At 61.0% G+C, this 57671-nt stretch carries 39 protein-coding genes (1 of these 39 running past the window's edge); 26 read left to right on the forward strand and 13 right to left on the reverse strand.

Going from position 1 to position 57671, the window contains the following annotated elements; genetic code table 11:
* Positions 1–234 precede the first annotated feature (234 nt).
* From Q0J85_RS00885 to Q0J85_RS00910, 6 genes are all read right to left on the reverse strand, one after another.
* A complete protein-coding gene (locus Q0J85_RS00885; RefSeq protein ID WP_294477376.1) occupies positions 235–504 on the reverse strand; it encodes a hypothetical protein in 270 nt (89 codons plus the stop codon).
* A 90-nt stretch (positions 505–594) separates the two neighbouring features.
* Positions 595–3849, reverse strand: a complete 3255-nt coding sequence (gene carB, locus Q0J85_RS00890; protein ID WP_294477378.1) for a carbamoyl-phosphate synthase large subunit — start codon at positions 3847–3849, stop codon at positions 595–597.
* 2 nt (positions 3850–3851) lie between these two features.
* Positions 3852–5462, reverse strand: a complete 1611-nt coding sequence (locus Q0J85_RS00895; protein WP_294477380.1) for a CTP synthase — start codon at positions 5460–5462, stop codon at positions 3852–3854.
* A 7-nt stretch (positions 5463–5469) separates the two neighbouring features.
* Entirely contained in the window at positions 5470–6570 is a 1101-nt protein-coding gene (gene carA, locus Q0J85_RS00900; RefSeq protein WP_294477382.1) for a glutamine-hydrolyzing carbamoyl-phosphate synthase small subunit, read from the reverse strand.
* Positions 6571–6613: 43 nt separating this feature from the next.
* Positions 6614–8380, reverse strand: a complete 1767-nt coding sequence (locus Q0J85_RS00905; protein WP_294477384.1) for a class II glutamine amidotransferase — start codon at positions 8378–8380, stop codon at positions 6614–6616.
* Between the two features lie 18 nt (positions 8381–8398).
* The gene (locus tag Q0J85_RS00910) at positions 8399–10531 is read right to left on the reverse strand and encodes a glutamine synthetase III (protein ID WP_294477387.1); all 2133 of its coding nucleotides are present in this window, start codon (positions 10529–10531) and stop codon (positions 8399–8401) included.
* A gap of 258 nt (positions 10532–10789) precedes the next feature.
* Here Q0J85_RS00910 and gltB point away from each other — a divergent pair, with 258 nt between their 5' ends.
* The 6 genes from gltB to Q0J85_RS00940 are packed head-to-tail and all read left to right on the forward strand — an operon-like array spanning position 10790 to position 20929.
* Entirely contained in the window at positions 10790–15280 is a 4491-nt protein-coding gene (gltB, locus tag Q0J85_RS00915; RefSeq protein WP_294477389.1) for a glutamate synthase large subunit, read from the forward strand.
* Between the two features lie 28 nt (positions 15281–15308).
* Positions 15309–16700, forward strand: a complete 1392-nt coding sequence (locus Q0J85_RS00920) for a glutamate synthase subunit beta (RefSeq protein ID WP_294477391.1) — start codon at positions 15309–15311, stop codon at positions 16698–16700.
* Positions 16697–17527 carry a diaminopimelate epimerase gene (gene dapF, locus Q0J85_RS00925; RefSeq protein ID WP_294477393.1) on the forward strand — a complete coding sequence of 277 codons (831 nt, stop codon included), beginning with the start codon at positions 16697–16699 and terminating at the stop codon, positions 17525–17527. Before Q0J85_RS00920 ends, dapF begins: the two co-directional genes overlap by 4 nt.
* 1 nt (position 17528) lies before the next feature.
* On the forward strand, positions 17529–18770 hold the full coding sequence (locus Q0J85_RS00930) for an LL-diaminopimelate aminotransferase (protein ID WP_294477394.1): 1242 nt from the start codon (positions 17529–17531) through the stop codon (positions 18768–18770).
* A gap of 34 nt (positions 18771–18804) precedes the next feature.
* Positions 18805–20340, forward strand: coding sequence for a sigma 54-interacting transcriptional regulator (locus tag Q0J85_RS00935; protein WP_294477396.1), 1536 nt, complete (start codon positions 18805–18807; stop codon positions 20338–20340).
* Positions 20341–20365: 25 nt separating this feature from the next.
* Positions 20366–20929 (forward strand): DJ-1/PfpI family protein, encoded by a 564-nt coding sequence (locus Q0J85_RS00940; RefSeq protein WP_294477398.1) that lies wholly within the window; start codon positions 20366–20368, stop codon positions 20927–20929.
* Here the strand turns inward: Q0J85_RS00940 and Q0J85_RS00945 are convergent.
* On the reverse strand, positions 20926–22038 hold the full coding sequence (locus tag Q0J85_RS00945; RefSeq protein WP_294477400.1) for a LacI family DNA-binding transcriptional regulator: 1113 nt from the start codon (positions 22036–22038) through the stop codon (positions 20926–20928). The two genes, Q0J85_RS00940 and Q0J85_RS00945, sit on opposite strands and share 4 nt — an antisense overlap.
* Before the next feature lie 184 nt (positions 22039–22222).
* Here Q0J85_RS00945 and Q0J85_RS00950 point away from each other — a divergent pair, with 184 nt between their 5' ends.
* The 3 genes from Q0J85_RS00950 to Q0J85_RS00960 all read left to right on the forward strand — a co-directional run bounded on the left by Q0J85_RS00950 (position 22223) and on the right by Q0J85_RS00960 (position 24753).
* Complete coding sequence (locus Q0J85_RS00950; protein WP_294477402.1) at positions 22223–22882, forward strand: hypothetical protein; 660 nt, start codon at positions 22223–22225, stop codon at positions 22880–22882.
* A 14-nt stretch (positions 22883–22896) separates the two neighbouring features.
* Positions 22897–23733, forward strand: a complete 837-nt coding sequence (locus tag Q0J85_RS00955) for a glycoside hydrolase family 16 protein (RefSeq protein ID WP_294477404.1) — start codon at positions 22897–22899, stop codon at positions 23731–23733.
* A 279-nt stretch (positions 23734–24012) separates the two neighbouring features.
* On the forward strand, positions 24013–24753 hold the full coding sequence (locus Q0J85_RS00960) for a prepilin-type N-terminal cleavage/methylation domain-containing protein (protein ID WP_294477406.1): 741 nt from the start codon (positions 24013–24015) through the stop codon (positions 24751–24753).
* 7 nt (positions 24754–24760) lie between these two features.
* On the opposite strand, the gene Q0J85_RS00965 is transcribed toward Q0J85_RS00960, so the two are convergent.
* Positions 24761–26251 carry a carboxypeptidase M32 gene (locus Q0J85_RS00965; RefSeq protein WP_294477407.1) on the reverse strand — a complete coding sequence of 497 codons (1491 nt, stop codon included), beginning with the start codon at positions 26249–26251 and terminating at the stop codon, positions 24761–24763.
* A gap of 190 nt (positions 26252–26441) precedes the next feature.
* Between Q0J85_RS00965 and rbr the strand changes: the two genes are divergently transcribed.
* On the forward strand, positions 26442–27017 hold the full coding sequence (gene rbr, locus Q0J85_RS00970) for a rubrerythrin (RefSeq protein WP_294477409.1): 576 nt from the start codon (positions 26442–26444) through the stop codon (positions 27015–27017).
* Positions 27018–27153: 136 nt separating this feature from the next.
* Complete coding sequence (locus tag Q0J85_RS00975) at positions 27154–28512, forward strand: MATE family efflux transporter (RefSeq protein ID WP_294477411.1); 1359 nt, start codon at positions 27154–27156, stop codon at positions 28510–28512.
* A gap of 22 nt (positions 28513–28534) precedes the next feature.
* Here Q0J85_RS00975 and Q0J85_RS00980 read toward each other — a convergent pair whose 3' ends face one another.
* Complete coding sequence (locus Q0J85_RS00980) at positions 28535–29401, reverse strand: AraC family transcriptional regulator (RefSeq protein ID WP_294477413.1); 867 nt, start codon at positions 29399–29401, stop codon at positions 28535–28537.
* A 79-nt stretch (positions 29402–29480) separates the two neighbouring features.
* On the opposite strand from Q0J85_RS00980, the gene Q0J85_RS00985 reads away from it, so the two are divergent.
* The 9 genes from Q0J85_RS00985 to Q0J85_RS01025 all read left to right on the forward strand — a co-directional run bounded on the left by Q0J85_RS00985 (position 29481) and on the right by Q0J85_RS01025 (position 46795).
* Positions 29481–32597 carry a LamG-like jellyroll fold domain-containing protein gene (locus tag Q0J85_RS00985; protein ID WP_294477416.1) on the forward strand — a complete coding sequence of 1039 codons (3117 nt, stop codon included), beginning with the start codon at positions 29481–29483 and terminating at the stop codon, positions 32595–32597.
* The gene (locus Q0J85_RS00990; RefSeq protein ID WP_294477418.1) at positions 32594–33547 is read left to right on the forward strand and encodes a hypothetical protein; all 954 of its coding nucleotides are present in this window, start codon (positions 32594–32596) and stop codon (positions 33545–33547) included. Before Q0J85_RS00985 ends, Q0J85_RS00990 begins: the two co-directional genes overlap by 4 nt.
* Positions 33540–34697: a Gfo/Idh/MocA family oxidoreductase gene (locus tag Q0J85_RS00995; RefSeq protein WP_294477420.1), complete on the forward strand. Its 1158-nt coding sequence runs from the start codon at positions 33540–33542 to the stop codon at positions 34695–34697. The genes Q0J85_RS00990 and Q0J85_RS00995 overlap by 8 nt, the downstream gene beginning before the upstream one ends.
* 19 nt (positions 34698–34716) lie before the next feature.
* The gene (locus tag Q0J85_RS01000) at positions 34717–35415 is read left to right on the forward strand and encodes a hypothetical protein (RefSeq protein WP_294477422.1); all 699 of its coding nucleotides are present in this window, start codon (positions 34717–34719) and stop codon (positions 35413–35415) included.
* 21 nt (positions 35416–35436) lie between these two features.
* On the forward strand, positions 35437–36621 hold the full coding sequence (locus Q0J85_RS01005; protein WP_294477423.1) for a type II secretion system protein: 1185 nt from the start codon (positions 35437–35439) through the stop codon (positions 36619–36621).
* Positions 36622–36753: 132 nt separating this feature from the next.
* Positions 36754–39840 carry a sugar-binding protein gene (locus tag Q0J85_RS01010; RefSeq protein WP_294477424.1) on the forward strand — a complete coding sequence of 1029 codons (3087 nt, stop codon included), beginning with the start codon at positions 36754–36756 and terminating at the stop codon, positions 39838–39840.
* Between the two features lie 197 nt (positions 39841–40037).
* Positions 40038–42992 carry a protein kinase gene (locus Q0J85_RS01015; protein ID WP_294477425.1) on the forward strand — a complete coding sequence of 985 codons (2955 nt, stop codon included), beginning with the start codon at positions 40038–40040 and terminating at the stop codon, positions 42990–42992.
* Positions 42993–43011: 19 nt separating this feature from the next.
* A complete protein-coding gene (locus Q0J85_RS01020; protein ID WP_294477426.1) occupies positions 43012–44307 on the forward strand; it encodes a hypothetical protein in 1296 nt (431 codons plus the stop codon).
* A gap of 7 nt (positions 44308–44314) precedes the next feature.
* Entirely contained in the window at positions 44315–46795 is a 2481-nt protein-coding gene (locus Q0J85_RS01025; protein WP_294477427.1) for an ATP-binding cassette domain-containing protein, read from the forward strand.
* 117 nt (positions 46796–46912) lie between these two features.
* On the opposite strand, the gene Q0J85_RS01030 is transcribed toward Q0J85_RS01025, so the two are convergent.
* Positions 46913–48400, reverse strand: coding sequence for a hypothetical protein (locus Q0J85_RS01030; RefSeq protein ID WP_294477428.1), 1488 nt, complete (start codon positions 48398–48400; stop codon positions 46913–46915).
* A 114-nt stretch (positions 48401–48514) separates the two neighbouring features.
* Between Q0J85_RS01030 and Q0J85_RS01035 the strand changes: the two genes are divergently transcribed.
* From Q0J85_RS01035 to Q0J85_RS01050, 4 genes are all read left to right on the forward strand, one after another.
* Positions 48515–50722 carry a ComEC/Rec2 family competence protein gene (locus tag Q0J85_RS01035; protein WP_294477429.1) on the forward strand — a complete coding sequence of 736 codons (2208 nt, stop codon included), beginning with the start codon at positions 48515–48517 and terminating at the stop codon, positions 50720–50722.
* Positions 50709–51893 (forward strand): glycosyltransferase family 4 protein, encoded by a 1185-nt coding sequence (locus Q0J85_RS01040; protein WP_294477430.1) that lies wholly within the window; start codon positions 50709–50711, stop codon positions 51891–51893. Before Q0J85_RS01035 ends, Q0J85_RS01040 begins: the two co-directional genes overlap by 14 nt.
* A complete protein-coding gene (gene larE / locus Q0J85_RS01045; RefSeq protein WP_294477431.1) occupies positions 51862–52659 on the forward strand; it encodes an ATP-dependent sacrificial sulfur transferase LarE in 798 nt (265 codons plus the stop codon). Before Q0J85_RS01040 ends, larE begins: the two co-directional genes overlap by 32 nt.
* A gap of 63 nt (positions 52660–52722) precedes the next feature.
* Positions 52723–53988 carry an FAD-dependent oxidoreductase gene (locus Q0J85_RS01050; RefSeq protein WP_294477432.1) on the forward strand — a complete coding sequence of 422 codons (1266 nt, stop codon included), beginning with the start codon at positions 52723–52725 and terminating at the stop codon, positions 53986–53988.
* 129 nt (positions 53989–54117) lie between these two features.
* Here the strand turns inward: Q0J85_RS01050 and hydG are convergent, their stop codons facing one another.
* The 3 genes from hydG to Q0J85_RS01065 all read right to left on the reverse strand — a co-directional run bounded on the left by hydG (position 54118) and on the right by Q0J85_RS01065 (position 56728).
* Entirely contained in the window at positions 54118–55536 is a 1419-nt protein-coding gene (gene hydG, locus Q0J85_RS01055) for a [FeFe] hydrogenase H-cluster radical SAM maturase HydG (protein WP_294477433.1), read from the reverse strand.
* A 16-nt stretch (positions 55537–55552) separates the two neighbouring features.
* A complete protein-coding gene (locus Q0J85_RS01060) occupies positions 55553–55798 on the reverse strand; it encodes a TM1266 family iron-only hydrogenase system putative regulator (protein WP_294477434.1) in 246 nt (81 codons plus the stop codon).
* Between the two features lie 225 nt (positions 55799–56023).
* Positions 56024–56728: a TIGR00730 family Rossman fold protein gene (locus Q0J85_RS01065; protein WP_294477435.1), complete on the reverse strand. Its 705-nt coding sequence runs from the start codon at positions 56726–56728 to the stop codon at positions 56024–56026.
* A 178-nt stretch (positions 56729–56906) separates the two neighbouring features.
* Here Q0J85_RS01065 and Q0J85_RS01070 point away from each other — a divergent pair, with 178 nt between their 5' ends.
* Positions 56907–57425: a hypothetical protein gene (locus Q0J85_RS01070; RefSeq protein ID WP_294477436.1), complete on the forward strand. Its 519-nt coding sequence runs from the start codon at positions 56907–56909 to the stop codon at positions 57423–57425.
* A gap of 62 nt (positions 57426–57487) precedes the next feature.
* On the forward strand, positions 57488–57671 hold the beginning of the coding sequence (locus Q0J85_RS01075; RefSeq protein ID WP_294477437.1) for an SGNH/GDSL hydrolase family protein. The gene runs 527 nt beyond the window's last position; the window shows 184 of its 711 coding nt (coding positions 1–184); the start codon lies at positions 57488–57490; its stop codon lies beyond the right edge, outside the window.

Here is a 57671-nt window from a genome sequence, read left to right on the forward strand (position 1 = left end):
AAGTGGTTAACAGCCACCTACTCTACCGCTGAGCTATGCCGGAGCGTATATGCTGAACTTTTCTGTCCCGCGTATTTTATAATATATACCCGTTTTTTGAGGTGTCAAGCCGATTTGCAAGAAAAAATTGATAACGTCCCTGTTTTTTTGCCGTTCAGCTGAAGCGCAGCGGACTCTGCCGCTCCCTCGATGACTTCAGGTCGCGCCGAAATGCACTTGCTCCACGCCGGAGGTTTATCGTGCCTTTCGTCGCGCGACAACTCGAGTCCGCAGCCGGTTTTCAGTCGAGATTCCCGGAAGAACCCCGCGCTTTTTCTCCGGACAAAGCAACTTCAACACCAGCGGCAGATCCGAGGTGATGCGACGGGATCCCCACTGCCCGGTCTGCGTATCGAATCCGCTCTCCGGAGCAAAACGAACGACACATGAGGTCTCCGGGTGTGCATCGTGGACAGCGCGATTGCGTTCCCGCCCCGCCTGAGAAGTTTCCAGCGCGGAAACCATGAGTTGAGCCGGAAAGCCGCAAGCCCGGGGAGCGCCCTCCGCCGGTTGGACCGGCGGACAGGCTGTTCTTTCCCCGCAGCAGGAGTGGGGTCAGCGGTGAATGTGCCGGTGATACTCCTGAAGACTGCACACCTCAAAGCGCCCGAAATCCGCCTTGTCCCGGAGACCCTCGATGGCGGCGGTCAGCCCCGCGATCGTCGTCGTGATCGGTATCCCCGAGACAACCGCCCCGGAACGCATGCGGATCTCATCGACCATCGCACCCGCTCCGGATTCCGTGGAGTTGATGATCCACTGAATCTCCTTTTCACGGATCAGATCGAGGATGTTCGGCCGTCCGCGCGAAATCCGGAAGATCGCCCGGGTCTTGATCCCCGCATTGTAGAGCAGCGTCGAGGTCCCGAGCGTCGCGTAGAGGTTGTAGCCGAGCTTCACAAGCTGTTCGGCAAGCTTGACCGCCCGCGGCTTGTCCTGGTCACGCAGCGAGATGAAGACATTGCCGGAGGCCGGCAGCTTGTTCCCCGCCGCAAGCTGGCTCTTCAGGTACGCAAGTCCGCGCTCCGCGTCGAGACTCATGACCTCACCCGTGGATTTCATCTCCGGAGAGAGCACAATGTCCACCCCCGGGAACTTCACGAACGGGAAGACCGCCTCTTTCACGGCGGTGTACGGAATGTGCACCTCCCGCGTGAACCCGAGCGACTCGAGCGTTTCCCCCGCCATGCAGCGCGCCGCGAGCGCCGCCAGCGGCACACCGGTCGCCTTGCTCACAAACGGCACCGTCCGCGAGGCGCGCGGATTGACTTCGATGATGTAGATCTCGCCTTCCTTGACCGCAAGCTGCATGTTCATGAGTCCGCAGACGTGCAGTTCGCGGGCGAACGCCCGGGCGTATTCACGCACGCGCTCCTGAATTTCAGCAGAGAGCGTCATCGGCGGAATCACGCTGGCCGAGTCGCCGGAGTGAATCCCCGCCGGTTCGACGTGTTCGAGAATCGCACCGATCACGGTGGTTTTCCCGTCCGAGATGCAGTCCACGTCGAGTTCGGTCGCGTCCTCGAGGAACCGGTCGATCAGGATCGGTTTGCCCTCCGCGACTGCGGCGGCCTCCTCGACGAATTTGCGCAGATACTTCTCCTTGTAGACGATAACCATGCCGCGTCCGCCGAGCACGAACGACGGACGCACCAGCAGCGGATATCCGATCTTTTCCGCAATCGCGACCGCTTCGTCGACGCTGTGCGCGATGCCGCTCTCCGGCTGGCGGATGCCGATCCGCCCGGCAAGCTGCTTGAAGAAGTCGCGGTCCTCGGCCGCGTCGATGTCATCCGGCGACGTGCCGATCACGTTCGCTCCCGCGGCGCGGAGCTGCTGCGCAAGATTCAGCGGCGTCTGACCGCCGAACTGCACGATCACACCTGAACACGACTCGCGCTCGTAGATGTGCATGACATCCTCGAGCGTGAGCGGCTCGAAATAGAGCTTGTCGCTCGTGTCGTAGTCGGTCGAGACGGTTTCGGGATTGCTGTTGACCATGACCACTTCGTACCCGGCCTTGTGCAGCGCAAAGGCGGCGTGGCAGCAGCAGTAGTCGAATTCGATCCCCTGGCCGATGCGGTTCGGCCCGCCGCCGAGCACCATGATCGTTTTGCGGCCGCCGTGATCGCGGACCGGTTCGCCCCCTTCGCCCCAGGCCGAGTAGTAGTAGGGCGTGATCGCCTCGAACTCCCCGGCGCAGGTGTCGACGGTTCCGTAGAACGGCTCGAGCCCGGTGCGGCGCCGCGCGGCGCGCACCTCGAGTTCCGTCGTGCCGAGCAGAAACGCGATCTGGCGGTCGCTGTAGCCGAGCTCCTTGGCCTGCAGGAAGAGCGGCCGGTCGGCTTCGAGTCCCGCGAGTGTTCCGGCCGAGCGGATCTCCTCCTCGAAAGCCGCAAGTTCCGCGAGATGACGCAGAAAATACGGGTCGATCCCGGTGAGTTCGTTGAGCACTTCGACGCTCCAGCCGCGCTTCAGGGCGGCACGGATGACGAAGATCCGCTCCGCGTTCGGGCGGATGAGTTCGGCTTTGAGCGTCTCGTCATCCATCGACTCGAATTTGCCGTCTTTGCCGTCGGCGCCGAATCCGGCCCGTCCGGTCTCGAGCGAACGCAGCGCTTTCTGCAGCGACTGCTTGAGGTTGCGCCCGATCGCCATGGCTTCCCCGACCGACTTCATCTGAGTGCCGAGCGTGGAGTCGGCCATCGGGAACTTCTCGAATGTGAAGCGCGGAACTTTCGTCACCACATAGTCGAGCGACGGCTCGAAACAGCTCGGAGTGCTGCCGGTGATGTCGTTGCGCAATTCATCGAGCGTGTACCCGACCGCGAGCAGTGCGGCGATCTTCGCGATCGGAAACCCGGTCGCCTTGGAGGCGAGGGCGCTCGACCGCGAAACACGCGGATTCATCTCGATGATGATCCGCCGCCCGTTTTCCGGATTCACGGCCCACTGCACGTTCGAGCCGCCGGTTTCGACGCCGATCGCCGCCATCACCGCGAGTGAGTCGTCGCGCATGGCCTGGTATTCGCGGTCGGTGAGGGTCTGGATCGGCGCGATCGTGATCGAGTCCCCCGTGTGGACGCCCATCGGATCGAGATTCTCGATCGAGCAGACGATGACCGCGTTGCCGGCCTTGTCGCGCATGACCTCCATCTCGAACTCCTTCCAGCCGAGCAGCGACTCCTCGATGAGCACTTCGGAGTTCATGCTCGCGTCGAGCCCGCGCCGGACGATCTCCTCGAACTCCTGCTGGTCGTGCGCGATGCCGCCGCCCGTGCCGCCGAGCGTGAATCCCGGCCGGATGATGAGCGGCCAGCTGCCGATCGTCGAGGCGACCGCCTGCGCTTCGGACATCGAGTGAGCCGATCCCGAGCGCGGCAGATCCAGGCCGATCCCGAGCATGCACTGTTTGAAGAGCTGGCGGTCCTCGGCGCGCTCGATCGCTTCGGCGGTCGCGCCGATGAGTTCGATCTGATAGCGTTCGAGAATGCCGCGTTTTTCGAGTTCCATCGCGAGGTTCAGCGCGGTCTGGCCGCCGAGGGTCGGCAGCAGTGCGTCGGGCCGTTCCCGCCGGATGATCTCGTGCAGAATGTCCGCCGTCAACGGTTCGATGTAGGTACGGTCGGCGAATTCCGGATCGGTCATGATCGTGGCCGGATTGCTGTTCACGAGCACGACCTCGAACCCCTCGCGCTTCAGCGCCTTGCACGCCTGCACGCCGGAGTAGTCGAATTCGCACCCCTGGCCGATGACGATCGGGCCGGAGCCGATCAGCATGATTTTTCTGATATCGTCGCGTTTCGGCATGATCAATTTCCTTTCCGCTGCTGCAACGCCGCCGCGATCAGCCCGTCGAAGAGCGGATGGGGCTGCCGGGGGCGGGATTTGAATTCAGGATGGAACTGGCAGCCGATGAAGAACGGATGTTCCGCGCCGAGTTCCACGATTTCGGCGAGCTGCCCGTCGGGACTCGCGCCCGCAACCTTGAGCCCGGCCGCCTCGAGTTCACGCTTGAACGCCGGATTGAACTCGTAACGGTGACGGTGGCGTTCGCTGATTTCGGAGGTGTTGTAGAGTTCCGCGCTGCGGCTGCCCGGGACGAGGACGCACGGATAGGCGCCGAGCCGCATCGTGCCGCCCTTGGCTGTGACGGAGCGCTGCTCCTCCATGAGGTCGATGACCGGGTGCGTCGTCGCACTGTCGAACTCCGTGCTGTTCGCATCTCCCCAGCCGACCACGTCGCGTGCGAATTCGATGACCGCGCACTGCATCCCGAGGCAGATGCCGAGGAACGGGATCTTGTGCGTTCTGGCGTATTCGACCGCCTTGATCTTGCCGGGGACGCCGCGTTCGCCGAAGCCGCCGGGAACGAGGATCGCGTCCGCTTTCCCGAGAATCTTCGCCGCGTCGCCCGTTTCGAGCTCCTCGGCTTCGACCGGCAGAAAGCGGACTTTCGCATGGTGGTGGATTCCGGCGTGGCTGAGCGCCTCATAAATGCTCTTGTAGGCGTCCTGATGGCGGATGTATTTTCCGACCACGGCGACGGTGCACTCCGTTTCCGGATGCAGCACGCCGTCGAGCCAGACGCGGTAGTCGTCCAGATCGAGTTCGCCCGGCTCAAGCCGCAGAAGTTCAAGCACTTTCAAGTCAAGCCCCTGCCGCGCAAGTTCGAGCGGAACTTCGTAGATCGAGTTTTTCACGTCGAGCTCCTCGATCACGCAGTCGCGCGGGACGTTGCAGAACATCGAGAGCTTCTTGAAATGCTCCTCCTCCATCGGGATCTCCGTGCGGCAGACGAGGATGTCCGGCGCGATGCCGATGCTCTGAAGCGTCGAGACCGAGTGCTGCGACGGCTTGGTCTTGAGCTCTTTCGCCGCGCGGATGTAGGGCACGAGCGTGAGATGCACAAAGATCACCTCGTCGCGCCGCGCCGCAAGTTTGAACTGCCGCGCGGCCTCGAGGAACGGGAGACTCTCGATGTCTCCGGCGGTTCCGCCGATTTCGGTGATCGCGATATCGACCTGCGGCCGGTGCAGCGACTGCATCGCGCGCTTGATCTCGTCGGTGATGTGAGGAACAACCTGCACGGTGCCACCGAGGTAGCCGCCGGAACGTTCGCGGTTGATGACATTGCTGTAGATTTTCCCGCTCGTATAGTTGCTCGCTTTCGTGCAGACGACTCCGGCGATGCGTTCGTAGTGGCCGAGGTCGAGGTCGGTCTCGGCGCCGTCGTCGGTCACGAACACTTCGCCGTGCTGGTAAGGACTCATGGTGCCGGGGTCGACGTTCAGATAGGGATCGAGCTTCTGCATGGCGACGCGATAACCCCGTTTCGCGAGCAGCATCGCGAGCGCCGCGCCCGTGATGCCTTTCCCGAGGCTGGAAACGACCCCGCCGGTGATGAAGATGTGTCTGGTCATGATGAATTCAGCGCTCCATGAGTTTCCGGAATTCCTGGAAAAGCGAAAACGAATCGTGCGGCCCCGGTGCGGCTTCCGGATGGAACTGCACCGACGCGGCGGGTTCCGTGCGATGGCGGACTCCCTCGATCGTATTGTCGTTCAAGTTGATATGCGTGACTTCGAGCGTCGCGGGCAGCGCCCCGGCTTTCAGCGCGAAGTTGTGATTCTGTGAAGTGATCTCGACTTTGTTCGTCAGCAGATTCCGGACCGGGTGGTTGCAGCCGTGATGGCCGAACTTCAATCTTCCGCACTCCGCTCCGGAGGCGAGCCCGAAAAGCTGATGTCCGAGGCAGATCCCGAAGAGCGGCACCTTGCCGATGAGCTCCCGGATCGTCCGGATCGCGTAACCGACGGCGGCCGGGTCGGCCGGGCCGTTCGAGAGGAACACGCCGTCGGGATTCTGCGCCAGCGCGTCTTCCGCCGTCGCGGCGGCGGGCAGGACGGTCACGCGCATGTTGTTCGCGGCAAGTCCGCGCAGGATGTTGTATTTGATCCCGAAGTCGAACGCGACGACGTGGAACTCTCCCTCGGAATTCCATTCGTAAGGCTTTCCGGTCGTGACCCGGGCGGCATAGTCCTGACCGTCGAGTCCCTCCCAGGCGCGGGCACGTTCGACCGCCTCGGCTTCCGTGAGCGGTTCGGTACTCGTGTGCAGATACGCTTTCTGACTGCCTTCGTCGCGCAGCATGAGCGTGAGACGGCGCGTATCGACCCCGGCGATGCCGGGTTTGCCGTTCCGCTTGAGGTAGTCCGCAAGCGACTCCTCGGAGCGGAAGTTCGAGGGCTCATTGAGTTCGTGGATCACGAGCCCGTTCAGAAACAATCCGCGGGACTCCTCGTCCTGCGGATTGCAGCCGTAATTTCCAATTTCGGGGGCGGTCAACGTGACGAACTGCCCTGCGTAGGAGGGATCCGTCACAATCTCCTGATACCCGCTCATGCCGGTGTTGAACACCGCTTCCCCGACCGTGTCGACAGGGGCGCCGAAGCTCCAGCCCCGGAATATCGCCCCGTTCGCGAGCGCGAGGAATGCGGCCCGTTCACGCCGCTCTTTCCAATGTAACATATCTGTGCTCCTTATCAGTATGTTTGATGTTCCATGTTTCGTGTCAATAAGCTCTTGCGTCGATGTGTTCGATGTAGTTCACGAGGGCGCGGTTCACGACGCGGAACCCGCCCGGAGTCGGATAGTCTCCGGTGAAATACCAGTTGCCGGTGTGTTCCGGACAGCACTCGGCGAGATCTTCGCAGGTCTGGAAGACCACTGCGAAGTCCGCGCGCATTCCCTCGGGCTTCAGCCGGGCGGCGATTGCGCGACTGAGATCCGCGTCGGAGATCGCCTCGTAGACCGGGCGCACGCAGTTGGTCATCTCTTTCGCTGGACCGGTGAGCTGTCGTTTCGCATTTTCGTAGCACTGCTCGAGCAGCGCGAGGTTGCCGCGTTCGCGCAACAGGTCGACGGCCGCTTCGAATGCGACGAGCTCTTTCAAACTGGCCATGTCGATGCCGTAACAGTCGGGATATTTGATCGGCGGCGCGGCCGAGGCGATGACGATCTTCTTCGGAGAGAGCCGGTCGAAGATCGGCAGAATCGCGTTTCTGAGCGTGTTGCCGCGTACGATCGAGTCGTCGAGCGCCACGAGCGTGTCCGAACCGGGCCGGACCAGCCCGTAGGTCACGTCGTAAATGTGCATGTAGAACTCCTTCCGGCTCGCGGCGTCGGCGATGAACGTGCGGAATTTCGCGTCCTTGATCGCGATCTGGCCGAACCGGACGGTGTGACCCTCCTCGCAGGCGATGCGGTTCAACGTATCGAGCAGTCCGTGAAAACTCGCCTGCGCGGTGTTCGGGATGTAGGAGAAAAGCGTGTTTTCAAAATCTTTCCCGGTTTCGCGCAGCACGGCGGGCACGAGTTTGCGCCCGAGCGCGCGCCGCTCACGATGAATGTCGGCATCGTTCGGGCGCGAGAAGTAGATGCGTTCAAAGACGCACCGCCGCAGCGGTTTCGGGTCGAGGCAGGGACGGAATTCGACGTTGCCGTCTCGACTGATGATAAGCGCTTCTCCCGGAGGAAGTTCCGAGACTTCCGCAGTCGTGCAGTCGAACGCTGCCTGGATCGCGGGACGCTCGGAACTCACAACCGCGACTTCATCGTCGAAATAGAAGTAACCGGGTCGGATTCCCGCCGCGTCGCGGATCGCGAATCCGGTGCCGTCCCCGAGCATGCCGCAGAGCGTGAACGCGCCGTCGAAATCGCCGCACGCTTCGCGCAGCACTGCGGCGAGGTCGACATGGTGCGGATTCCGGTCGAGCGCCTTTTCCAGGCAGTGCCCGATCATCTGCAGAATCAGATACCCGTCCGCGCGGCTCGCCGGGTGGTGGCCGGTCGCGATGAGCTTGGCAAACAGCTCCCGCGTATCGGTCAGATTGAAGTTCCCCGCGAGCAGCAGCGTGCGGTTCAAGCAGGAGTTCGGGCGGACGAACGGATGACACGCTTCCAGTCCGCCCCGCCCGAACGTGCCGTATCGCAGATGGCCGAGGTAGAGTTCGCCGCAGAACGGGTGATTCCGCCGCTCCGAGGCGGAGAGGGGATCCTCGCCCTGCGGGATCGTCTTTCCGATCCGCTCAAGCAGATCGGCCAGCGGCATGTTCCGGTTCGATTTTTCGAGCGAGAAACACGGTTCGCCGGGAACGGGGTCGAGCCGGATGCAGCCGATTCCGGCGCCATCCTGCCCGCGGTTGTGCTGCTTTTCGAGCAGTAACGCGAGATGTTCGTACCCGTAGAACGGTGTTCCGTACTTGCGGACATAGTGAGCGATGCTGCGGCGGAGCCGCAGCATGCTGACCGCACACTCGTGTTTAATCGAATCAGACATGCTGCAACTTCCTCATGTTCAGTAGACGAAGAGCATTTCGCGATACTTCGGCAACGGCCAGCACTCATCGGCGACGAGTCGTTCGAGCGAATCGACCGTTCCGCGCAGATCGGCCATCGCCGCGAGGATCTCCTCGTGGAGTCCGCCCAGCGCGGTCTTGAGTGCGGCGCACTTCTGCGTGAGATCGTCGAGACCGGCTCCGAGCGCGGTTGCGGAATTTTCGAGCGCGGCGAGTCCGACCGTGAGACCGGCCTCTTTCGCCGCGGCGAGGGATTTCGCGACTTTGCCGTATTCGGCGGTGACGACCGGCGTGATCATGCTGGTCGCGATTTCGAGCGCAATCTCGCCCTCGATGCGGATCCGGCGATGGTACTCCTCGAGGAAGACCTCAAACCGGGATTCGAGTTCGCGCCGGTTGTAGACGCCGTACTTCTCGAGCATCGCAACGTTCGCCGGAGCGGTCAGGCAGCGCAGCGCTTCCATCGTGGTCCGGGCGTTCGGCAGACCGCGTCTTTCGGCCTCCTTGAGCCACTCTTCGGTGTAGCCGTCGCCGTTGAAGATGATCCGCTTGTGCGATTTGATGACCTGCTGCAGATGCTTCTGAAGTCCGGCGTGGAACTCCTCCGGGCTGAGTTTCTCGAGCACGTCGCTCATGCGGTCAAACGCTTCGGCGACAATCGTGTTGAGGATCGTATTCGGACCCGAGCACGACTGGCTCGAACCCGGCGCCCGGAACTCGAACTTGTTGCCGGTGAACGCGAAGGGACTCGTCCGGTTGCGGTCGGTCGCATCGCGCGGCAGCGGCGGGAGCGTGTCAGCGCCGATCCGCATCGCACCGGGGTGGCGGCTCGACGTGGGCGTTCCCTTTTCGAGCTGTTCGATCACGTCCGCGAGCTGGTCGCCGAGATACATCGAGATGATCGCCGGAGGCGCCTCATTCGCCCCGAGCCGGTGATCGTTGCCCGCTCCGGTGACGGAGGCCCGCAGCAGATCTCCGTGCATGTCGACCGCTTCGATGATCGCCGTAAGCACGGTCAGGAAGATCGCGTTCTGATGCGGATCCGTGCCCGGATTGAGCAGATTGCGCTTGCCGTAGGCGACCGACCAGTTGTTGTGCTTGCCGGAGCCGTTGATTCCCGCGAACGGCTTTTCATGCAGCAGGCAGACCAGACCATTGCGGTCGGCAACCTGGCGCAGCACTTCCATGACGAGCATGTTGTGGTCGCAGGCGAGATTCAGTTCCTCGAACATCGGAGCGAGCTCGAACTGGGCGGGCGCAACCTCGTTGTGACGGGTCTTGGCCGGAATTCCGAGTTTCCAGAGCTCCTGTTCGACCTCGGTCATGAACGAGAGAATACGGTTCTTGATTGAGCCGAAGTAGTGGTCTTCAAGCTGCTGGTGCTTCGGCGGCGGCGCGCCGAAAACGGTTCTGCCGGTCTGGACGAGGTCGGGACGCTGCAAATAGAAGTGCTTGTCCACGAGGAAATATTCCTGTTCGGGTCCGAGCGTGATCGTGACCCGCTCCTCCGGCAGACCGAAACATTTCATCAGCCGCTTGGTCGAGACCGAGAGAGCCTGCATCGAGCGAAGCAGCGGGGTTTTCTTGTCGAGAGCCTCGCCGGTGTAGCTGCAGAACGCGGTCGGAATGCAGAGCGTAGCGCCGTTCGCGTGACGCTTGATGAACGCCGGACTGGTCGGATCCCACGCCGTATAGCCGCGCGCCTCGAAAGTCGACCGCAGTCCGCCTGACGGGAAGCTCGATGCGTCGGGCTCGCCGACGATGAGGTTTTTCCCGGAGAAGCTCATGATCGCTTTCGCCCCGTCCGGTTCGAGGAATGCGTCGTGCTTTTCGGCGGTGGAGCCGGTCAGCGGCTGGAACCAGTGCGTATAGTGGGTCGCTCCGCGTTCGAGTGCCCAGTGCTTCATCGCATGGGCGACGTCGCCGGCGATGTCGGGATCGAGCGGTTCGCCCTTTGTGATCGTCGCGAGCAGCTTCTCGCAGACGGGTTTCGAGAGATATTCGCGCATGCAGTCGGTGTCGAACACATCCTCGGCGTAGCAGTCGAGGTTGACCGGCGCTGCCGGCATCGGTTCGCCTCCACGGAGTTCCGCCACAGCGTCGACGGCTTTCATTCGGTTCAGATTGCTCATGATGCTTCCTCCTGTAGTTCGGTTGGGATGTTGCTGCGTTTGGTTAAGCAGATCGCGTGCCAACTTCGTTTTGAGCGGGAAAGCGATTCTTTTATCTGAATATACATTACAAAAATGTAAAATGCAATGCTTTGTTTTACAATTTTGTCGCAAGATTGTGATTGCTGTGGTCGCTGCTCCGCTCAAATGGGACTGGCACGATTTTTGCTTTATATTCCTTAAAAAAATAAAAACATTCAGAAAGGAGCACTGGATCATATGGAACAGCAACGACAGGAACAGCGGTTTGACCGCCCGCCGGTGGAGGAGAACGGCCTCTACCGCTTCGGTAATGAGCACGACGCATGCGGCGTCGGCATGGTTGCCGACCTCAATAATGTGCCGTCTCACAAAATTGTAATGATGGGTCTGACTGTGCTGAAGCGGCTCATGCATCGCGGCGCTTCGGGCGGTGATCCGAATACCGGCGACGGCGCAGGGCTGCTGCTGTCGATTCCGGACGAATTTTTCCGCAAAAACGTCTCCGGGCTCCCCGACGCCGGCACCTACGGCGTGGCGATGATCTTCGGTGGAACCGGACACGAACAGGAGATCGAAGCGATCGTGAAAGCCGAGGGCGGTGAGATCCTCTGCTGGCGCGAGGTTCCGACCATACCGGATCGGATCGGGCGCGCAGCGCGCGAGAGCTGCCCGGCGATCCGCCAGCTCTTCATCGGCGGAGCGAACTACCCCGACCGTGCGGCGTTCGAGCGCCAGCTCTTCGTCATGCGTCGACTCATTGAAAAATCGATCCCCGAGGCGTATATCTGCAGCATGTCCAGCCGCAGCATCGTCTACAAGGGGCTGCTGCTCGCGACGCAGCTCGAGGAGTTTTACCCCGATCTCGGCGACCCGGATTTCAAGTCGCCGCTCGCGCTCGTCCACCAGCGTTACAGCACGAACACATTTCCGACCTGGAACCTCGCGCATCCGTTCCGCTACCTTGCGCACAACGGAGAGATCAACACGCTGCGCGGAAATCTGAACAGTCTGCGCGCCCGCGAACCGTTCCTCGCCTCGGAGCTCTTCGGGGATGACATGGCCAAACTTCTGCCGCTCGTGGCGCCGGGTCAGAGTGATTCGGCCTCGCTCGACAACATGTTCGAGCTGCTCGTTGCGGCGGGACGCGATCTTGCGCACGCGCTTCTGATGCTCATGCCGCAGGCGTGGGGCAAAAATTACCATCTCGGACGCGACGTTCGCGGATTCTTCGAGTACCATTCCGCGCTTATGGAGCCGTGGGACGGCCCGGCGGCGGTCGCCGCGAGCGACGGCGTGAACGCCTGCGCCATTCTCGACCGCAACGGGTTGCGTCCTGCGCGCTACACGCTCTGCCGCGACGGGCTCTTCGTGCTCGCCTCCGAGACCGGCGTGCTCGATCTCGATCCGGCCGAAGTCGTTCGCAAGGGGCGGCTGCGTCCGGGTGAGATGATCTACCTCGACCTTGAACATCACCGGCTGCTCTCCGACCGCGAGATCAAGAACCGCGTCGCACGGCAGAAACCTTACCGTCGCTGGGTCGAAGAGAACAAGATCCCCGTTCACGGGCTCTTTTCGGAGATCACGCCCTCGGAGGTTCCCGGCAATCTGCTTTACATGCAGAAGCTCTTCGGCTACACCCGTGAGGACGTCGAGATGCTGATCGGCCCGATGGCGGCGACCGGTCACGAGCCGGTCGGTTCGATGGGCAACGACGCGGCGCTCGCGGTGCTCTCGACGAAACCGCAGCTGCTTTTCAACTACTTCAAGCAGCTCTTTGCGCAGGTGACGAACCCGCCGATCGACCCGATCCGCGAGGAGCTGGTCATGAGTCTGCTCACCTACATCGGCAACAAGGGGAACATCCTTGCGGAGACCCCGCTGCACGCGCGGCTGGTCAAACTCCAGCGTCCGGTGCTGACCGATGACGAACTTTCCCGGCTGCGCCACATCGGAGCGAACGATTTCCGGGCGAAAGTCCTGCCGATGGAGTTTCCCGCCGGCGGCGACGGGCGGCAGCTCGACAAGGCGCTGAAGCGCCTCGCGACCGACGCGATTGCGGCCGTGCGCGAGAACTGCCGGATCCTGATTCTCTCGGACCGGAATCCGTCGCCCGGCACCACGCCGATCCCGTCGCTGCTCGCAACGGCGACCGTGAACCGCGCGCTTTCGGCGGCGGGGCTGCGTCCCGAAACCGGCATCGTGGTCGAGTCCGGCGAAGTGCGTGAGATCATGCACTATGCGCTGCTGATCGGTTATGGCGCGACCGCGGTGAATCCGTATCTCGCGCTCGAGACCGTGACCGGACTCGCCCGTTCCGGCGCCATTTCCGTCGACCCGGTGACCGCGGCGACCAACTACATCAATGCGGTCGACAAGGGACTCCTGAAAGTCATGTCCAAGATGGGTATTTCGACGCTGCGCAGCTACCGTTCCGGCCAGGTGTTCGAGGCGGTGGGGCTCTCGCGCGAACTCATCGATGAATATCTGCCCGGGACCGCCAGCCGCATCGGCGGCATCGGGCTGGCCGAAATCGCCGCCGAGGCGAATACCCGCCGCGCCGAGGCGCAGGGCGAGAGCCCGCTTCTGCCGGACGGCGGCTCCTACCGGTTCCGGAAAGACGGCGAACAGCATCTCTGGACGCCCGCCTCGCTCGCGGCTTTCCGCCAGGCGGTGCAGACCGGCGACTACGCGAAGTTCAAGGAGTATTCCAAACTCATCGATGACCAGGCCGGACACCTCTGCACGCTGCGCGGACTCTTTGAATTCGTCGAGACCCGGAGCATTCCGATCGAGGAGGTCGAAAGCGTCGACTCGATCGTGAAACGGTTCGTCTCCGGCGCGATGTCGCTCGGTTCGCTGAGCCCCGAAGCGCATGAGACCATCGCGATCGCGATGAACCGCCTCGGCGGCATGAGCAACTGCGGCGAGGGCGGCGAAGACTCCTCCCGGTACGTGCCGACTCCCGAGGGCTACAGCCGCACGAGTGCGATCAAGCAGATCGCATCGGGCCGTTTCGGCGTGACCATCGACTATCTGCGTCACGCGAAAGATCTCCAGATCAAGATGGCACAGGGCGCGAAACCGGGCGAGGGAGGACAGCTCCCCGGTCACAAGGTCGACCGCTTCATCGCGAAGCTGCGTCACTCGATGCCGAACGTGACGCTGATCTCGCCGCCGCCGCACCATGACATCTATTCGATCGAGGATCTCGCGCAGCTCATCTACGATCTGCGGAACGCGAATCCGAAAGCGCGCGTTTCGGTCAAGCTCGTTTCGGAAGTCGGCGTCGGGACCATCGCCGCGGGCGTCGCGAAAGCGCACGCCGACGTGGTGCTCGTCGCGGGTCACGACGGCGGCACCGGGGCCTCGCCCCTGACCAGCATCAAGCACGCGGGACTGCCGTGGGAACTTGGATTGGCCGAGACCCAGCAGACACTTGTGCTGAACAATCTGCGCGGCCGCGTGAAAGTGCAGGTCGACGGTCAGCTCAAGACCGGGCGCGACGTCGTGATCGGCGCGCTGCTCGGCGCCGAGGAGTTCGGATTCGCCACGACCGTTCTGGTCTGCCTCGGCTGCGTGATGATGCGCAAGTGCCACGAAAACTCCTGCCCTGTCGGCGTCGCGACGCAGGATCCGGAACTGCGCAAGCGCTTCGCCGGCAAGCCGGAGTATGTCATGAACTTCCTGCGTTTCATCGCCGAGGAGGTGCGCGAACACCTTGCGCGCCTCGGACTGCACAGCCTCGACGAGGCATGCGGCCGCAGCGATCTGCTTGAGATGAACCGCGCGATCGACTTCTACAAGGCGCGCAATCTCGACTTCTCGAATCTGCTGCGTCCGGCGGCGGGCGGGACGATCCGGTTTGATGCGTCCGCCCCGAAGGAGCCGCTTGCAAACTTCGACCGGCGCGAACTCCTGCCGAAGCTCGGTGCAACTCTCAAGAGCGGCAAGCCCGCCGAACTTGAGTGCGTGATCCGCAACGTCGACCGCACAGTCGGAACCGAACTCTCGGGAGAGGTGACGGAGCGTTTCGGCGAACAGGGACTGCCGGAAGGTACGATCCGCGTCTTCTTTGCGGGGTGCGCGGGGCAGAGTTTCGGCGCATTCCTCGCGCCGGGCATCACGTTCGAGCTCGCGGGTGAAGCGAACGACTTCGTCGGCAAGGGGTTGTCGGGCGGCTGCATCGTGATCCGTCCCGCTCCGGAGGCGCGGTTCTGCGCGGCTGACAACGTCATCGCGGGCAATGTGATCGGTTACGGCGCCACCTCGGGAAAGATCTTCCTCGCAGGGCAGGCGGGAGAACGGTTTGCGATCCGCAACTCCGGAGCGACACTCGTCACGGAGGGGGTCGGAGACCACGGTTGCGAATACATGACCGGCGGGCGCGTGGTCGTGCTCGGTTCGACCGGCGTGAACTTCGCTGCGGGCATGACCGGCGGTATCGCATATGTCTATGATGAGTCGGGCGACTTCGATTTGCGCTGCAACGTCGGGAGCGTCGACCTCGAGACGGTCGAGCCCGGCAGCGAGGACGAGGCGGAGCTGCTCGGACTCCTGCGCGAACACGCCGCCGCGACCGGCAGTGAAAAGGCCGCCGCCATTCTCGCGGACTGGGTCAACACCCGTCCGATGTTCGTGAAGGTGTTCCCGGTTGAATTTCGCCAGGCGCTCGGACGCATGGCACGCGAGGACGCCGAGGCGGTCGACCGCCGCAAGGAAGATAATTGAAGTGCGGAAGCTGTAAGGAGATACGACAATGAATCAGAGAATTCAGGAGATATACCGCCCGGTCGAACTGCGCCGCCGGGATTTTGATGAGGTCGAACGTACTCTTTCGTTCGACGAACTCAAGGGGCAGGCGGAACGCTGCATGAACTGCGGCATCCCGTTCTGCCACGGAACCGGCTGCCCGCTCGGCAATGTGATCCCCGAGATCAACGCGGCCGCCGGGGCCGGAAACTGGGAGAAAGCGTGGAACATTCTCGCCTCGACGAGTTCGTTCCCGGAGTTCACCAGCCGGATCTGCCCCGCGCTGTGCGAGGGATCCTGCACGGACGGCATCAACAGCGAACCGGTCATGATCCGGCAGCTCGAGAAAGCCGTGACTGAAACCGCATTCCGCAACGGCTATGTGAAGCCGCTCATCCCGAAGTCGCGCACGGGCCGCCGTGTGGCCGTGATCGGCGCGGGTCCCGCCGGACTCGCCGCCGCCGCCGCGCTGAATTACGCGGGACACGAAGTGACCGTCTACGAGAAGAACGCGACTCCGGGCGGACTCCTGCGCTACGGGATTCCGGATTTCAAACTTGCGAAGAAGATCATCGACCGCCGCATCAAGCTCATGCTGGAGGCCGGAATCGGCTTTGAACTCAACACCGAAGTCGGGCGCGACGTCTCCGGTGACTATCTGGCGCGCCGCCATGACGCGGTCGTTCTGGCGATCGGCACGCCGATGGCGCGCGACTTGAAAATCCCGGGCCGCGAGGCGGAGGGAATTCATTTTGCGCTCGAATTTCTGCAGGGACAGAACCGCGTGATCGGCCGCGAATGCGCCGCTCTTCCGGTCTGTGCGACGGGGAAGCGCGTCGTCGTGATCGGCGGCGGCGATACCGGCAGCGACTGCGTCGGCACCTCGGTCCGGCAGGGCGCGGAGTCGATTCTCCAGATCGAGATCATGCCGAAGCCGCCCGTCGACCGCTCGCCCTCGACGCCGTGGCCCGAGTGGCCCTACATGCTCCGGACGAGTTCGAGCCACAAGGAGGGCGGAGAGCGGCGGTGGAATCTCGCCTCGAAACGTTTCCTCGTCGAAGAGGGGCGCGTCACCGGGATCGAAGCCGTGACGGTCGAATGGGAGCTCTCTCCGCTCGGCAAGCCGCTGCGTTTCCGGGAGGTGGCCGGATCGGAGGAGATCATTCCCGCCGACCTCGTGCTGCTCGCTATGGGATTTACGGGCGTTCCGGCCGACGGCGTCGCAGCGGAACTCGGACTTAAAGTCGATGAACGCGGCCGCGTGCAGCCCGCTCCGGAACGCGGCATCTTCTGCGCGGGGGACTGTGCCTCCGGAGCGTCGCTCGTGGTGCGGGCGATCGCGGCGGGCCGGCGGGTCGCCGCCGAGGCGGACCGTTATCTTGCGGGAGGTGAATTATGAAGATTTCCAAGTGGCACGGGCTCGGCAACGATTTCATCCTGACCGAGCTGCCGAAGAGTTCAACGTTCGATGTTCGCGGGATTGCCGCGCGGCTCTGCGACCGACATTTCGGCGTCGGTGCCGACGGCGTCGTGACGATCCGCCACCTCTCCGGCAATGCGTTTGAGATGCGCATTTACAACGCCGACGGCTCTGAACCGGAGATGTGCGGCAATGCGACCCGCTGCGTCGGGCTCTACATCAAGCGGCGGATGCTCGCGCACGGCAACGACTTTGAGCTCCACACGAAAGGCGGCATCGTCCGCCCGAAAGTGCTCGAGAACGGCACCGTCCGGGTCGATATGGGCGAACCCCGGCTGCGGCGCGGAGAAATCCCCGTGACCGGAGATCCGGATTCGGAGGCGCGCGAAGTGAAACTGCACGTCGGCGGCCGCGAATTCACCGCGTTCTGCGTCTCGATGGGCAATCCGCACGCGGTCATTTTCGTGCCCGACATCCGGACGGTCGAACTTGAGACGTGGGGTCCGCAGCTCGAATGCGATCCGCAGTTTCCCCAGCGGATCAACGTCGAATTCGCGGAAGTGCGCGGACCGCAGATGGTGCGCATGCGCGTCTGGGAGCGCGGCTGCGGCGTCACGCTCGCCTGCGGAACCGGCAGTTGCGCAACCGCGGTCGCGGGGCGGCTCTCAGGCCGCACGGATTCGCGCGTGACCGTACTGCTCGACGGCGGCGAGCTCCAGGTGGAGTATTCCGAAGTGGACAATCACGTGTATATGACCGGTCCGGCCGTAGAGGTGTTCCGGGGCGAACTTGTGGAGAAGATCTGAAATGGCGCAAATCAACTCGAATTACCTGAAACTCCCCGGCAGCTATCTCTTTGCGGCGATGGCGAAGAAAGTCGCCGCCTACAAATCCGCCCACCCGGAAGCGGACATCATCCGGCTCGGAATCGGCGACGTGACCCGGCCGCTCGTCCCGGCCGTCATCGAAGCGATGCACCGGGCGGTCGACGAGATGGCTTCGGCGGAGACGTTCCGTGGTTACGGCCCCGAGCAGGGGTACGACTTCCTGATCGATGCGATCATTCGCGGCGAATATGCGCCGCGCGGAGTCGAACTCGAACGGGACGAAGTGTTTGTGAGCGACGGTTCAAAATGCGACGTCGGAAACATCCAGGAGATTTTCGATACGGACTGCCGTGTCGCGATCGGCGACCCGGTCTACCCGGTTTATCTCGATACGAACGTCATGGCCGGCCGCACCGGTGCGCGCGATGCGGCGACGGGTCGTTTTGCGGGAATCACCTATCTCGCCGCGACGGCGGAGAACGGTTTCCGTCCGGCGCTGCCGGAAGAACCGGTTGACCTCATCTATCTCTGCAGCCCGAACAACCCGACCGGGACGGTCCTCCCGCGCGAGGAACTCGCGAAGTGGGTGATCTATGCGCAGGAGCATGGGAGCGTGATTCTCTTTGACAGCGCCTACAGCTCCTACATCCGTGATCCGGAGCTGCCGCACAGCATCTATGAAATTCCCGGTGCGAAAGAGGTCGCGATCGAATTCAAATCGTTCTCCAAGACGGCGGGATTCACGGGGGTGCGCTGCGCATTCACGGTCGTGCCGAAAGCGCTCACCGGACGTGCCTCCGACGGTTCGATGCAGAGTTTGAACGCACTCTGGAACCGGCGGCAGTGCACGAAGTTCAACGGCGTGAATTATATTGTGCAGCGGGCGGCCGAGGCGGTCTATTCCGAGTCCGGTTTCCCGCAGATTTGCGGGCAGATCGACTACTACATGGAGAACGCGCGGATCATCCGGGCGGGACTCTCCGGGGCGGGGTACACCGTGTTCGGCGGAGAAAATGCGCCTTATATCTGGTGGAAACTCCCCGGCGGGCTTGACTCCATGCGTTTTGCTGATACATTATTGGAACGGTGTGGCGTAGTCGGGACTCCCGGCGTCGGGTTCGGTCCGGGCGGGGAGGGATATTTCCGGCTGACCGCTTTCGGGGATCGTGAACGCACTGCCGAGGCGGTCGAGCGAATCCGGTCTGCCGCACTTTTCGACTGATGTGACCGGCCGAACCGGTGGGAGATGATGCGATATGATGGACGAACGATTGAAATCCGAGATCACGGTTCTGCAGGAAATCAGTTCGGCGATTGTGCACGAGCGCAACGTCGACGCCGTTCTCAACAAGGTGTTGGACGTATTGAATCGCCGCATGGGCATGCTGCGCGGGACATTCACGCTGCGTCACGGCGACACGCTCGTCATTGAGGCGTCGCAGGGGCTCGACGAAGCCGAAAAACAGCTCGGACGCTACCGGATCGGGGAGGGAATCACCGGACATGTGGCCGAGACCGGCCGTCCGCACCTGATTCCGGATATCCGCAGTGACCACCGGTTTTTGAACCGGACGAAGTCGCGCGATTACAAGGATCCGGTCGCTTTCATCTGCGTGCCGATCATCCACCTTGAACAGGTGATCGGCACATTGAGCATCGACCGGCTCATCACGCCGGACACCGATCTGGAGAACGACATGGCGCTGCTCGAGATCATCGGCAACATCGCCGCCGAGGCGGTTGCCGCCGTCATGAAGGAACATGAGGAGCGCGAGAGTCTGCTCGAGGAAAACCGCAAACTCCGCGAGATGCTCTCGGAAAATCCGGGAGAAATGGTCGGCAACTGCCGGGCGATGCAGCAGGTTTACGCGCTGATCCGGCAGGTTGCCCCCTCGGATGCGACCGTACTGATTCGCGGCAGTTCCGGGACCGGCAAGGAGCTGGTTGCCCGCGCGATTGTGAACCTGTCCAACCGCAAGGATAAACCTTTCGTCTGCCTGAACTGCGCGGCGCTGCCGGAGAATCTGGTTGAGAGCGAACTCTTCGGCCACGAGAAAGGGGCGTTCACGGGCGCGGTCGGCCGCCGCATCGGGCGTGCCGAGGCCGCTGACGGCGGGACGCTCTTTCTCGATGAGATCGGCGACCTCTCGCTGCAGACGCAGGTGAAGCTGCTGCGGTTCATTCAGGAGCGGACCTTTTCGCGGGTGGGCAGCAATGTGGAGTTGCGGTCGAACGTCCGGTTTCTCGCCGCGACGAGCCGGAATCTCGAGGATCTCATGAGTCGCAAGCTCTTCCGGGAGGACCTCTACTACCGGCTGAACATCTTTCCGATCGTGATGCCGGATCTGTCGAAGCGGAAGAGCGATATTATTCTTCTGGCGGAGCATTTCATCGAGAAGATGAATCTCAAGTACGGGAAAAAGGTGTCGCGTCTCTCGACGCCCGCGATCAACATGCTCATGGCCTACCACTGGCCGGGCAACGTCCGCGAACTGGAGAACTGCATCGAGCGGGCGGTGCTGACGGCGCAGGACGACTGCATTCACGGCTACAACCTGCCGCCCTCGCTGCAGACCGGCAAGGAGTCGGGTTCTCAGCTGCTGCCGGACGGCAAGGCGTCGTTCAATGTGCTTGTGGACTCCTACGAGCGTGAGCTTATCGTCGAGGCGCTGAAGCGGAATTCCGGGAATATGTCCGCGGCCGCGCGCAGTCTCGGGCTTTCGCCGCGCGTGATCCACTACAAGATCGGCCGACTCGGCATCACCCCGGAGTGGTATGTCGACGGAGAATAAAACGGATTGATCCAGAGGAGGTTGCATGATGAAAAAAATTCTGATGATCGCCGGGGATTACGTTGAAGATTACGAGATGATGGTGCCGTTTCAGGCGCTTCAGATGGCGGGATTCGAGGTTGTTGCGGTTGCCCCCGGCAAGAAGTCCGGGGAGGTGATCCGGACCGCGATTCACGACTTCGAGGGGGATATGACCTACTCGGAGAAGCGGGGGCACAATTTTGCATTGAACGGGGACTTCAACCTTGTGGAGGAGAAAGAGTTCGATGCTCTCGTCCTGCCCGGCGGCCGTTCGCCTGAGTATCTGCGTCTCGACGTTCGCGTGATCGAGCTGATTCGCGCGTTCAACCGGCATGGGAAACCGATCGCCGCCGTCTGTCACGGTCCGCAGCTGCTCGCCGCCGCCGGAGTCATTGCGGGGAAGCGGATCAACGCCTATCCGGCCGTGCGTCCGGAGATCGAGCTGGCCGGAGCCGAATTCGTGGATCTGCCGATGACCGGCGCCGTGACCGACGGCAATTTCGTGACCGCTCCGGCGTGGCCCGCGCACCCCGAGTGGCTCAGGCAGCTGCTCGCGCTGCTGCGCTAGAGCGGATCAGATCGCTCCGACGCAGCTGAATGTTGCAGGGATGAATTTCCCGCATCCTGCATGGAAAAGCTCCTCAGCACTCCGGTGTTTCTATTTTCTGAACAGGTAGTGGCGTCATACAACTCTCCCGGCGTCAAGAGAGGGGTGACGATTGTTGTGATTTTATCTCTGAGGGTATTCCCATCATTGATGATATCGAGCAATTCGTTCAAAGCTAATCTGGCAAGCTGACGCGGGCCGAGATCAACTGTCGCCGGCCGTGGGTAGTATCCGCAAAGATAGCGCGGAGTGTGGTTGCAGGAGACGACCGGGTGGCGAACAGGAACACCCCGTTTCATTTGTTGGCGGTAATAAAGGGTGGTCAGTCGTTCTTCCGGGAAAAAAAATCCGTCCGCATTCTCCAGCTCTTTCGACTCCAGGAGTTGCTCGAGAATGCTCTCCTCCGCGGTTTCCAGAAGATCCGAGGCGCTCGGAAATTTCAGTTCAATGCAGAGACACTCCTGCTTCATGGAGAAATATTCGAAAAGAAACCCGTCGCACTGGGCCGCATAACCCGGATTGAGCGATGCAAGCCGCAGCACCGCGGGCATCCGGCAGCCGCATTTCTTCAGATAGCGTGCCGCAAGCCTTCCGGCGAATTCATTTCCCATCAAAATGTTTTTTTCCGATTCTTCGAGCCAATGGGAGTTCAACCAGACGTGCGGAATACGTTCCACGACGCGGCGCAGATCCTCCGATTCGATCCGATGTCCTCCGATCAGCATTCCGGAGAGTTCCCCGCGCCGGAAACTGCCCTCGAGTGCCTGCGGCAGAATGTTCGGCGACAACAGCGTGAGAATGGATTTCCTGGGAAGGGTATCCGTCAGTTCGCAAAGTTTGTCCAGCATGGAAAACGAGTCGAAATGGGCCTCCGGCAACAGCAGCACCCCGATGTTGATGCCCCGTGACGTTCTCTCCCGCCTGCGAATCGGTTCCCGCCGTTCTCCCATGACGGCCAGAACTTTTGCCCGTTTTTCCGGCGCAACCCTTGCCGTTCCGTTGATGATTCGGGAAACGGTTGCTGCAGAAACACCGGAAGCCTCCGCTATTGCTTTTATTGTCATCGACATAGCAGCATCTCCTCTGATTGGTGACGAGGATAATATATGAATGTTTCTGAAATTTTCAAGCTGTAATTTCAAAGATTATGAAAATAACGCTTGTCGATACACGCGTTTTCCGTCATAATATTTAACGTCCGGATCATAACTGTGGTTGCTGCAGACCGTGAACAATAATCGGGATGGAAAGATCATGAAACGAATATTTCCTTTTTTCACAATCATCGCGCTCATTTTGCCCGCAGTGGCAGTTGAACTGCCTTCCTCCTTGAAAACGGCGTCGGACGGTTCGATGCGGATCGGAGATGTTGCGGTGTATGTCATTCACATCGGCGAAAAGTGGGCCGGCAGCATGCAGCGCTCGCTGAATCCGGATGAAAGGTCGATGATCGGCCCGGAGCGGGTTTGGGTAAGCGGCACGTTTCCCGCCGCCGATTCCAGCGAGAATTTTACGCTTGCCGAGGAACTGCTTCCCGCCGGAGAGGGGGTGGTGAATTGTTCCTGGAGCATTACCGCGCCGCAGGAGGTGGTCTGCCGGGCTCTTTCCGTCAGTTTCGACATCCCGGCGGGGCGTGCGGAGAGCACGATTTCCATTGACAACGTCCCGGTTTCTCTTCCCGGACAGGTGCGCGGCATCGGTTTGTACCGGAAGAACCGGGCTGCGGAGGTTGTCATCGCCCCGGCGGGCGGGAGGGCGATCAGAGTGACGGGGAGATTCGATGTGAGTGTACAGGATAATCGAAAATTTGCTCAAAACAGCTTTTCCGTGCGGATCAGTCCGGTCGGAATGACCGGAAAGTTGCGCGAATGGTCGCTCAACTGCCGGCTGGAAGTTTTACCGCAGGAAAAATGATAAGGAGACCATGTATGATTGGGAAACAAATCGCCGTCCTGGTGGCTGCCGCGGGAATCTGTCTTTGGGGAGTCGCGGAGGAAAAAACGAAATCGGACAGCTGGCGTCTCGTCTGGGCCGATGAATTCGACAGTCCCGGCCGGCCCGATCCGGTGGAATGGGGATACGAAACCGGATTGCGGCGGAACCAGGAGTCGCAGTTTTATACCGACCGGATGGAAAATTGCCGGATCGAAAACGGAATGCTGATTTTGGAGGCCCGCCGGGAAAAGATGAAAAATCCCGGTTTCGTACCCGGCAGCACCAATTGGAAAGAGGTGGAATTCGCCGAATACACATCCGCCAGTATTTTTGCGAAACGCGATTTCCTTTACGGGCGAATTGAAATCCGGGCGAAGATTCCTGCCGGAAAGGGTACTTGGCCGGCTTTCTGGCTGCTTGGAAAAAGCGGATATTCCGGCAAATGGTGGCCCGAGTGCGGCGAAATCGACATTCTGGAGTATCTCGGAAAAGATCCCTCGAATCTCATCAATGATGTCCATTACAAAGGGAGCGATGGAAAGCATCATCATGCCGCCAGACGCATCGCCGCCGGAAAACCATACGAGGATTTTCATATCTACGCCCTGGAATGGGATGAGAGCGAGCTTCGCTTCTACTATGATGACCGCATGACTTCAAAATTCTCGATCGACCAGGCTGGAGAGGGGAAGGACAACCCGTTCCGGAATCCGTTTGAACTCAAGCTCAATTTTGCCCTGGGGGGATGGGGCGGGCCCGTCGATCCGGAGATCTTTCCTCTGCGGTATGAAATCGATTATGTCCGCTACTATCAAAGAGAGATCCGGTAATGGCCGGACAGAGGCACGTCGTTGCGAAAATTCGGCCTTTCGATCGTACCGCTGATCCCCGCTGCATTGGTATACCGAGACGCATAATATCAATTATATGATGCAGAAAAATATGATAACTTGCTGATAGATAATAATGTCAAAAAAACAATGGAGAACAGGAAAATGATGAACACACCAGAAAAACATTACATAATTGATATTATACGACATAATTTTTTCTCTGGCGTAACATCTTGTCATTACAGCTCTTTCCCCTCGCGCCGGCCGACCGCAGCCATGCGGGGAACGGCGGACACGCCCCCTGTCTCCCATGGCCGGGCAGTGTCCAAAGCGGCATTTACGCTTATAGAGCTCCTCGTCGTGATTGCGATCATCGCGATTCTGGCGTCGATGCTGTTGCCGGCGCTGAACCAGGCGCGGATGCGGGCAAGAGCATCCCGCTGTATCGGCAATCTGAAGCAGCTTGGTACGGCGGTTCAACTTTATGCCGACGGAAATAATGGACTGGCTCCGCAAAGCAGCGATTCTAAAAAATACTGGGGGCAGATTCTGGTCGATGCCGGCTACCTGCCCATTCCGACCCGGGGAGGGCAATCGGTGTTGTCATGCCCGGCGATCATGAATTCCGGGGCAACGGAGAGCCAGTACGGCGCATTTTACAGTTACATTTCCACCTACGGCATGAGCAGCGGCATGATGAACAACGGCACGAAGGAAGTGATGGAGGGGTGGCGAATCGCGCCGTGGAATCCATGGAGTTCCATCGAGGGATACTGGAATCTGAAGCGGATACGATCCGCCTCGGCGCTCCCGATACTGTTGGATTCGGTGAACGGTTCCGGAAACAGCCAGTATTATATCGTGAAAATCTATGAGAAACTCAGCGGGGGCGCCTGCGTCTATCTCGTCCACAATCGTCTCGGTAACACGCTTTTTGCCGACGGGCACGTCGCCGGAATCAATCGCTCGGAATTCGAATCGAAATACAGCGCTCTGCCGGCGACGCTGACCGAATGACCTGCTGTCAGCTGCAATATTTTTCCCGCAGATACGCGAGGAACGGGGCGGGATCGATCTTCTCCGCCCCGGTCAATTTCCGCAGCAGCTCTTTCGGCGGCAGCGAGGCTCCGTAGCGGTGGATCTTTTTCCGCAGGAACGCGCGGAATGTGGAGAACCGTCCGGACGCGATCTCTTCATCGAGATCGGGGATCTCCTTGTGCGCGAGACTCCACACCTGCGCGGCGATGAGATTCCCCAGCGCGTAAGTCGGGAAATATCCGAAACTTCCGCCCGCCCAGTGAACGTCCTGAAGCACGCCGGTCAGGTCGTTCGGCGGGACGATGCCGAGATATTCGCGCATCTTTTCGTTCCACGCCTCCGGGAGTTCCGCGACGGAGAGGCGGTTTTCAAACAGCGCTTTTTCCAGATCGTACCGCAGCAGAATGTGCAGATTATAGGTCGCTTCGTCCGCCTCGATGCGCACGAGGGAGCGTTCGACCCGGTTGATCGCGCCGTAGAAACGTTCGAGCGGAACGGCGTCAAGCCTGCCCGGGAATTTGCGCTGCATGTACGGGTAGAACCAGCGCCAGAACGGAAGCCCGCGGCCGACCTGATTCTCCCAGAGCCGCGATTGCGACTCGTGAAATGCGAGCGACGCCCCGTCCGCCAGCGGCGTGCGGTCGAACTTCCGGTCGATTCCCTGTTCGTAGATCGCATGTCCCGCCTCATGGATCGTGCTGAAGAGACACGAAAGCGGCAGATGCGGAAACGCCTTGGTCGTGATCCGCACGTCCGTGAGCCCGAAACTCGTCGTAAACGGGTGTTCCGTGAGGTCGATGCGTCCGCGCCGGAAGTCGTAGCCGATCCGTTTCGCCGCGAATCGGGCCAGTTCGAGCTGCTTCTCCGGCGAAAACGGATCGCTGCGGATAAACGAATCGTCCGGCTGTTCCCGGTCGGCGGCCGCACGGACCAGCGCGGTCTGCTCCCGGCGCAGTACCGCAAAAACCGGATCGATCTCCGCGACGGTGAGACCCTCCTCGTAATCGTCGAGCAGCGGATCGAGCGGATGGCCGGAGGGGGTGAAGAGCGCAGCCTGCTCTTTCCGCAGTTCCAGGAGTTTCGCCAGATGCGGCGCGAACGGCGCGAACTCCTGCGCTTCCCGCGCGCACATCCACGCACCGTAGGCGGCGGAACCGGCCGCTCCGATCTCCCGCACGAGCCGTGCGGGCATTTTCCGCACTTTCTCGAAATCATGCCGCAGTTTGCGCAGCAGCGACGCTTCAAACGAACCGGATTCATATTCATCCGCTTCGGCGGCTTCCAGCGCGCGGGCGAACGCCCGGGAGGTGAGTTTTTCGTGAATAACCCCCGAGACGGTCTCCATCTGGGCGCCGCGCCCCTCCACCGCGCCGGACGGCAGATAGGTCTGCATATCCCACTCCAGAAGCGCGAGCGTCGCGGCGAGATCTCGGATTTCGTGAATCTGTTCCAGCAGTGCCCTGAATTTCTTTGTCATGGGATTCTTCCTCCGATCATCAACGTTTTTTTCTATAATATAGAGGCGCTGCGGCGGAATGCAAGGGAAGTGGAAATCCGGACCTTCTCCCGGCTTGACTTTTCCGGGAATTCTGCTACTGTAAGGCGGTGTCGGAGCGTCGCGCCCGCGCGACGGACGAATTGCAGGTCAAACATTGGAGGAAAGCAAGATGAAATCCATCCGGGGAACAGAAACCGAAAAGAACCTCATGAAATCCTTCGCCGGGGAGTCCCAGGCGCGCAACCGTTACACCTACTTTGCCGGCGTCGCCCGCAAGGAGGGGTATGTCCAGATCGCGAACATCTTCGAGGAGACCGCGAATCAGGAGAAAGAACACGCGAAACGCTTCTTCAAATTCCTCGAGGGCGGCGATCTTGAGATCACCGCGAGCTTTCCGGCCGGAGTCATCTCCGACACGATCGCGAACCTGACCGCCGCCGCGGGCGGCGAGCACGAGGAGTGGAGCGAACTTTATCCGTCGTTTGCGGAAGTCGCCCGCAAGGAGGGATTTCCGGAGATCGCGGAGGTGTGGGAGCGCGTCTGCGTCGCCGAGAAACAGCATGAGCGCCGCTATCGCGGGCTGCTTGAGAATTTGAAGAACGCCACCGTCTTCAAGAAACCGAAAGAGGTCGTCTGGCGCTGCTTGAACTGCGGCTACCTGCACGTCGGCTTCGAGGCTCCGGCGGTCTGCCCGGCCTGCGCGCATCCGCAGGCCTACTTCGAGGTGCTGGCTGAAAACTGGTAATCGCTGTCCGGCTTGAAAACGGGGGAGGGGAGACGGTTTCGTTTCCCCCCTCTTTTTTTCACGGCGGCCCGCGCGGGCGGTTTTCCGTCCGTCGTGGGGTATGTCTGCCGGGGAAACGCCGGGTTCCGGAGGGAAAATGAACATCAGAGAGTTATTCAGCGACCGGGTTTTCAATCGGAAACTGCTCGGCCTGGCCTTTCCGATCACGCTGCAGAATCTCATGCTCGCGCTGGTCGCCGCGGCCGACGCGGTCATGCTCGGGCAGGTCAGCCAGAATGCGATGGCGGCCGTTTCGCTCGCGACGCAGATCCAGTTTGTGCAGAACATGCTGCTTGGTGCGATCGTCAGCGGAGTCGGCATCCTCGGAGCGCAATACTGGGGGAAGCGGGACTTCCGGAAAATGGGCGAAATCTTCAGCCTGAGCATCCACGAGGCGCTGCCGGTGTCGGCGATATTCTTTCTCGGCTGCTGTTTTTTCCCGGAGAAGCTCATGCTGCTTTTCGCGCACGATCCGGAACTTGTGGAGATCGGCGCGGAGTATCTGCGGGTGGCGGGGTGGTCGTATCTGCTGACCGGCGTGTCGCAGTGTTATCTGGCGATCATGCGCGTGAGCGAACACGCCTCCCGGTCGGCGTGGATCAGTTCCGGCGCGGTGATTTTGAACATTGTCCTGAATGCGATTCTGATCTTCGGCTGGTTCGGGCTGCCGGCGATGGGGGTGCGAGGGGCGGCGCTGGCGACGGTGATCGCCCGGGTCATCGAATTGGTGTGGTGTATTGCCTCGAGTTATGAAAGAGGATTTATTGCCTTGAAATTCAAGGCGTTCATCCATTTTGACGTGATGTTGTTCCGGGATTTCTGGCATTATACGCTGCCGGTGCTCGGCAGTTTTCTGCTCTGGGGAATCGGGTTCACTTCGTACACGGCGATCATGGGGCATCTCGGGCCGGATGCGGCGGCGGCCAATGCGATTGCCGCCGTGGTGCGCGACCTCATGTGCTGTCTCTGCAACGGCATCGCCGCGGGCGCGGGAATCCTGATCGGGAACGAGCTTGGAGCGGGGAATCTCCGGGCGGGGAAGATCTGCGGTCAGAAAGCGATGATTCTCTCATTTCTCATCGGCGGAGTTTCGAGCGTGGTGATTCTCGGCTCGATTCCGCTGATTTCCGGATCTCTCGTGCTCTCGGAACAGGCGCATCATTACATGGTCGGGATGTTCATGATTCTGGCCGTCTACATGATCGGCCGCTGCGTCTGCACGGTGGTGATCAACGGGATCTTTTCCGCGGGCGGGGATACATTGTTCGACGTTTACAGTCTGGCGGTCTGCATGTGGGGGATCGCCTTGCCCTGCGCGTTTCTGGGGGCGTTCGTTTTCGGGCTGCCGGTGCTGCTGGTCTATGCCTGCACCTGCCTCGACGAAGTCGGCAAGATTCCGTGGGTCATGCTCCATTACCGCAAGTACAAGTGGGTGAGAAACATCACCCGGAACTGACCCCGTCTGCGCAACGGAGTATTCAGCGCATGCGGTAGTGTCGCCGATAGGCGTCCGGGGAGAGCCCGTTCAGAGCCTTGAATCTCCGGCTGAAATGGAACGGATCCATGTAGCCGAAGCGCGCCGCAACCTGCGCGAGGGTCAGACTGGTCGAAACGAGCATCTCGGCGGCGAGCTGAAGTTTCATCCGGTCGAGATAGAGTTTCGGCGACATGCCGGTGTAAGCGTGGAACGCCCGGCGGAAGTGGGATTCCGAGAGTCCGCACTCTCTGGCCATTTCTCCGACGGTCCACCACCGTTCCGGCGTCCGCCGGATCTCCACGAGCAGTGCGGAGAAAGCCGACGAGTTGCCGACGGAGAGCTCCAGATTCTCCGCGTGCAGCTCGAGGAGGAGCTGCTGAAGCATTGTGGCGGCCTTGATCTGAGCGAAAAGAGTCGGTTCGAGCGCGACTTCGATGATTCGCGCGATTCGGCGGACCGGGCCGCAGCTGAAAACGCCGTCAGCGAGAATCCCCTGGGTGCGCAGCGAGTCCGCGATCCGTCCGCAAAAACAGATCGAATCCTCCAGATAGAACGATTTGTCCCCTCCGTAAATGTGCCGGGTCCCCGGCATGACCATGACAAGGTCTCCTGCACTGATTTCGCTGCAGTGGCCGGTTTCAAAATTCCGGTAGATGCCTCTCCCCTCAAGCAGGTGGGAGAGACAGTAGAAGTCGAAACTCCTTCTGAATTCAGCGGGCTGATCAAGTTCACCGCCCCGCTGCCGCCGCGAAGTGTGAATGATTCCGAGTCCGAACGCTTCCAGTTCGGACGGAATCTTCCCCGTGACCCGATGCACCTGGCGGAGGCCGCCGTCGAAACTGTCATAGCTGATGATCGGTTTGTCCATGTGCGTTGCCTCTTTTTTCCGGTATAATATATGATAAAAAGTTCCGGAAAACAAATCAAAAGAACAGGAAATCCATGAAATGAATCGAATCCGTGCAAACGTCAATGTGCCGCTGCCGCTGCTGCTGTTGCTGCTGCTTGCGTTTTTCATCCGGCTTCCGGTCCGGGGGGCGCTCGTTTTCGACTTCCGCGTCACTGACCGTCCGCTCGCGACAGGAGCGGACGGCAGGGAGATCACCCCGCTCTCAGCGGAAAACCTGAAACTGATTCCGGAGGGAGGAATCGACGGCGGCGCGCTGCAGTGCGATCAGGGGATGCTGGTCTACCCGGGTGCGGTCGTTCCCGCGGACCGAGGCACGGTCGAGGCGTGGGTTACTCCGCTGGAGTCGGGCATGGGAAATGGATTTTACTTTTTCGTCGGCGATCCGGACGAGTGGGGACCCGAGGGAATGCCGCGGCTCTGGTTCTGGGAGAGCCGCCCTCGGTTCGATGTCGATCCCGGTCCGCGTCTGATCGCGGAACGGCTTCCGGCTGACAGCGTATGGCGGCCCGGAGTCTGGATGCACCTGGCCGCCACCTACGACCGCTCCGGCATGGTGGAACTCTATGTGAACGGCCGGCTTCTGACCCGCAAAAGCGTGACACCATGGACGCCGGTCCCGCGCCGAGGCGTATCGATCGGCGTGAGCCGCAACCTCGGCGGCAACGGTTACGACCACGGCAATGCGCTCATCAGTTCCGTGCGGATTCATGACGAAGTTCTCTCCGCCGACACGATCCGGCGCTCGTTTGAAGCGGTCAAGATGGCGCAGCTGGCGGTTTCCGCGGCGGAACACACGGTTCTGCTCTCGCCGGATGAGCCGGTCAAACTGTTGTTTTCCAATCGCGGGAGCGCCATCGCGGACACGGTTGTGAGCTGGAAATATCCGGTCTCAGGCCGCACCGGAACGCTTCCGCTGAAACTCGCTCCCGGGGAATCCCGTCCGGTCACGCTGCCCGGGGTCGGCGGCGCGGATGCCGCTGGCAACGCCCGGCTCGAACTCGCGTGGAAAGAGGGGATCGGCGGCGGGACGCAGCGGAACGAGCAGGTCCCGTTCTTTCTGCCGCCCGCACTTCCTGAACCGGTCCGCGAGGAGCCGGTGTGGCGTCTCGTGCGTGAGATCGACTGCTACGCCGAAGCCCCCGCCGCGGAAGTCGGGGAGGGGAGGACGATCCGCAGCGGCGGACTTGCCTATCGCGAAACCGGCATGAAATCACACGATCGTTTTGCCTATACCGTGAAGCTCTCCGGAAAACGACGACTTGTGCGGGTGACCGCGACTTTTCCCGACGACTGCAAGCGGGAGATCATGCTCTCCTATACCGTTCCGGAGTGGCACCCGATCCGGATGTACGGCCCGGAGCAGCAGGTGCTCGGCTCGGGGATTCTGACCGGCGGCGAGTATCCGGTCACTGGTCGTGCGGTGAGCTGCGAATACCGCTTTTTCGTGCCGGACGAAAATCTCGGGCTGATCGTCGAATCCTATGCCGCGGATCAGCCAGCTGCGGTCTGTTCGCTGAAGATTGAAGAGGCTCCGGCCGGTTCCCGGCTCGGGCCGGCTCTGCTGCAGGAAGCCGTCGCCGGGGCGAAACTCCACCGGGAAACCGGTCTTTACTGGGAAGATCCGGTCATCACGCAGTGTTTCGATTATGCGGGAGTGGATTATGCCGGGTTCGACGACGCCTTTACCCATGCGCTCGATTACTTTGCCATGACCGGCCAGACGATGCTGGTGTTTCCCGCGGTCTGGTACAACGGTCCGCTGTACGACAGCAGAACCGAGCTCGGCTGCTGGCCGAACGGCATGCGCTTTCTGCCGCCGGAGTATCCGCGGCTGATGGCGAAACGGTGTTCCGAGCGCGGGATTGGATTTCTGCCGACATTCAACATGTGGAAACTCCCGTCGCTCGCGCCGCTGATCGGCTCCCCGGACGAGGTGATCGCCGGTCAGCCGAAGCTCAATACCGTCACCCGGGGCGGCAAGGTGCTGATCTCGACCAACTGGCAGAATCCGCCGCACTTGAATGCGCTCCGCCCCGAAGTGCAACAGGCTGTGCTCGGACTGGTTGATGAGATGAATGCGATGTGCGCGGATCAGCCCGCGTATCGCGGCATAGGGTTTGCACTCTGGCGCGGTGTTCCGATGCAGCTCGGTCTGGATCTGACCGTGAGTTACGACGACTGGACGATGCAGGAGTTTGCGAAGTTTCTCGGGGAAGAACTCCCCGGCAAACCGGGCGACCGGACCCGCTTCCGTGAACGGTCGCGCTGGATTCTGCGCGACCCGGCCCGGAAAACGGCTTTTCTGCGGTGGCGAAGCGACAGAATCTGCTCGTTTTACGAAGCCGTCGCCGACCGGATTCAGGCGGCGAAACCGGACGCGGAACTCCGGCTGATGATCCTCTATCCGGTTCCGAGCCGGGAGGGGGGAGACACTGCCGCGAAAGTGCTCGAACAGGGGTTGATCCTCGATCGACTGGAAAAACACCCTGCGATCCGCCTGGACCGCATGGTTAATCAGACCGATGCCCGCCAGCAGGAGAAATATCCGCAGAATGGCGAAGTCGTGCACCATCTGCTCGAACCTTCGCCGGAGTTCCAGCGGCCGTTCCTGAACAGGAAGATCTCTGCGACGATCCATCAGCAGTATTTTGAATCTCACGGAGTGCTGACCCGTCCGCGCGACCCGAAGCTGAAGATGCCCGCTCCGTGGACTCGGGAAGCGCTCGGGCGCTGTACGCAGCCGGTTCCATACGGGGAATATTTCAACGACTATTTCGCGATGTGTCTCGCACTTTTCGATGCGCAGGAGCTGAATATCGGCGGTTTCACGCTCGGGCTGCACGGGCAGGAGCGTCCCGCTGCGGAGTGGACCCGCCGCTATCGGACACTGCCGCGCGTCCGCTTTTCGGAAGTCACGCGGCAGGACGGGGTGATTCTTCGTCGGGCGGAGGCAGAGGGGAGCGACTGGTATTATCTGGTGAACGCTTCGCCGCGTCCCGTGACGCTGCGTCTCCGTTCCGGCGGAGCCGAGCTGCGTTCTCCGGTGGACAATGCGCCGTTTGTCGCGGGAGAGCGCACGATTTCCCCCTGCGGCCTCGAGGTGTGGCGGACCGCTCCCGGAAAAAGCGGTTCGGTGCTGGAGGTCGTACGATGAAACAACTTTTCTCTGCCGTTTTTCTGATTACGGCAACTGTTGTGACGGTCGCAGCCGAAACGTTGCGTTTCCCCGACACGGTCACTCTCGATAACGGCCTGATCCGGGTGGGAATATCGGCTGCGGCGGGGCGGATCGTCGACTTCGGCGTGTCGGGCGGCGGCCCGAATCTTCTGTGGCTCAATACGGTCTCCGAAGTGCGCGAACTGCGCGAAACCAATCGCTGGGTCAATCTCGGCGGCGACCGGGTGTGGCCGGAACTCTACAACTACTGGCGCAGCATCCGGCGCACGAACATCCCCGATCCCCGGATCGACGGCGGGGAGTGGATTCCCGGGGAACAGACGAAACTCGCCATGACCATCCGGAGCAGAGTTTCCGAGTCGCTCGGCTGCCGCCTTGAGCGCCGCATTGAACTCTCGCCGGACCGCCCGTGTCTGACCGTGACGAACCGGATTGTGCAGATTGAGCCGACGCCGTTTCCGCTGCAGCTGTGGCCGATCACGCAGATTCAGCCGGCGGACTGCTATTTTTTTGCGATCGCGCCGGGGGAGCCGCCGTACCGGATCAGTTCCGACGAAGCCGGGGAGATCACGCTGCAGCCGGGCCGGCTCATCTATCTGGCGCCGCGCGACACGACGACCAAACTGACCGGGAACGGGGAGTGGCTGGCCGCCCGTTTCGGAGAGCTGCTGTTCGTGCAGGCCTCGCATCACACGCCCGGCGCCTGCTATCCGGAGGGTGGCTCCCAGATGCTGTTTACCGGTCCCCGCTATGCGGAACTCGAATTCAGCGGCGGACTCCGCCATCTCAAGCCCGGAGAAATTTTTGAAAACAGCGTTCAATGGGAGCTCGTCCGGCTGCCCCGGAACACGGGGAATGGCGACGCCGCCCGGACCGCGCAGAATACCGCAACCAAACTTTTGCAAGGAAACAGAGATCATGAGTGAGTCCCGAATCAGAATCGCCCTGCTCGCCGCCGGCGGGCGCAGCACCATCAGCCGCCATCTTTTTGCGAAGAGCGACCGGATTGAACTGGCCGCGCTTTACGATCCAGACCGCGCGGTGGCGGAAGAACGGCGCGCGCAGCTCGGGTTTCCCGACGCCCGGATCTGCGGAAGCTGTGAGGAGGCGCTCGCGGTTCCGGGGGTCGACTGGGCGATGGTGTTCTCCCCGAACTGTTTCCATGCCGAGCAGATCATCGCTTCGTTCCGGGCGGGCAAACATGTGTTCACGGAAAAGCCGCTCGCAATCTCGATCAAGGAGTGTGTGGAGATTTTCGAGGCGCACCGTCGAAGCGGCCGCCTGTTTGCGACCGGGTTTGTGCTGCGCTTTTCGCCGATTTACCGGAGAGTCAAGACGCTGCTCGACGCCGGAACCATCGGCCGGATTCTCTGCATCGACGCCAATGAGAATATCAAGGCCGAGCACGGTGCGTATATCATGAGGAACTGGCGGAGAAAGTGCGAACTCTCCGGTCCGCATATTCTCGAGAAATGCTGTCACGATCTCGATCTTCTGAATTGGTTCACCGGTTCGCTTCCGAGCCGGGTCGCCTCTTTTGCGGGGCTGGACTTCTTCACGCCGGAACATGAGTATTTCAACGAAAAATTCCGGGGGTGGGGCCCGGAAAAGTGTTCGCCATTCAATTCGCCGTGGGGCGGGGATCCGCATGCCCTGCCGTCGCCGTTCACGAGCGACAAGGACATCATCGACAATCAGGTGACGATTCTGCAGTACCGGAACGGAATGCGCGCGACGTTCCAGACGACGCTTTCAAACGCGATTCCGGAGCGGCGGATATTCTTTTCCGGGACCGAGGGGACTCTGATCGTCGAGTTGTATGGCGGTACGGTTACCTGGAAACGGCTCGATGAGGATTCGATTCACACCTATCACCCCGCCGGCTGCGACGGTCACGGCGGCGGAGATCCCGAGATCATGGCGGAACTGTGCAACACCATGCTTTACGGAACTCCTCCGATCTGCAGCGGCAACGAGGGTCTCGACAGTGCCGTGACGGCGCTCGCGATCGACACCGCCGCCAGGGAGGAGCGTATCTTCAACCTGGAGCCGGTCTGGAAACAGTTAAACCGTTGATGTGAAAGGAGTCATTCTGATGAAAAAACGTAATTTCACCCTTGCTGAACTGATTCTGGTCGCTGTGCTGCTGGTGACGGGCGTGGTTTTCCTCGTGCCTGCGGCGGCGGAGAATGCCCGGCAGAGTTTCGACGTCGCCTGCCAGGCGAACCTGAAAGCGATGGGCGACGCCGCGTTCGGTTTCGCCGAGGATCATGACGACAAGCTCCCGACCGGGAAATTCGAGCCGAATCAACGCTGGTTCGCCGATCCGGGATTGCGTGCCAACCCGAATAATTTCCTCTCGCGTCTTCTGGACTATACCACTGGCGACCGCTTTGTCTGCCCGGCCGCACCCGAGAACACCGAAGAGATTTACCGGCCGAAAGTTGCGGAAGAACGGTGCAGCTTCGAGACGAACGGCGTACTCGTCAATCACCTCGGTATGGGAGGCATTCCGACCACGCAGATCAGAAATCCGGCTGAAACGCTTTTCCTGTTTGACCGCGGATTCACCCAGGTCGGGCTCTCGATTACGGCGAAAAGCCTCGACGGCAAGCGGCACGGCTTCGGCCGCACGCACTGGAAGCCGGAAGAGATCGTTCACGGTTACCGGCACAATGCTGTTTTTGCGGACGGGCATGCCGGAGAAATGCGTCCCTGCTACGGCGGGGTGACAGGAACTGTTACCCGCGACCGCAGTTACGGTCTGCTGCCCGATGGAACCCCGATGTTTTAACCATTAGGAAAGGAGTGATTTATGAAGAAACTTTTCTTTGCGATATTCTCCAGCCGCCGCTCCGCCGGACCGGAATTCACAGCACAGAGCCGGATTGGATTCACGTTTATGGCCCCTCTCCCGGCCAGCCGGCAAATCACCAATGAGCCAATCATCGCCCCGCACCCCATTTCTGCGCCCGGCAGAACAAGAGAGGGGTTCGGGGGAGAGAAAGCGGCAGGGAAAGCCGCGTCTCTCCCCGTACCGACCACCCATCGAACTCCTCATCGGCCAAGCATCGCCGTGCAACAGAGTCTCCGCTCGGCAAGCGGCGAAGTGGAGCAAAAACGCGAATGGGTCTTTCCGCAGAAAAGCGGGAAGAGCCGTTCGCGTTTTTGCGGCTCTTTCTCCCCGTGCCGGCCGACCGCAGCCGAGTCCGACTCCGACCCGTACGCGGCACCGGCACCTTGCCGGACGCAGGGGGTGCGGGGGGCGGCGGACACGCCCCCTGCCGCCCACGACCTGGTAACGAAAAAAGCGGCATTTACGCTGATAGAGCTCCTCGTGGTGATTGCGATCATCGCGATTCTGGCGGGAATGCTGCTCCCGGCGCTGAACCAGGCGCGTTCGCGGGCACACGATGCGAACTGCCGCAGTAATCTCCGACAGACAGGGCAGGCGGTTCTACTGTATTCGGGAAACTTCGATGATTATCTTCCGTCGGGGAATCTTGAGCCGAACCAGCGCTGGCGTTTCGGGGGCGGAATGCTGACGAACCCGAACAATATGCTGGCGCGGCTGATCGAATATGTGCCGGTCGACTGTTTTGTCTGCCCCGGTGTTCAGGATGACGACGAGGCGGTGTATACGCCGATCGACCGCGATGAGCAGTGCAGTTACGAGGCGAACGCCGTATTGTGTTTCAACCGGAAAAAGGGCGGAGCGAAGTTGAGCCGTGTTCGCAATGCCTCCTCGATCTTCTATATTTACGACCGCGGCATGACCCGGATCGGTCTTTCGATCACGGCGAAGTCCAATGACGGCGTCACGCATTCCGGCGGCCGCAACTGGATTGCTCTCGAGGAGATCGCACACAAGTTCAACATCAACGTTCTGTATGCCGACGGGCACGTCAATTCGCGGAGTCCCTCGTGCGAGAGCCGTACCGGCAACATCGACGGCAAGGCCGATTTTGGTATCAATCCCGATGGAACGCCGATATTCTGATGCGGAAGCGACCGATTATGTCCGGAAAATTGCGCATATTTTGAGAGATGGCACTTGAAAAAGGTCCTGTTTTCTGATTGATTATAGTGACCAAACTGTGAGACCAGTGGAAAAATAAGGAAGAGCGCTGTTATGAAGTGGCTGCAGTCCGTCTGTCTGGCCGGAATGATTCTGGCGGGATTCGAGTCGATCGGGCAGGAGGCTTTGGCGGGGAATCCGGTGCGCGAGGTCGTGATCTTCGAGCAGGATTTCCGGGGGCAGCCGCTTCCGGCGGGATGGCGGACCGAACCGTCTGACCGTACCGTGAACGTCTCGCCGGGAGCGGAGGGGCTGACGTTGACGGTTTCCGGAGCAGAATCCGGCAAGTTGTACTATTTCCGTTCCCCGGCACTGGCATTCCCCGCGCCCGACGGGCACACGGTTCGACGGCGTTTCCGGCTGGAGGCGCGCGCCTCCGTGCAGCGTGGCGGGGAGGCCTTTCTGCGGATTCTGGCGGGGGGCGGCGGAAAAGCTCCCGTCTGGGTGACGCAGACGCCGGACGGACAGAACCAGATGTCCGGTTTGCCGCTGGCCGGTGACGGGGAGAATCCCGTGTGTTCCGCGGATTATCTGCCCGACGCGGCAGAGCTGCGGCTCTATCTGGAGTTGCGTCCGGCTGATGGAACCGGGGTCGTGACGCTGAAGAGCTTGCGTTTCGTTCTCGAGGAGGAGATTGCCCATGCGGTTGAAACCGGCTTCCCCGGCAATGTCGTTTCCGCTGAAACCGGGATCGTCACGGTGACGCCGCTGCCGGGGACTCTTTCCCGCGGACGCATTCTCCTGCGCGATGAAGCGGGCCGCGTGCTGCGCGAACACAAACTCTCCCTCTCCGGTGCGCCGGAGCGTCTTACGCTCGAACGAGGTTATTACGATGTGGAAGTGGACGCCATCTATGCCGACGGGCGGCGGGTGCGGACTTCGACCGGCGCGGCGGTGGTCGGCAAGCCGCTGGACGAGGCGGTGCGCCGCCGTTCCCCCTACGGATTGATGACCGTCCACCTCCCGGAAGAGCTGGCGGTCGCGGCGGGGGGAAACTGGGACTGGAAGTTTTTCTATCCGTCTGTGTTTCAACTGAATGCGGACGGAAAAATGACGCCGCGCCCGCTGCCTCCTTCCCGGTTGTCGCGTCATTATGCGATGAACGGGCCGCTGCCGGTCATCACCGCCGGAAAGACGGCCGGGGAGGGGCTGCGGCTGCCGGTTGATCTGGAACTTTACCGGAAACTGATGCGGGAATGGGCTGCGGCCAACGCTTCCGGCTGCGATCTGTTGAGTGTTTACAACGAACCGGACGGACATTGGCGCGGCAGTGCGGAGGAGCTTGTGACGTTTCACAAAGTCACCGCCGAAGCGATCCGGGAGGGGAGCCCCGGAACGAAAGTGTACGGTCCCGTGCTGAGTTCCCTGAATGCGGCAAATCGGCGGCGCCTGGTCGAATGGAGTGAACTCGGGCTGCTCGACGCACTCGACGGTCTGACTTTGCACGCCTATGTCGACGGCAGCGCTCCGGAGGGAGAATTTCTCGAGAACATTCTGGCCGTCCGGGAGTTCCTGCGGACAAGGGGCAGACAGAATATGCCGATTCACCTGACTGAATTCGGCTGGACTACACACGCCGGTACCTGGCAGAAGCCGGTTTCCGAGCTGGAGCAGGCGCGTTATGCGGCGCGTTCTCTGGCGTTGATCTCAACCTGTGCGGTGGATTCTGCGATCTATTTCTGCGGTCGATACAATCTGTCGCGGTCGACGCGGCCGGGCGAGGAGGGATTCTCCGTCTGCCGCCGCGACAATACCCCCCGGCCGGCCTATGCCGCGCTGGCGCAGTCGATGAAATTTCTGGCCGCTCTCGGGACGCGCGGTGAACACCTGCAGCCCGCCCCCGGGGAACATCTGGTTCTGCACCGGACCGCCGATGATACACGGATGATTGCGTGGACCGAGTACGGGACAGTCCGGCGGGAACAGCTCCCCGGAATTCAGGAAATCCGCGATATCACCGGGAGGAAACTTCCAGTGGAAAAGAGTTTGGAGTTGTCGCCGTCGCCGATCTATCTGGTGTCCGCCCTCCGGTTCACGGAGCCGAGTCGGATTGTCGGGAGTTCCGTGGTTACCCACGGGGATGAACTTTTTTTTCCCGGGGCGGAAACGTTCCGCTTCCCGGAGGGAATCCGATCTGTCAACGGCCGTCTGCGGGTAGATGAGCGGATGCTGCCGGGCGAGTATCTCGGATTTCGCCCCGCCGGAACGCACTTGGAACTTTACCGTCTGCAGGTGGAGATGCCGCTCTCCATCCGGGAGATCAGGGCGACGGTCGATCCGGCGGGCGGCGGGTTTCTGCTCCGGGGGCGTATCTTCTGCCCGACTCCGGTGACACAGGTTCGGGCGGTCTGGGAGTCCGGCTCGCTGCGGCACACTCTTTCCATTGCGCAGCTTCCGGCCGGGGAGTCGCAGCTGGAACTCCCTCTCGACGGGATGCCGTTCGGGCGTCGCGTGACGGGACGGCTGAATGTGAGTGCCCGGTGTGGTTCCCATGGGGTGACGGCGGAACGGATTCACGATCTTCTGCTTCTGCCGGTGTACCGGGCGGAGTCCGCGGAACAGCTCGCCGGAATGCCAGCGATCCGGCTGGAGGATTGGTCGGTTCTCGGTTCCGGAGGGCCGTCGGGAACGTTCCGCCTCGGCTGGAACGAGCGTGCGCTGCTGCTGCTCTGCGAGGTCGAGGATCCCGGGCACTATGCCGACCGCGACGCGCTGCTCTGGCGCGGCGACAGCCTGCAGTTCGCCCTGGATGTGGATGCGGCCGCCCCCTGGCAGCCCAATGTCGCACGGAATTTCAACGGACACCGGGTACAGGAGTTCGGGGCCGCGCTGAATTCCGCCGGAATCGCCCAGCTCTGGCGCTGGCTGGCATATGCTCCCGGAAAAACTCCGGGCGGGCTTTCCCCCCGGGAGGGGAAAGTCCTGGTGGTGCGCAGAGACGGACGCACGATTTACCGGCTGGAACTTCCGTGGGATTCCGCCGGAGTGTCCGGCGCGCCCCGGGCCGGAACCGAATGGGGATTCGCCGCCGTGATCAACGACACGAACCGCTCCGGTGAACGGCGCGGGCGGCTGCTCGCCGGAGGAATCGCAGACGGCAAAGATCCGCGTGCCTACGGCCGGATCTTCTTCCTGCCGTGACGGACCTCTCTGGCGGATCCTGCTCCCGTGCCGGTGATCATCGGCCGGTTTCTGCAGGTCGCGTTATTTCGGAAATGCGGATAAATTTCAGTGTCGATGGTTGAAAAAATACGGTTGGTGCTGTAATTTATTTCCCGAACATTGAGGAACGCTGCATTCTGTCTGACATTGCGTTCTTCCGGGAGAGGTGAGGCGCGGTGGCAACGGGTAAAAATTTCTGTCCGTATTGCGGTGCGGAGTGTGATTTCACCGGACGGAATCCGAACGGACCCCGGTTCTGCTCCGTCTGCGGCCGGGAACTCCCTCCCGGAGAGAGACACTCCGGACTCGACGGCACATTCAACCGCTCCAGCCGCCCGCGTCTCTCCGACCTCAGAAATCAGGCGACCATCGTCGCCGGGGAACTCCCGTCCGGCGACGCTGCCTCTCCTCCGCCTCCATCGTCTCCGTCCGGCGCACAGGACGGATTGCCGCTGCCGTTCCAGGTCGGAGAATTCCGGGCGGAGAAACTGCTCGCCCGCGGCGGCATGAGCATTACCTATCTCGGGGTCTCAACGGAACTTCTGGAGCGGCGGGTCGTCATCAAGATTCCAGACGGGCATTCCGGGAAAACCATCGCGATGTTCCGCTCGGAATGCCGCATCCTCGGCACATTGAGCCATCCCGGCATCGTCCCGATTCTGGCGGCCGGGGATCTTCCGGCTGCTGCGGGCGGCGTTCCGTACATGGTCATGAAATTCATCGACGGCCAGAGCCTGCGCCAGCGGCTGAACACCAGGGGAAAACTCTCCTGGGAGGAGGCGGCTCAGCTCCTCGAAGATGTCGCAACCGCTCTGGAATATCTCCGCAGCCATCGCATCTGTCACCGGGATATCAAGCCGGACAACATCATTTTCGATTCGGAGACACATCATTGGGTTCTGGTCGATTTCGGCATCGCGAAGTCTCTGCAGGATAACTGGAGGATGACCATGACCATGGCCGGGCGCGATTCCGGAACATGGGATTACATGCCGCCGGAACAGCTCGAGGGGAAAGCCGTCGACATCCGCTGCGACATCTACGCCCTCGGCACCGTCGTCTGGGAAGCGCTGATCGGGAAAATTCCCCGCCGCGGCACGAAGCTGCCGTCTGCATTCGGACTCAAACTGCCGCCGGACGTCGATCTGCTCATCGAGAAAATGGTCGAGCACGATCCGGAAAACCGCTATCAGACTCCCGCCGAACTTCTGCACGCCCTGCATGCCGGCGCGAAACGGGTCGAACAGTGGAAAAAGACTGGAAAACGAATTCGGACCGCACTGCGGCTCGGGGGCGCTCTTCTGGTGATTCTGCTGCTGCTGGGAGGAGGTTGGCTGATCGGAGACTTCATTGCCGCTGCCCGCATCCGGTCGCTTCAGGAAAACCACCGGGAATCGGCAACCATCACATTGCGGGAGGTGAACGCATTTCTGGGAGAACAGCCTCTCTTTTTCGGACGAAGATATTTCGCCTCAATCCGGCCGGAACTCGAGAAAAAAGCCGCGCAGGAACAGGAGAGAATGCGTGGAGAGTTTCTCGAAATCCGGGACCGGCTGAAGAAAATCGGGGAAGGTGTCGACGAGTTGCGCGCACAGCTCATCCTGTGCGATAATTTCATCGCGAAATGGCGGGGCACGTTCAATGGAGCCGAACTGCGTGAAATCGAGCGATCCCGTGCCGCGCTGCAGCAGGAACTCATTCGTCTGGAAGAGAATACCCTTGTCGAAGAGACCGTATCCGCCGCGAAGAAACGCGCTGCGGCAGGAAGCATTGCCGCCTATCGGGAAGCGATCGAACAGTGCCGTCGCACAGATGGACTGCTGCGTCTGGCCGAAAGTCGGAAGAAACTCGGCGACACCGTTTCCGGGCTGAAACGCGACGCAGCCGCCGCGGCGGTCCGGCAGGCGGATCTTCTGCTGCGGAACGACTCCCGCAAGGAGTGGTTCGTCGCGGATGCGCTCCTCCGGGAGACCCTGGCATTCACGGGCGAGGAGCCTGTTCTCACCGCCGGGCTCCGGAGGATCGACGACCGGCTCTGGGGATACGTCCAGGCGAAGACAAAGCAATTCATTGATAACAGGCAGTTTGCGGATGCGGAGTCCTGCCTCGCGCTGTATGAAAGATCCGGCATGAAGACCCATCTCGACGACTGGAATGAGGCGAAATTGCAGATCGCTCAGGCCCGGGAGAATTTCGACTGGGAGGAGACGCAAAAACTGGTCCGGGCATATTGGAACGACCGGGCGTTTCCCGCTTCGCTGACCGCGCTGGAACGTTTCATTCAGGCGTATCCCGGCCGCCGGTCCGATGAGGTCGACGTGCTCCGCCGGGAGATCGCGGGACGATACGCGGACTGGATCGTCGCTCAATGGGAGGACCTCGAGAGCTATCTGGAGAATTTGCGCTGCTTTCTCGAGAAATTTCCGCAGGAGACGGAAAAGATCCGAACCCTCCGGAGGGGGTTGTGCCGGAGCATCCATCGTGAGATCGGCAGTATCGTTTCGGAGTCCGCCGCCGATTCCCGGGGGCGTTCGGAGCGGCTCGGCGAGATCCGGTTCGACCTCTGCGAGAAAGATCAGCAGAAGTATCTGGAGCGTCTCATCGCCGCCGCTCAGGAGTATCTGCAGATCGTTTCCGGCGATGATGAGGAGCAGTCCATCTGGACGATCTTCAGCAATCGATCCGAAGAGCTGCACGAAGCGGAGATGAAGTTTCAGTATGAATTCCAGCGGCCGCCGGAGGATTGTGTGCCGGGTGGGACTCCCACGGTCTTCCGGGTGGCGATTGCGAAGATCAAGGTGAATCTCTCCGACGCCCATTTCAAAGAAACGAATGCGATGTGGCGAGGCTGCAATCTGGTCGTTCAGATCGGCCCCGCAGGGAAGAAACCGTGGAAACTCCTTTCCCGGCCCGACGATGATAAACAGACCTTTGAATTCAGCGACCCCGTGGAGTTCTGGTGGGACACCGAGGCGCAGGATTTTGCCGTTCAGATCGCTGAAAAGAGATTGTTTGGTCTGGCAAACCCCCATGAAAAGACGATCCCGGCAGATTCGTTCCGGAAATCGGGATCGGCTGCACTCGAGCTGGACAACGGAACGACGGTGGAAATCTCGTGGAATTCGCGATAAAACAATCGGGAGAAGTGATATGAATCTGGTTCTGAAAGTGTTGGCTGCGGTGACGCTGGCGGCGGTCACGGTTGCGGCAGGTGTGTTCACCATCAAACTTCTGACCGCGCCGTCTTCTGCGGAGGTGAAGCCGATTGTCTCCCCCATCTCCGGGCCCGGAGAGGCAATAAAGGGAAATGAGACTCCGCCTGTCGAGAAACCGGTGGTCGAGACTCCTGATGATCCGGCGCCGGAGCCGGAGCTTTCCGGAACGATTGTCGTGGAGAAGAACGATCCTCTGCAGCCGCGTTATGTGCCGGTCAACCAGCCCGCATATCTTCAGAATCTCCGGATGGAGGGGAAGAGCTATCACAGCCGGGTCATGGGCAAAGTGAGCGGCCAGGCTGCAAAGAAAGACTGGGGAATTCGCGGAAGCGCTTATTTTACTTATATTTACGGTATCGAGAGCGTTGGGAAAATCGTGAAGAACGATGGCGTCACCATTGTCGAGGAACGCCGGTTCGGGACCGTGACGGAGAACGTGTTCGTAAGCCGTTATGATGTCGGTTTTGAACTGCCGCCGGAACTGGGCACGGGGCTGCGCGTGCTGGAGATTCTCTCCGGAGGGACGGGAATCATCGGTCCGACGGTGGTCAAACTGCTCAATCAGGTCAAGATCCCGGTCGATGACAAATTCTTCAACAAATTGCGCGACAAGAAGATGCTGCCGCAGGATCTCGATCCGGAGAAGATCAAGGGCGAAATGGTGATGTTTGCCAAACTCAAGAACGGGCGCATTCTCGAGGGGAAGACGGTTCGGATCGTCTTTCGGGACGGGCAGGGGATCACGAGCATCACGCCGATCGGGTGCAGTCTCTCTGAACAGGAGGTTGACGTCATCAAGCGGACCAACTATGTCATGGACCACTATCTGTTTCCGGATCAGGAAATTGCGATTGGTTCTTCCTGGGATGTCGACGGCGATGTCTTCGCCGGGTTTCTCGACCCGCGCCTGCAGGGGAAGGTCGATGGAAAGGTGACGGTCCGGCGGGTTGCCGATTTCACGGATGCCGCGGGGGAGATTTCCCGGCGGCTGCGGCTTGTGAACGGGCATATCTCTTTCTCCGACCATTCCCGCGCGGGAAAAGCGCTCACGGGGCAGTTGAACAGCGTCCGGGGAATCTGTTCGATCCCCGACCGCTACGGCGTGATCACGACGGCCTCTTTGAGCGGGATGATGGACTACCGGAATGTTTCGACGGATCATCTTCTGTTCGCCGCCGAGATGACGGTCACCCCCCGGTTCGAGATTTTCTACGAGTGCTCCGTGGAGTAGGTTTGTCATGCCTGTAGAGTCGCAACTCTTTTATCCGGAGAGAGAAAACCTGTCTGGAACGGATGCCGGAACCCGTGACGGGCGCGGGTTTCTGGTCTGCCCGGTCTGTTTTCAGGCCGCCCCAGCGGAGGTGCCGCGTCCGGAATATCAATGCCGTTTCTGCCGCCATCGGTGGATGGCTCCGGCCGGCTCCCTCACGGATATCTACTTCGCTTCTGTCGACGAGATCGAAGTTTCGTTGACGGCGGCGGAGGGGGAACGGTATGTGCTGCGGACTCTTCCGGCGGTGATCGGCCGGGATTCGGAGTTCCGGGTGCTGCAGTGCAATCTGGCTGTGTCGCGCCGCCATTGCCGGATCGATTTCGACCGCGCACGCGGGAGGTTTTTCGTCACGCCGTTCCGGACCGGAGGCGGAACGTTCCTGAACGGAGAGGCACTGCCGCCGGAGGAGCCGCATGAGATTTTTCCGGGGGACGCGCTGGTGCTCTCCGGAGTGCTTCTTTCACTGCGCTGTCGATTGAACCGCGAGCTGCCCGGGAAGCCGGGGGAAATGATACGGCTCGGACGCAGTTTGAACTTGTCCGCGGAGATGGAGCCGGGATTCCTCAATCTCGCGGAGGGCGACAGCGAAGTGACGGTAACTCCGGTCCGGACGGCGGATTCGGTGGCGGCATTCTCCCGCAACGCCGTCTCGACCGCCTGGACACTTTACGCGCTCGACCGCGATCGGATCCGGATCAACGGCCTCCGATTTCTCGAGCAGAAGCTCTCGGGCGGAGAGCGCCTTGAGATCGGCCGCTGCGTTTGCGTATTCGACTCCACGGACAGTTCCCTGAAACCGGCAACCCCGGGGGGCGGGGCGGAAATCACGATCCGCAGACTCTCTGCCGGATATCGACGGCGGGTGGTGCTCCGGGAGGTCAGCTGCCGCATTCCGAAAGGAAAGCTGACCGCCATCCTCGGAAAGAGCGGTTGCGGCAAATCCACTCTGATCAAGGTGTTGTCCGGTCAGAAACGACCGATTTCCGGAGAGATTCTCGTCGATGGTGCGGCGATCTCCTATCCGCAATGGGCGGAGAAACATCTCGCGCTGGTGCCGCAATTTGACGTCGTGCATCCGGAGCTCACGGTCCGGCAGTGCATCGCCTACGCCGCCGACATCCGGATCGGCACGCGCGCAAACGGCGGCGTGAAACAGGCGGTCGTGGAAAAGGCGATCCGCGACGCCGGACTCACGCGCTTTTCCGACCGTTACGTGGGGGAACTCAGCGGCGGTCAGCGCAAGCGGGTCAACATCGCGGTGGAGGCGGTCGGCCGGCCGGAGGTTCTGCTGCTCGACGAGCCGACCACGGGGCTCGATTATGCCACTGAAAAACTCATCGTCGCAGGATTGCGCCGGATCTCGAGACAGGGGGGGACGGTGGTGTTTGTCACGCATTCGCTCTCGACGATCGAAGCGGCGGATCATGTGATCGTCCTGAATGGCTCTGAGGAGGGGTCGCGGGTCGCCGCGGAGGGAAGTCCGCAGGAGGTCCGGACTGCGATCGGGGTGGAGTCCTGGCAGGAACTCTATTCGCAAATCGATTCCGGGAGCCGGGAAGAGGAGGGCATGGGGAGAGTCGCGGCGCGCCCGGAGAGCCATCGCGCGCCAGGAGCATTCGCGCTCTTTTCACGTTATGTGCGGATCTGGCTGAATTCGCCGCTCTCCTCGCTGGCTCTGCTGTTCGGTCTGCCGCTGCTGCTGGGGATTCTGATCCGGCTGGCGGTTTCGATCGACGCGCCGCTCGGCACCGACCGGCTGGTGTTCGGGCTGGTGGCGATGTTCTGGCTCGGAATGAATCAGACGGTTCGCGAGATCATCCGCGAGAGGGAGATTTTTCTGCAGGAGCATGCGCACCATGTTTCTTCTCTGGCGTATCTGCTCTCGAAGACCCTGTTTTTTCTGCTGGTGAGTTTCCCGCAGGCGCTGCTGATGACGCTGCCGATTCTCTGGTTGAACGTCAATTCCGGAGATGGTTTTCTGAAATTCGATCAGCTTGCGGCGCCGTTTTTCGCGGTTCTGCCGATGATGTGGCTGGCGGGCGGGGTGGGTTGCGTGTTCGGATTGTTCGGTTCGGCTCTGTCGTTGTTTCTCCGGAAACAGGGGGAGATCGCCGCGGTGCTTTTCGCGGTGATTGCGACGCTGCCGCAGTTCCTGTTTTCGGCGAAAGTGCTGCCGGAGGGCCTGGCGAAACCGTTGAATCCGGAACACTTCTACACATTCGCATTCTGGCATGAAAATGCCCCGGTGGCGGAGGCGTTGAGTTACTTCACTTTTTCGCGTTATTTGTTCGTTCCGCTCGATGCGGTTTCCACTGGGCAGGCGGGGGAAATTGTCGCCAGGGCGTTCGTGTTCAACTGCGGAATCCTGGCGATGGCGATGGTCTGCATGATGGCGGCAGCGTGGACGGCGCTGGAGATTTTCGCCTGGCGCGCCCGCAGATTCTGACGAAATCCCGGGAATCCCATGATGAGAGGTACGACGATTCCGTCCGCCGGTGCATTTTCGGAAGCGGATTCCGATCAGACAGAAACTCCCGGCCGTTCGACCGGGAGCTGTTGCTGTTCAGAAGCCGCTGATCCGACCATGTGCTCCGCCGGGCGAACCGGAACGGGACGGCATCGCCGGCCGGGTGGGCGCGGGTGTCCCTTTCCAGGTTGCCGGGCGTGCCGGAGTTGACCGCAGCGACCGGGGGCGCTCCACCGTCGCTCCGGGCGTCGTTGCCGGGCGCGCCGGAGTCGTCTTCGGAACCACCCGGCGGAATCCGCCGTTCTGTTCCAGATTGTACGGCCGGGACGGGCGCGAAACCGTTCCGCCGGACGACGGCTTCTGCGACGGACGGACGGTGTTCGGGCGCGATGAATTCGACGGCGTTCCCGCACCGAAAGCCGGAGGCCGCGAACCGATCGGTGTCGTAACCGGTTTCGACGGTTGCTGCTCCGGGGGAGTGTCCGGACGCGGCGGACGCGGGCGTGGCGGGCGTGGCGGGCGTGACGGGCGTGGCGGGCGTGGACGCGGCGGACGCGGACTCCAGTCGCCGTGGTTGTTGTGCCGGGTCCACCAGATCACCGGCCAGTAGCTTCGTCCGATGCAGTAGGGATAATCGTAATAGTAATAGCCGTCTCCAATTCCGACGTTGTCGTAATAGTCGTTGTCCGGGACATTCCCGCCTTTGTTGTCGATTCCGGCGGTCTGCTGCGCTTCGGCCTGATCCGGCGGGGTCTCCGCCGCGGCCGCGTCAGTCGCCGCCTCAGCGGTCTGTGCCGACTCCTCCTCTTTCTGTCCGGCGGCGAACTCGCTGTAAATGTCGAGATACCGCTCCAGCAGCAGCTGCGCCTCATCGAGCGAATCGGAAAAGACCGGAATCCGTTCGATGTCCCGGTAACGCGCATGCATCCCGGTGGGGTAGAGGAAACCGCTCCAGCGCCCCGTCCCCTCCGACAGTTTCAGCCGGTCGATCAGAACCAGCGTCGGCAGGGCAGGCAGTCCGCTCGTATCGTCGATCACCGCCACCACCGTGCCGGACCGGACCTGTTCAACCGGAATCACCGCCACCGGACGGCGGCGCGCGTAGATCGCGAACCGCAGATCGGCGGGTTTGATCTGCACCTCTTCGCCCGCGAGCCGCGCCCTGATTTCGCGGTTCACGCGCGCCATGCGTTCGGCTTCGCCCTCGGCAGCCTCCTCCATGGTCTTTTTCTTCGCCTGCTCCAGCTGGGCTTCAAATGCTTTCGCTTTCTCCGGATCGTAATGGAACGCCTGCTGAAGTTCCGGCGTCAGCCTGGAAAGCGGAATTCCGACCATCGCGTAGGCGCCGTCCTCCCGCAGATATCCGATATCGATCCCGGCAGGAGTAACCCGTTCCACTGTGGCATCTTTATAGACTCTTCCATCGGTCGTTGTGATGTCGATGGCCGGATCGTCATCCTCCTCCGGTTCGACCGCAGCGGGCTCCGCCTCGGGCGCCTTTTCCGGCTGTGCGGCATCCTCTGAATAGACGGCCGGACCGGCCAGCAGCCAGAGGCTCAACAAGAAGAATGTCATGTTTTTCATTTCAGACCTCCTAATTAAATCCCCCTTTTTAACATATTGCGGAAAAGGAAAATATCAACTTGATTTGTTGCATTTCAGAAAAAAATCATCTACATTATATCCAAAAACATGCGATTGGCTCATCATCCTGCGCTTCTGCGGATTCCGGCGGCGGGCGCATTGTTCGCGGGGATCGTCTGCGGAACTCTGCCGGCCGTGACGGACGGCGGATCGATTGCGCTTGCGGTTGTTGCGGCGGCGCTGATTTCCGCCGCGGGTTCTCTGCTGTTCGGACGGCGGATGGCCACGGTGTTCGCCGTCGGAGCGCTGCTCGGAATCTGCAGCATGGAGGGGCATCGGCTCTGCGCGCAATTTTCCGGAAATTACGAACGGGAGCTCCCGCCCAGAAGTTGCGGAGGTACGGCAGAGTTGCGGATCATCGATCCGCGCATCTCCGAATTGCCGGGGATCGTGCCGCCGTCGCTGATCCGGGCGCAGGTGCGGAGAATCCGACTCACCGGCGAGACGCAGTTCCGCGATGTTTCTGGCATCCTCTACCTCAAACTGCCGAAAGAGTCTCCTCCGCGTCTCCGCTGCGGCGACCTGTTGACGGCGCAGGGCGTCTTTTCTCTGCCGGCGGAGGGGGGTGCGATCCTCCGCGCCGAAGCGGACGCCTCGACCCGGCTCGAACCGATGCGGAATTTCGCCGCCTATCTGGCCGGGCGCGGCGCGACAAGGGTCTTCCGGATGCGGGAGGGCGCTGTGACCGGATGGAGTCCGGGCGTGATCGGACGTATCTGCATCGTGCGCGACCGGCTGCTCGAGCGCGCGCTCCGCGGGATGGAAAACGAACGAATCCGCAATCTGGCCTCCGCTCTTTTCTTCGGCACTTCGGGCGGTGTCGATCCCTCCAGCCGTTCGCGGCTCATCGAAACCGGGACGATCCATCTCTATTCGGTTTCGGGCATGCACGTCGCGATGCTGGCGGCGGTGTTGCTGATCTTTCTGCGTCCGCTGCCGCTGCGACTTCGGTATCTCACTCTGGCCGGAGCATTGCTGCTTTACACGCTCTCGACCGGAGCGAATGCTCCGGCGATGCGGGCGTTCTGGATGATCGGGCTCTGGTGTCTGTGCCGTTCGGCGCTGCTTTATATTCCGGCGCTGCACGCGCTGCTTCTCGCCGGAGGAATACTGATTCTCTCCGAACCGTATCTCATGCTGGATATGGGGTTTCAATATTCGTTCGTCATCACCGCGATTCTGATTCTTGCGGGCGAGCGGTTCGATCAGCTCTCCGAACTGTTCGGCGAAGAGTTCCGGTATATGCCCGCTTCTCCATTCAAACAGCGCCGGGAAAAGCATCTGCGCCGGGCATGGGCACTTCTCTTTGCGGTCGGCGCGTGTCTTGCGGCATTTCTCGGCGGCGTCGGGATTTCGGTCTACAATCAGGGATTGCTGCTGCCGGGATCGGTGCTCGCGAATCTCGCTTTGATGCCGGTGGTCGGAATCCTCTTCCCGGTGCTTTTCTTCAAACTTGCCGCAGGGGCGGTCTGGAGCGGATTCGACCTTGTCGGAGCGAAACTTCTCGAGTGGAGTTTCCGGTTCATGGAGGGCGTGACCGGAATCGCCGCGGCGGGATTCGAGCGCATTCCGGCGATCCGGCCCGCGTTGCCGGAGATCGTGCTCTTTTATGCGGCGCTTTTCGTGCTGCTCGGGACAAGGCGCCAGAGCCCGGCGCGGATTGCGGCAGCGCTGCTGATTCTGCTGCCCGCAAGCTGGATTGTTCGAGCGGAACTTCATCCGGCGGCGCTCTTTGTCGCGGCGGGGGAGGGGGAGCGGAATCCGGCTGTCGTGCTGCACGATCCGGCCGCGGATTACACCATCGCCGTGAACGCCGACGGTTTTGAAACGGTTGCCGCGGCGGCGGACTTCCTGCTGAAACGGGGCGCGACCCGGATCGACCGGCTCCACTTCACGGCGGCACGGACCGGAAACCTCTCCGCTCTCACGCAATACACCTCCCGGCTGCCGGTCGGGATGGTCAGCGTTCCGGAACTCGACCGCTATTCGCGGACATTCCGGAAAAGGCTTGCGGAGGAGCTTCCCGACTCCCCGCCGGCTGTCCGCACCGGCGGAGACGGCGGTACGGTGGAAATATTTCCGCAAAAAAACGGTTTTGAACTTGTATATTTGAATCCTTGTACTACCTTTCCCATACGCCTGTTGCTCGAGAATACCGACAGCGGCTGCCTTGTCACGCTGCGGCAGCCGGGAAAGCCGGAGATCAGGCGACAATTACGGAACAGCAGCGTGCCGGAGGTTTGGGAACATGAGTTCCGCTGACAGAAAAATGAAAATCTGCCACATCATCACGAGGATGATCGTCGGCGGTGCACAGGAAAATACGCTGTACACGATTCTCGGCCACCTGCGTCGGGGGCATGAGGTCACGCTGATCACCGGTCCCTCGCCGGGACGGGAGGGGAAACTGCTGCAGAATGTCGATTTCCCGCCGTTCGAGACGATCGAACTGCCGTCGCTCGTGCGCGAACTCGACCCGGTCAATGATTTCAAAGCGTATCGCGCCCTGAAGAAACTGCTTGCGGATAGGAAGTTCGATGTTGTCCACACCCACAGTTCCAAAGCCGGAGTCATCGGACGGATCGCCGCCCGCAGGGCAGGAACGCCGGTCGTGGTTCATACCGTGCACGGTCAGGCGTTCCACCCGTATGAAAAAGGCTGGAAAAACGCGATTTACAAACTTTCGGAACGCATTGCGGCGCGTGATTGCGACCGGATTTTCGCTGTTGCGCAGGCGATGATCGATCAATGCGTGGAAGCCTCCATCGCTCCGCGCGAAAAGTACAAGGTCGTTTACAGCGGGATGGATACCTCCGCTTTCGCCAATGCGGTCCGGGAGCCGGAACTGCGCAGAGAGCTCGGAATTCCGGAACACGCCCGCGTGATCGCGACGCTTGCGCGGCTCTTCCCGATGAAAGGGTATGAATACGTCGTCCCGGCGGCGGCGGAGATCATCCGCGACTATCCGGACACCCACCTCCTGTTGATCGGCGACGGCCCGATGCGCGACGAACTCGACGCCCGGATCTCCTCGATGGGAATGACGGAACACTTTCATTTTGCGGGGCTTGTTCCTCCCGCGCAGGTGCATCGATATCTAGCGCAGGCGGATCTGCTCTGGCATCTTTCGCTGCGAGAGGGGCTGCCGCGTTCGGTCGTTCAGGCGCTTGCAACCGGCATCCCTGCGATCGGATTCCGTCTCGACGGCACGCCGGAGGTGATTCTTGACGGACAGACCGGATACTGCACCGCCCCTGAGAACGTCGGGGAGGTCGTCGACGCGACCCGGAAACTCTGGCGGACTCCCGCGCTCGCCCGCCAGATGGGCGAAAACGGCCGCAAACTCGTGCTTGAGCGATTCGACTGGCCGCTCATGGCCGATATCCTTGAAAGGGAATACCTTGAACTGCTGGCGCAAAAAGCTCGAATCTGAACTCGCCCGTTACGACCGGCTCGCGATCGCCTTTTCTGGCGGCTGCGACAGCGCGCTGCTGGCTGCCGCGGCGCTGCGTCAACTCGGCGGAGACAATGTGCTGCTGCTCCTGGCGGACTCGGAACTTCTGCCGCGGGTGGAGTCGGAACGTGCCCGGAGACTTGCGGAGGGGTTCGGACTCCGGCTTGAAGTCGTGCGGCTCGATCCGCTCTCCGATCCTGCCGTCCGGGAAAACGGGCCGCAGCGTTGTTACCACTGCAAGAAGCGGCTTTTCGCCGCGCTTCAGGAGCGGGCCCGGGACCTGGGGTTTCCGCGTCTTGCGGACGGGGCGAACCGCGATGACCGCGGCGACTACCGGCCGGGGGCGCGCGCGGCGGATGAACTCGGAATCCTCCATCCGCTCTCGGAACTGCCGAAGTCCGCGATTCGAGAGCTCGCCCGGGAGCTCGATGTTCCGGTCTGGAATCTCCCGGCCGCCGCCTGCCTTGCGAGCCGGATTCCGACCGGGACTCCGCTCAACCGGGAGGCTCTGGCCGCAGTCGAAGCGGGGGAGCGGGCGCTGGCCGCGCTCGGCTACTCCGGATTCCGCGTCCGCCGGCTCGGGCCGGAAAGTGCGCGGCTCGAACTTCGCCCGGAGGAGATGGAACGGGCGGAACGGGAGTGGACGGAAATCTGTTCCCGCCTCGGAGCCTGCGGTTTTACAACGGTTGAGGCGGCCCGCTACCGCACCGGCTCTATGAACCGGATTCCGGAGAAAAACGGTTGACGAAACCGCAGAAAAGGAGTATCTTTTATTTCAGCGGAAATTTTCTCGGGGAGAACAGAAACGATGAAAATCAAAGAGTATTACGACGTTACAGTAATCGGAGCCGGGCCGGCCGGACTCTGCGCCGCGATTCAGGCGGCGAAAGCCGGAGTGTCGACCTGCCTCGTTGAGAAAAACGGAATCGCCGGAGGAACCATCACCGCCGGCGGCATTCCGTGTCCCGGCATTTTTCACGCATGGGGCAGACAGGTTATCAGCGGAATCGGCTGGGAGCTTGTCAGGCGGACCCGTGAAGAGAGCGGCGAACCGCTGCCGGACTTTTCGACGACGAATCTGAACGAACACTGGAGACATCAGATCTCCATCGATCCGGTGCTGTTTGCGGCGCTTTGCGATGAGGAGTTTGAAAAAGCCGGTGTCATTGTCAAATATCACACCATGGTCGGCCGCGCGACACTCGCGGATGACGGGATCGAACTCGAACTTTGCGGAAAAGACGGACTTTACCCGGTATTCTCGCGCCGGGTCATCGACTGCACCGGAGATGCGAACGTCGCCCGGATGCTGCATGCGGAAGTGCGTGTTTCCGATCCCTGCCAGCCGGGGACGCTCTGCGTCTATGCGACCGGATACGATCCGGAGAAACTCGATCTCGAAGCGATCCGGAGCGCGTTTGACGCCGCTGCCGCGCGCGGCGAGGTCAGTTGTGAGGATACCGGTTGGAGCAACGGATTCAATCCGCACTTTCTGTTCGGTCGCGGCAACAATTCAAACCACATCAGCGGCATCAACGCGGGCGATTCGGCGGGGCGTACCCGAATTGAGATGGCGGGGCGCGCGTCGCTGCTGCGGCTCTACCGGTTTCTGAAGAAACAGCCCGGACTGGAAAAGCTCGCATTCAAGCTCAATGCCGCCGAGTGCGGGGTGCGCGAAACCCGCACGATTGTCGGGAAAGCGACCGTCACGGCGGAAGAGTATGCTGCCGGAAAACGTTACGACGACGCGGTTTGTCACGCTTTCTACCCGATCGATCTGCACGACGCGCAAGTCGGGCTCGACAAACGGCCGCTCGCTCCCGGAGTGGTACCCACGGTGCCGCGCGGCGCGCTGATTTCGGTGAACACGCGCCATCTGCTGGCGGCGGGACGGATTCTTTCGAGCGACCGGTTGGCGAATTCGGCGCTGCGCGTGCAGGCGACCTGCATGGCGACCGGCCAGGCGGCAGGTGCTCTCGCGGCGCTCTCGGTCCGGCTGCGGACTCCGGCGGAAGAGGTTCCCGCTGCGGAACTGCGCAAGATGCTTGAAGCAAACGGCGCCATCGTCCCCTGACCGGGGGAGGGGCGGGACGGGAGAGCCGCGACTCCGAGTCCGGAAAATGTTGCTTTCGGGAAACAAACAGAGAACTCCCGGCCCGATGACCGGGAGTTCTCCATTTGCAATGAGAATGTTACGAGAATTTCAGAAGCGGAAATCGCGCTTGCCGTCGTGAAGCTCGCGCAGATGATCCGCCGCAATCGCACGCACTTTCGGATTCGTGATATGTTCAAGTTCACGCTTGATGACCTCTTCGCCTTTCCGGCAGGTATCCGGCGAGGCGTAATCTTCCAGATACTCCTTGAGCGTCATCAAGGCGTTCGGCAGACAGCAGTTCGCGATCTGACCGCTCTTGACCAGCGACATGAACCGGTCACCGGTACGTCCTTCCCGGTAACAGGCCGTGCAGAAACTCGGAATATAGCCGAGTCCGAGCAGCCAGTTCACCACCTGATCGAGCGTGCGGGTGTCGTTGACGTCGAACTGCGCGGAGTTCTCCTCCTCGCTCTCCTCATGGACGTAACCGCCGACGCTCGTGCGAGATCCGCCTGAAATCTGCGAGACGCCGAGCTGCAATACCCGTTCACGCGCTTTCTGCGATTCACGTGTCGAGATGATGATTCCGGTGTAGGGCACGGCGATGCGCAGCACGGCGACGATCTTCTCGAAGATATCGTCGGAGATGGCGTTCGAGAATGTTTTCGCGTCGATGTCGTCGGCCGGGCGGATGCGCGGGACACTGATCGTGTGCGGGCCGACCCCTTTCGCCGCCTCAAGATGTTCCGCGTGCATGAGCAGTCCGACGAAGTCGTAGCGGTAGAGATTCAGCCCGAAGAGGACGCCGCAGCCGACGTCGTCGATGCCGCCCTCCATGGCGCGGTCCATCGCTTCGGTGTGATAGGCGTAGTCATGCTTCGGCCCGGTCGGATGGAGCTCCTCATAGGCTTTTTTGTTGTAGGTTTCCTGGAAGAGGATGTAGGTGCCGATTCCGGCGGCCTTGAGTTTCCGGTAGTTTTCGACGGTGGTCGCGGCGATGTTGACGTTCACGCGGCGGATCGCGCCGTTCTTATGTTTGATCGAGTAGATGGTCTTGATGCTCTCGAGCACATATTCGATCGGATTGTTGACCGGATCTTCCCCCGTTTCCAGAGCGAGACGTTTGTGACCCATGTCCTGCAGCGCGATGACTTCGGCACGGATCTCCTCCTGGGTGAGCTTCTTGCGGCGGATATGCTTGTTCTGGCGGTGATACGGGCAGTAGGTGCAGCCGTTGATGCAGTAGTTCGAGAGATAGAGCGGGGCGAACATCACGATGCGGTTGCCGTAGAACTTCTCCTTGATCTCGCGCGCAAGCTGGAAAATCTTCTCGTTCTCGTCGGGCAGATCGCATTCGAGCAGCACGAGGGCGTCGCGGTGGTTCACTCCTTTGCACTGTTTTGCCGTTTCGATGATCGAGTCGATGAGTTCACGGTTCGAGCGGTTTTCGCGGGCGTAACGGATGGTTGCCTGGATTTCATCGTCATCGATGAACTCCTCCGCCTTGAGGGATTTGGGGTCGTACATATTCGGTGTTCTCCTGTTATTTTTTGGAATAAACTGTTTTTACGCTGATTCCGGGGAGCATTCCGAGCTTGCCGGAGAGAGAACTCGTGACATCAGCGGGTGCGTCAACCACGACACTGATGATTGCGACGTTCTGTTTCCTGTAGGGGATTCCCATCCGGCCGACCAGATATTCCTGATAGTCGTGCAGAATCCGGTTGATTTCGGCGCTGACGGCGGTATCCTCGACGATGATGCCGATCAGGGCGATGCGGTTTTCCATATAAAAAATCCTCCATGTTTTCCGGGAGGAAGAGGAAAACACGGAGGATATGTATCTGCACAGACCGACCGTCGGCTTTGCCTCTTGAGCCCGGGACGAACCCTCGCTTTCAGAATGACGCTGCTCATTTTGTGATGATCCGCAGCCTCGGGCGTTCGCCCCCGGCCTGGGACCTTTTACTTAATATAGCACTGGATTTCGGATTTTCAAGAATGATTCTTGAAGTTATTGCTTGACGGTGGTGTGGAATCCGTACCGATGGCAGGCGAGCAGATAGTCGATCGCCTCTTCCGCGGAATCGACGAGGTGAAAGAGTTCCTGATCGGTCGAACTAATGGTGTCGTTTTTGACCAGTACATTCTTGAACCAGTGCAGCAATCCGCTCCAGAACTCTTTCCCCACCAGAATGATCGGAATCCGGTTGATCTTGGAGGTCTGCACCATGGTCAGCACTTCGCAGAGCTCGTCGAGCGTGCCGAATCCGCCGGGGAATACGATGATCGCAGTCGAATACTTGAGAAAGCAGACCTTGCGGATGAAGAAGTAACGGAACGAGAGTGAATCGGTCTGGTACTGATTCGGATGCTGTTCCATGGGCAGCTCGATGTTGAGTCCGATCGATTTCCCGCCCGCTTCAAACGCGCCGCGGGAAGCGGCGCCCATGATTCCGGGTCCGCCGCCGGTGATGACGCCGTATCCGTTCTTCACAAGCAGTCTGCCGAGTTCGCAGGCGGACTCAAATTCCGGCGCGTCTTCGGGAATGCGGGCAGAGCCGAAGACGGCGACCAGTCGTTCCGGCATCTGACTCATGTCGTCGAACGACTGGACGAATTCGGCCATGATCCGCAGAATTCGCCACGAATCCGCGGGCATGAATTCGTAATTGTTGAAATTTCCGCCGGACATCTGATTTTCCCCGTGATTTTCCATAACGCAAATCTCCTGAATGAATGGTGTTGCATTCTGGCAATATACAGCCGCTCCGAACGATGTCAAGCCCGCAGGCGGAGTTTCCGGGGAAATCATGGAAAATGTCATTCTGCGGCAATTCGGACTTGATTGTTCGGCTTTCCGGATTATATTGTTAATGATGAACAGGAGGTTTGTTATGAAGCATCTGTCTGAAATTCTTTGTGCCGCCCTGTTGTTCACCGCGGCCGCCGCGACTGGAGCAGCGGAGGCGGAGACGGAGACGGTCACCCCGGCCCCGCCGGCGGAATCATCGTCTCCGCCGGCAAAACCATTGAATCCGCCTTTGACAACCGGAGCGACGCAGATCGGCGGAACGACGGTCAAAACCGATTCGGATGGTGAAACGGAGACTCTGATCCAAAACGGCAACCGCGTCATCTACCAGAAAAACGGAGCGTCGACGTTCCGCTCGGCGCCGAAAGGGACGACCCCGCAATATGTGAACGACAGTCGTGGCCAGGTCCGCCAGGTTACTCCCGTCCAGCAGGCGAAGCCGATTCAGCATCGTCCGAACCCGGTGACGACTTCATCGTCCTCGAGTTCGCAGCCGTCGCTGCGGGAAAGCCGTCCGTCACCGATCAGCCGGCCTGCGCGTCCGACCGGGAGTTCCATGCCGCGTTCGCCGTTTCTGCGCGCGAATCCCTCCCGTCGCTGAATCGGAGGGGGATTTCCTCATCAGACAACGCGTTTGCTGACAGAAAAAAAAGAGTTGTTTTTATGAAGTTCGGGAAGATTCTTGCATCGATTGTTTTGTTTTTCGCTTCGTTTTTCGTCTCTGCCGTCGAAGTCGTCAATGCGGGCCATTCGGGCTGGAACTCCCGGCAGTTGCGGGAGATCTTTGCGGGAGAACTTCAGAAGCACCGTCCTGATCTGGTGATTCTGATGGTCGGCACCAATGACA

The sequence above is a fragment of the uncultured Victivallis sp. genome (assembly GCA_944389935.1).
Lineage (GTDB): Bacteria > Verrucomicrobiota > Lentisphaeria > Victivallales > Victivallaceae > Victivallis.

Coding starts and splice junctions, on each gene's coding strand:
- Q0J85_RS00885 (WP_294477376.1), bottom strand. CDS start 504: ATGGTTTCCGCGCTGGAAACTTCTCAGGCGGGGCGGGAACGCAATCGC.
- carB (WP_294477378.1), bottom strand. CDS start 3,849: ATGCCGAAACGCGACGATATCAGAAAAATCATGCTGATCGGCTCCGGC.
- Q0J85_RS00895 (WP_294477380.1), bottom strand. CDS start 5,462: ATGACCAGACACATCTTCATCACCGGCGGGGTCGTTTCCAGCCTCGGG.
- carA (WP_294477382.1), bottom strand. CDS start 6,570: ATGTTACATTGGAAAGAGCGGCGTGAACGGGCCGCATTCCTCGCGCTC.
- Q0J85_RS00905 (WP_294477384.1), bottom strand. CDS start 8,380: ATGTCTGATTCGATTAAACACGAGTGTGCGGTCAGCATGCTGCGGCTC.
- Q0J85_RS00910 (WP_294477387.1), bottom strand. CDS start 10,531: ATGAGCAATCTGAACCGAATGAAAGCCGTCGACGCTGTGGCGGAACTC.
- gltB (WP_294477389.1), top strand. CDS start 10,790: ATGGAACAGCAACGACAGGAACAGCGGTTTGACCGCCCGCCGGTGGAG.
- Q0J85_RS00920 (WP_294477391.1), top strand. CDS start 15,309: ATGAATCAGAGAATTCAGGAGATATACCGCCCGGTCGAACTGCGCCGC.
- dapF (WP_294477393.1), top strand. CDS start 16,697: ATGAAGATTTCCAAGTGGCACGGGCTCGGCAACGATTTCATCCTGACC.
- Q0J85_RS00930 (WP_294477394.1), top strand. CDS start 17,529: ATGGCGCAAATCAACTCGAATTACCTGAAACTCCCCGGCAGCTATCTC.
- Q0J85_RS00935 (WP_294477396.1), top strand. CDS start 18,805: ATGATGGACGAACGATTGAAATCCGAGATCACGGTTCTGCAGGAAATC.
- Q0J85_RS00940 (WP_294477398.1), top strand. CDS start 20,366: ATGATGAAAAAAATTCTGATGATCGCCGGGGATTACGTTGAAGATTAC.
- Q0J85_RS00945 (WP_294477400.1), bottom strand. CDS start 22,038: ATGTCGATGACAATAAAAGCAATAGCGGAGGCTTCCGGTGTTTCTGCA.
- Q0J85_RS00950 (WP_294477402.1), top strand. CDS start 22,223: ATGAAACGAATATTTCCTTTTTTCACAATCATCGCGCTCATTTTGCCC.
- Q0J85_RS00955 (WP_294477404.1), top strand. CDS start 22,897: ATGATTGGGAAACAAATCGCCGTCCTGGTGGCTGCCGCGGGAATCTGT.
- Q0J85_RS00960 (WP_294477406.1), top strand. CDS start 24,013: ATGCGGGGAACGGCGGACACGCCCCCTGTCTCCCATGGCCGGGCAGTG.
- Q0J85_RS00965 (WP_294477407.1), bottom strand. CDS start 26,251: ATGACAAAGAAATTCAGGGCACTGCTGGAACAGATTCACGAAATCCGA.
- rbr (WP_294477409.1), top strand. CDS start 26,442: ATGAAATCCATCCGGGGAACAGAAACCGAAAAGAACCTCATGAAATCC.
- Q0J85_RS00975 (WP_294477411.1), top strand. CDS start 27,154: ATGAACATCAGAGAGTTATTCAGCGACCGGGTTTTCAATCGGAAACTG.
- Q0J85_RS00980 (WP_294477413.1), bottom strand. CDS start 29,401: ATGGACAAACCGATCATCAGCTATGACAGTTTCGACGGCGGCCTCCGC.
- Q0J85_RS00985 (WP_294477416.1), top strand. CDS start 29,481: ATGAATCGAATCCGTGCAAACGTCAATGTGCCGCTGCCGCTGCTGCTG.
- Q0J85_RS00990 (WP_294477418.1), top strand. CDS start 32,594: ATGAAACAACTTTTCTCTGCCGTTTTTCTGATTACGGCAACTGTTGTG.
- Q0J85_RS00995 (WP_294477420.1), top strand. CDS start 33,540: ATGAGTGAGTCCCGAATCAGAATCGCCCTGCTCGCCGCCGGCGGGCGC.
- Q0J85_RS01000 (WP_294477422.1), top strand. CDS start 34,717: ATGAAAAAACGTAATTTCACCCTTGCTGAACTGATTCTGGTCGCTGTG.
- Q0J85_RS01005 (WP_294477423.1), top strand. CDS start 35,437: ATGAAGAAACTTTTCTTTGCGATATTCTCCAGCCGCCGCTCCGCCGGA.
- Q0J85_RS01010 (WP_294477424.1), top strand. CDS start 36,754: ATGAAGTGGCTGCAGTCCGTCTGTCTGGCCGGAATGATTCTGGCGGGA.
- Q0J85_RS01020 (WP_294477426.1), top strand. CDS start 43,012: ATGAATCTGGTTCTGAAAGTGTTGGCTGCGGTGACGCTGGCGGCGGTC.
- Q0J85_RS01025 (WP_294477427.1), top strand. CDS start 44,315: ATGCCTGTAGAGTCGCAACTCTTTTATCCGGAGAGAGAAAACCTGTCT.
- Q0J85_RS01030 (WP_294477428.1), bottom strand. CDS start 48,400: ATGAAAAACATGACATTCTTCTTGTTGAGCCTCTGGCTGCTGGCCGGT.
- Q0J85_RS01040 (WP_294477430.1), top strand. CDS start 50,709: ATGAGTTCCGCTGACAGAAAAATGAAAATCTGCCACATCATCACGAGG.
- Q0J85_RS01050 (WP_294477432.1), top strand. CDS start 52,723: ATGAAAATCAAAGAGTATTACGACGTTACAGTAATCGGAGCCGGGCCG.
- hydG (WP_294477433.1), bottom strand. CDS start 55,536: ATGTACGACCCCAAATCCCTCAAGGCGGAGGAGTTCATCGATGACGAT.
- Q0J85_RS01060 (WP_294477434.1), bottom strand. CDS start 55,798: ATGGAAAACCGCATCGCCCTGATCGGCATCATCGTCGAGGATACCGCC.
- Q0J85_RS01065 (WP_294477435.1), bottom strand. CDS start 56,728: ATGGAAAATCACGGGGAAAATCAGATGTCCGGCGGAAATTTCAACAAT.
- Q0J85_RS01070 (WP_294477436.1), top strand. CDS start 56,907: ATGAAGCATCTGTCTGAAATTCTTTGTGCCGCCCTGTTGTTCACCGCG.